This window comes from Saccharopolyspora sp. NPDC045839 (assembly GCF_056431645.1).
Map to the genome: position 1 here is coordinate 113,415 of NZ_JBWKKH010000017.1, position 56,806 is coordinate 170,220.

Below are 56,806 nucleotides of genomic sequence, written 5' to 3' on the forward strand. Positions count from 1 at the left end.
GCGAACAGCAGCGCCTGCACCACCAGCACGATCGCCACGCACAGCGCGCCGACCCACGGCCCGGCCAGGATCGCCGCCAGCGCCCCGCCGAGCAGGTGCCCGCTGACGCCGGGCAGCACCGGGAAGTTGATCATCTGCGCGGCGAAGACGAACGCGGCGACCAACCCCGCCATCGGCGCCGTCCGGTCGTCCAGGTCGGCCCGCGCCTTGGTCAGCGCGACCGCCAGCCCGGCTATCGCCACGGCCGCGAACAGCACCGCCGTCTGCGCGTTGAGCAACCCGTCGCTCATGTGCATGGCGAGCGTGGTGGTCGGCACGGCGCGCTCCCTCCTGGCCGGAACAGCTGCGCATCGAGAGTAGTTGCCGCAATACCGCAATCACCAGTAGCTGGCAGGAGGCCTAGATCGCAGTCCGGCGAGAAAAAACCGTCGTCCCGGGCATAACACCCAGGACGACGGTTCGAGCCCGTTCGGTCAGTCGCGGACGGCCAGCGCCAGTTCGCCGTTGGAGTCCCGCTCGGCGTCCAGCACCTTGTCGCCGAGCAGCGCGGCGACCTGCGGTTCGAGGAACACCCGCACGCCGGATACCTCGACCACCTCGTCGCCCGACTGCGGTTCGGCGGCGATCGACGCCTGCAGTCCTTCACCCGCCGGCGCAATGCGCAGGCCGGAACCTTCCGGAGAGTCGCCGCCGGCGAGGACGAGCTTGATGACATCTGCGGCGCTCTCACTGATGGTGAGCATTGTGCTCAACCCCTTCTCCGAGCCGGTCGGTTTGAAGGGGCCACCGTGTCATCAGCCGCCGCCCCGTCGCAAACCGAACCGCCCCCGGCGTGTCACCGGCCCCGGACACCACGACACCCCCGGCCGCAACAGCGGTCCGGGGGCGTCGTGGACGGATCACGCCTGGTAGGCGTCGAGGGGCGGGCAGGAGCAGACGAGGTTGCGGTCTCCGCGCGCGCCGTCGATGCGGCGCACCGGGGGCCAGACCTTCGTCACGTCGGTGCCCAGCGGGTAGGCCGCCTCCTCGCGGGAGTAGGCGTGGTCCCAGTCCTTGGCCAGCGACGCCGCCGTGTGCGGGGCACCCACCAGCGGGTTGTCGTCGGCCGGCCACTGCCCGGCGACGACCTTGTCGATCTCCGCCCGGATCGCGATCATCGCCTCGCAGAACCGGTCCAGCTCCGCCAGGTTCTCGCTCTCCGTCGGCTCGACCATCAGCGTCCCGGCCACCGGGAACGACATCGTCGGCGCGTGGATGCCGTAGTCGGCCAGCCGCTTGGCGACGTCGTCGACGGTGATGCCGCTGGTCTTGCTGATCTGCCGCAGGTCGAGGATGCACTCGTGCGCGACGAAGCCGCCCTTGCCGGTGTAGAGCACCGGGAAGTAGTTGTTGAGGCGGCGGGCGACGTAGTTGGCGGCCGCGACCGCGGTCAGCGTCGCCCGGCGCAGGCCGTCGGCGCCCATCATCCGCACGTACGCCCAGGAGATCGGCAGGATCGAGGCGCTGCCCCACGGGGCGGCGCTGATCGGGCCGACACCGGTAGCCGGTCCGGCGGCGGGCTGCAGCGGGTGGTTGGGCAGGAACGGCGCCAGGTGCTCGCGCACGCCGATCGGGCCGACGCCCGGGCCGCCACCGCCGTGCGGGATGCAGAACGTCTTGTGCAGGTTCAGGTGCGAGACGTCGGAGCCGAACTTGCCCATCCGCGCGAGGCCGATCAGGGCGTTGAGGTTCGCGCCGTCGACGTAGACCTGGCCGCCCGCGTCGTGCACCAGCCCGCACACGTCGCGCACGGTGCTCTCGTACACGCCGTGCGTGGACGGGTAGGTGATCATGATCGCGGCGAGGTCGGTGGCGTGCTCCGCGACCAGCTCGCGCAGGTGGTCGAGCTCGATGTTGCCGGCGTCGTCGCAGCGGACCACGATCACCCGCATCCCGGCCATCACGGCGCTGGCGGCGTTGGTGCCGTGCGCGCTCGCCGGGATCAGGCACAGGTCCCGGTCCTCGTCACCACGGCTGCGGTGGTAGGCACGGATCGCCAGCAGGCCGGCGAACTCGCCCTGGCTGCCGGCGTTGGGCTGCAGGCTCACCGCGTCGTAGCCGGTGACCTCGGCCAGCCAGGTCTCCAGGTCCTTGACGATCGACAGCAGCCCCTCGGCGTCCTGCGCGGGCGCGAACGGGTGCAGCGAACCGAACTCGGGCCAGGTGATCGGCTCCATCTCGGCCGTCGCGTTGAGCTTCATCGTGCACGAGCCCAGCGGGATCATGCTGCGGTCCAGCGCGATGTCCTTGTCCGACAGCCGCCGCAGGTAGCGCAGCAGCGAGGTCTCGGAGCGGTGGGTGTGGAACACCGGGTGGGTCAGGTACTCCGAGGTGCGCTCCAGCGCCGCGGGCAGCGCGTCCGGCGTCTCGATGTCGAGCTCGTCGGCGTCACCGCCGGTGACGCCGAAGGCCTGCCACACCGTCGCCAGGTGCGCCCGCGTGGTGGTCTCGTCGCAGCTGATGCCGACGTGGTCGGCGTCCACGCGGCGGAGGTTGATGCCGCCCCGGCGGGCCGTGGCGACGATGTCGTCGGCCTTGCCCGGCACCTTCGCGACGATCGTGTCGAAGAACTCCCGGTGCAGCACCTCGACGCCGCCGCGACGCAGCTGCTCGGCGAGCACCGCCGCCATCCGGTGCGCGCGGGTCGCGATCGACCGCAGCCCGGCCGGGCCGTGGTAGACCGCGTACATCGAGGCCACGACGGCCAGCAGCACCTGCGCGGTGCAGATGTTGCTGGTGGCCTTCTCGCGGCGGATGTGCTGTTCGCGGGTCTGCAGCGCCAGCCGGTAGGCCTGGTTGCCGTCGGCGTCGACGCTCACGCCGACCAACCGCCCCGGCAGCTGCCGTTCGAAGCCCTTGGCCACGGCCATGAACCCGGCGTGCGGGCCGCCGAAGCCCATCGGCACGCCGAACCGCTGGGTGCTGCCGACCACCACGTCCGCGCCGATCTCGCCGGGCGAGCGCAGCAGCGTCAGCGCCAGCAGGTCGGCCGCGACGACGACCTTCGCGCCGCGCCGGTGGACCTCCGCGATGATCTCCTCGTGGTCCCGCACCGCGCCGGAAGCGCCCGGGTAGGACAGCAGCACGCCGAAGAACTCGCCGTCCGGCAACGCCTGCGCACCCGCGGCGAGGTCGGCGACGACGACCTCGATGCCCAGCGGCTCCGCGCGGGTCTCGATCACCGCGATGGTCTGGGGCAGCGTGTCGGCGTCCACCACGAACCGCGGCGACTTCGACCGGCCCGCGCGGCGCACCAGCGTCATGCCCTCGGCCGCGGCGGTGGACTCGTCGAGCATCGACGAGTTGGCCACCGGCACCCCGGCCAGGTCGGCCACCATCGTCTGGAAGTTCAGCAGCGCTTCGAGCCGGCCCTGCGAGATCTCCGGCTGGTACGGCGTGTAGGCCGTGTACCAGGCGGGGCTCTCCAGCACGTTGCGCAGGATCACCGGCGGCGTGACCGTGCCGTAGTAGCCGAGCCCGATCATCTCGGTGTGCGGGCGACAGCGGCGGGCCAGCTCGCGCAGCTCGGCCAGCGCCTCGGACTCGGTGGCCGGCTCCGGCAGCGCCAGCTGCAGGTCGCCTTCCCGGATCGTGTCCGGCACGGCGTTCTGCCCCAGCTCCTCCAGCGAGCCGACGCCGATCACGTCGAGCATGCGCGCGAGCTCGGCCGGCATCGGGCCGACGTGCCGGTCGGCGAACGGCGTGCCGTGCTCCAGGGCGGCCAGGGGAATGCGGTCGTGGGTCACGTCGGTCATCGCCAAACCTCAATCGTCGCGGCGGCAAAAGGGCGGCAGGCAGCCGAAGCTGCCCTGCTCTCCCCCTCTGTCACTGTCCGCGAAGCGAACGCCTGAGAGCTTCACCCGGGAACCGGGCTTGCACCGTCGGCGGGGTGCACCACGGTCGTGGTGCGCCCTCTTTCCAGAGGTATCTCGCCCGTGCGGTCCAGGTGGCCTGAGAGGTTGTCGGGGAGGGTTGCTCCTTCGGCGCCGACCGCGGCCTAGGCCGGGCCGGACTCTCCCGCACGGGGTCGGCGATGTGCCGCAGCTTACCCGATCAGGGGGTCCGAGCGGACCAGCGATGTCACCGGCCGCACACCACCCGGGTGGGTCCGGTCGGCTCAGCCGGTCTCGGCCTGCCGGTCGCGCCGCCGGCGGGACAGCTCGTCGTCCATCGGGACCAGCTCCGCGCCGTCGGCCCGTTCCGCCGGGAAGTCGTGGATCGTGCCGCTGATCTCGCGCATCGCCCCGCTGACGGCGATGCCGAACACCCCTTGGCCACCCTGCAACAGGTCGACCACCTCCTCGGCAGAGGTGCACTCGTAGACCGTCGTCCCGTCGCTGAACAGCGTCAGCCTGGCCAGGTCCTGCACGCCCCGGTTGCGCAGGTGTTCCACCGCGACCCGGATGTTGTGCAGCGACACCCCGGTGTCCAGCAGTCGCTTGACCACCTTGAGCACCAGGATGTCCTTGAACGAGTACAGCCGCTGCGAGCCGGAGCCGGCGGCGCCGCGGATGGACGGGCCTACCAGCTTGGTGCGCGCCCAGTAGTCCAACTGGCGGTAGGTGATGCCGGCGATCTGGCAGGCGGCCGGACCCCGGTAGCCGACCAGTTCGTCCGGCAGCGAGGCATCGGGGAACAGCTCGCCCTGCTCCACGGCAGCATCCCGGTTGGACGCTTCCTCGACCACGCCTGCCTCCCCTCGTCCGGCACGAAGCCGACGACGATCACCAGCTCCCGGACCATCGCGGTCCGAGGCCGCGAACACCGCCCAGCGGCCGAATCACACCGGGGCAATTCGCGTAAGTTCGACGGTATGCCTGCCCCGCGGGGAGGTCAACGCGACGCGCGGGGCACCCGGACGACCCGGCCCCCGCCTGCTCGCGCAGACGGGGGCCGGGCTGTGTCGTCGGTCGATCGGCGGGCTCAGGTGTCGGCGCCGCGGAAGTCCTCCGGGGAGACGGAGTCCAGGAACTCGCGGAACTTCTCCACCTCGTCCTCCTGCTCGTCCGGGATGATCAGCCCCGCCTCGTCCAGCACCGATTCGTCGGCGTGGATGGGCACCCCGATGCGCAGCGCCAGCGCCACCGAGTCGCTCGGCCGCGCGGAGACCCGCACATCCCCGTCGAACACCAGCTCGGCGAAGAAGGTGCCGTCCTGCAGGTCGGTGATCCGCACCTGTTCCAGGTCGCGCCCGAGGGCGCCGATGACGTCCTTCAACAGGTCGTGGGTAAGGGGTCTCTGCGGCCGCACACCCTGCTGCTCCAGCGCGATGGCGGTCGCCTCGACCGAGCCGATCCAGATCGGCAGGTAACGCTCGCCGTGCGCCTCGCGCAACAGCAGAATCGGCTGGTTTGCTGGTAGTTCAACTCGCACGCCGACGACGCGCATCTCGCTGCTCATCGTCACATCGCCTCCTCCAGCGCGCCGAAGCGTGACATCCCCGTCGAGGATCGCGCACCGACGCCTCCGACGCTACCCGCGTTGCGGCGGACACGCCCATCCCTTTAGCGGTCTGGTCGACCACCGAATCCGCGGCCTTCCTGCCGGTGCATCTGGTCCGAACCGCTGGCTGAGCTCTTCATCGAGCATTACCAGCACGATACACCGCCGACCCGTCCGCCGGACCGGTCGAAAGGCGGCCGCTACAACGTGGAAACCGGTTGCGACGGCGGGAAATTCCCCGCGCGGGAAGTCATCGATCTCGGCTGCGCACTACCTTCACGCGCCAGCGGGGCGACGCCGCTTCGGCGCCGCCCCGCTGGCGGATGGACTAGTCGGTCCAAGGGCCCCTCAGCGGGCGCCCGGGCCCCCGTCGATCGGGCCGGTCAGGAACACCAGCCGGAACTTCCCGATCTGCACCTCGTCGCCGTTGGCCAGCACCGAGGTGTCGACCGGCTCCCGGTTGACGTAGGTGCCGTTGAGGCTGCCGACGTCGACGACCACGAAGTCGTTGCCCTCGCGCCGGAACTCGGCGTGCCGGCGGGAAACCGTGACGTCATCGAGGAAGATGTCGCTGTCCGGGTGCCGTCCCGCACTGGTGGTCTCCCGGTCCAGCAGGAATCGCGATCCCGCGTTGGGGCCGCGCTTGACCACCAGCAGGGCGGACCCTGCGGGCAGCGCATCGACCCCGGATGCGGCGGCGGGCTCCGGGGACGCACTCTCGGTGCTCTCCGGCTCCGAGAGGAAGGGCCTGAAGACCGAGGTGGTCTCCGGTGACTGCTCCGGCGGTACGTCGCCGAAGCCGCTGTTCTGGCTCACCTGAGCTCTCCTCTACGCGGATAGATCGTGCCAAATATGTGCCCAACGTACCGTGCAGGTGCAGGCACGGGACGCGGGACTCCCGACATCTTCCTCTCGACCCCTGACAGACCGACGATCTTGCCTGGTCGGATCAGGATTCGGTCAGCTTCTGGTACGCCGCCGCGTCGAGCAGACCGTCCAGCTGGGCCGGGTCGGCGAGCTTGAGCTCGACCATCCAGCCGTCGCCCAGCGGGGCCGAATTGACCAGCTCCGGCTCTTCCTCCAGCTGCTCGTTGCGGGCCACCACCTCGCCGGTGACCGGCGCGTAGATCTCCGACACGCTCTTGGTCGACTCCACCTCGCCCATCGACTCGCCGGCGGTGACCTGCTGCTCGAGGTCCGGCAGCTGCACGAACACCACGTCGCCGAGCTGCTGCTGGGCGTAGTCGGTGATACCGATGCGCACCTTGTCTTCAGCTGTGCGCTGAATCCACTCGTGCTCTTCGGTGTACTTGATCTCGTCCGGGGCCGCCACGTGGTCCCGCCTCCCTGCTCCGCTGGTGCTGTGGATCACCGGTCACGGAGTTTCGCGTGATCGGCTCGGCGAGCGTATTCACCACGCGGCGCGGGCCGCAAGGCGACCCTCCAGCGCGCGACGCGAAAGGGCGCCGCCCGCCGATCGGCTCGGCAGACGGCGCCCTGCACGCGGGACGTCCGGACGGCGCTCAGGCCGGTCTGGCGCGGGCCTGGCGGACCGCCGCCATCACCTGGCCGAGGTAGAGGATGCCGGCCCACAGGTAGAGCGCGCCGCCCCAGCAGGTGAAGGCGTAGGCGATCGGTCGGACCACTTCGGACAGCGGGAAGTCCTCCTGCACCAGCAGCAACAGCGGGAACGCGTACATCAGGCAGAACGTCGCGGCCTTGCCGAGGTAGTGCACGTCCGGTGGTTCGTAGCCGTGCCAGCGCAGCACCGGCAGGCAGAGCGTCAGCACCACGTCGCGGATGACCAGCGCGGCGGCGACCCACCAGGGCACCACGTCGCGCAGCACGAAGGCCACCAGGGTCGCGACTATGTAGAGGCGGTCGGCGGCCGGGTCGAGGAGCTCGCCGATGCGGCTGTACTGGTTGAGCCAGCGGGCGAGCTTGCCGTCGAGCCAGTCGGTGATGCCGCTGATCACCAGCACCAGCAGGGCGAGCAGGTCGGCCTTCGGGCCCAGCAGCAGCCAGAGGAACACCGCCACGCCGGCCAGCCGGATCACGCTGAGCAGGTTCGGAAGTGTCCACCATGGATCGGCCCACACGCCGGCGGCGGCCTCCCGTATCCGGGCCATGCCCGGATCGGGGCGCTCCGCCGCGGGGCCCTGCCCAGCCGGATCGGGATTCATCCCGCGATCCCCGCTCGTGGTGTCTTCCGTGGTGCGCTCAGCATCCTGCACCACGAGCCTCCCCTGAATGGTTGTGCGTCCTGCCCCCGCTTCGGACGCAACTTGTGCATCCCGACCAGATCAGGGTCTCACATTCCTCGCACAACACACTTGGCGGCCGGGCTCCCGCGAAGCCGGTCGATCGGGCTGCTCCACGGCGGGAGCCGTCGGCCACCGGGCGCGCTACGCCCTGGTGCGGCTCCAGCCGCGGCGGCGGAGGTCCGCATCGGTGAGGAACCGGGCCCTGCCGCGGTCGTCGACGCCCGCCCAGCGGGCCCCGGTGGAGCCCTCGAGGACGTAGGAATGGCCACCGCTCCACACCACGCTGCACGGCGCGGTGGGCAGTTCGGTGGTCGCGGGGCCGCAGCCGGGTTCGACCCGAGGGGCAGCGGCGGTCTGGGCGGCGGATGCCTGTGCGGACAAGGCCGGTTCCGTGCTCATCGTTGTAGCACCTCCGATTCGGTTGTCGGCGCGATGCGCCGTGGTGTTAGCCCGATCATCGACTTCGGCTTGATTGTGTTCGGACGAGCACGCTCTGTCGCGCCGATCTGCCCGTCCAGCGCCAAACGGACACGTTGTGTCGCCGAGTTGCACCCGGGTGTCCGGGCGGCGCTCAGCGCGGCCGAAGTCCGCGCGGCCGTTCGTCCGATCGGCCGTGTTTCGGTTGTGACAAAAGCGTTTCGCGCATAGCTACCGGTGACCCTGGCGCTACGCCGCGTTGTGCGGTAGGACGACAGGCGACATCGGGGTGGATGCAGGAGGAACGTGGTCATGGGTGCCTATGCTGAGGCCTACCGGCGGAGTTCGGCCGATCCGGAGGGCTTCTGGCTCGACGCGGCGGCCGCGATCGAGTGGGAGCGGGCACCGTCGCGGGCCCTGGACGCCACCGCGGACCCGTTCTTCCGGTGGTTCCCCGACGGCGAGCTCAACACCTGCTTCAACGCGCTGGACCGGCACGTCCGCGACGGGCGCGGCGATCAGCAGGCGCTGATCTGGGATTCGGCGATGACCGGCGAGGTGCGCCGCTGGACGTACCGGGAGCTGCTGGACCGGGTGGCGCTGTTCGCCGGGGCGTTGCGGGCGCAGGGCGCCGAGCCGGGCGACCGGGTCGTGATCTACATGCCGATGATCTCCGAGGCCGTCGTCGCGATGCTGGCCTGCGCGCGCATCGGCGCGGTGCATTCGGTGGTCTTCGGCGGCTTCGCGCCCAAGGAGCTGGCGGCGCGCATCGACGACGCCCGGCCGACGGTGATCGTCGCCGCGTCGTGCGGCCTGGAGCCGAACCGGATCGTCGAGTACAAGCCGATCGTCGACGAGGCGCTGCGGGCGACCGAGCACCAGCCGAAGCGGGTGATCGTGTTCCAGCGCGAGCAGGCCCGCGCGGAGCTCGGGCCGCGCGACGTGGACTGGCACGATGCGCTGGCGCAGGCCGAACCGGCCGACTGCGTGCCGGTGAAGGCCACCGATCCGCTGTACGTCCTCTACACCTCGGGCACCACCGGGCGGCCGAAGGGCGTGGTGCGCGACAACGGCGGGCACGCGGTCGCGCTGCGCTGGTCGATGGCCAACATCTACGACATCGGGCCGGGCGACGTCTTCTGGACCGCCTCGGACGTCGGCTGGGTGGTCGGCCACTCCTACATCGTCTACGCGCCGCTGCTGACCGGGGCGACCACCGTGGTCTACGAGGGCAAGCCGGTGGGCACGCCGGATGCGGGCGCGTTCTGGCGGGTCATCGCCGAGCACCGGGTCAAGGCGCTGTTCACCGCGCCGACCGCGTTCCGGGCGATCAAGCGGGTGGACCCGAACGCCGAGCTGCTGGCCGGCCACGACATCTCGGGCCTGCAGGCGCTGTTCCTGGCCGGCGAGCGGCTGGACCCGGAGACCTACCACTGGGCGTCGGAGAAGCTCGGCGTGCCGGTGATCGACCACTGGTGGCAGACCGAGACGGGCTGGCCGATCTGCGCGAACCTGCGCGGGCTGGAGCCGATGCCGGTCAAGCCGGGTTCGCCGACCGTGCCGGTGCCCGGCTACGACGTGGCGGTGCTGGACCAGGCCGGGAACCCGCTGCCGCCGGAGACCGACGGCGCGATCTGCCTGAAGCTGCCGCTGCCGCCGGGCACGCTGCCGACGCTGTGGGGCGACGACGAGCGGTTCCGCGAGTCGTACCTGTCGCGCTACCCCGGCTACTACCTCACCGGCGACAACGGCTACGTCGACGCCGACGGCTACGTGTTCGTGATGGGCCGCACCGACGACGTGATCAACGTCGCCGGGCACCGGCTGTCGACCGGCTCGATGGAGGCGGTGCTCGCGGCGCACCCGGCGGTCGCCGAGTGCGCGGTGATCGGCGTGCGCGATTCGCTGAAGGGCCAGGTCCCGCGCGGGTTCGTGGTGCTGAAGTCCGGTGTGGACATCTCCGAGGAGGCGCTGCGGGACGAGCTGGTCGCGGCGGTGCGGGCGCAGATCGGGCCGGTGGCGGCGTTCCGCGACGTGTCGGTGGTGGACGGGCTGCCCAAGACGCGTTCCGGGAAGATCCTGCGGAAGTCGATGCGCGAGATCGCCGACACCGGTGACACCAGGGTGCCCTCCACCATCGAGGACCCGGCGGTGCTGGACAAGCTGCGGCCCGCGCTGCGCGGCGAGAGGTAGGCGCGACGCCTCACCCGCTCCGCCGGTTCCGCGCGACCTCCTCCAGCGCTCGGAGGACGGCGGCGATCGCGGGTTGGGCGCGGCTGCCCCGGCGCACGCAGGTGAGGACGCTGCGCGACGGCACCGGCTTGTCCCGCAACGGGATTCGCACCACGTGGTGGTCTGGTGAGACGGTGGCGAGCCTGGGCAGCAGGCAGATGCCGAGCCCGTGCGACACCAGGGTCAGCACCGAGTTCCACTCCGCCGCCTCGTGCGCCACCCGCGGGGCGAAGCCTGCCGCCGCGCACGCGACCTCGATCAGCTGGAACTGGTCGTGGTGCGGCGCGATCCAGGTCTCGTGCGCGGTCTCGGCCAACGGCACGGAGTCGCGCTCGGCGAACCCGTGCGCCGCGGGCACCACAAGGTCCTGCGGGTCGTCTAGCAGTAGCCGCTGGTCGAAGCGCGGATCGTCCAGCGGCGGGCTGCCCGGGACGGGCAGGATCGCGATGTCCGCCTGCTCGGCCAGCAGCAGCCGCAGGCTGTCGTCGATGTCGGTCTCCCGCAGCCGCACCTCCAGCCGCGGGTGCGAGGCGCGGAGCCTGGCGGCGGCGGGCGCCAGCAGCGAGCCGAAGCTGGTCGCGAAGCCGCCCACCCGGACCTGTCCGACCGCGCCGCCGGAATGCGCGGCCAGGTCGGCGCGGGTCTGCTCCCATTCGGCCGCGATCGCGTCGGCGTGCTCCAGGACGATGTGCGCGGCGGGCGTGAGCCGGACCCGGCGGCCTTCGGGCTGCAGCAGCTCGGCACCGATCTCGCGGGACAGCAACCGGAGTTGTTGCGAGACGGCCGAGGGCGTCAGGTAGAGCGCCCGCGCGGTCGCGGTCACCGTGCCCTCCTCCCGGAGCACCCGGAGGACCTGGAGCCGGCGCAGGTCGATCATGTAGGTGATTCTTCACAATGCGCGGCAGAAAAGCGAGATGGACCTGAACGGGCGGTGAGCCCCAGGCTTCAGCCGTGAACACTTCGACCCCGCCGCAGCGCTCCGCTACCGGCGCATCGCCGTTCCTGTTCGTGCTGGGGGCTGTGGTCAGCGTTCAGTTCGGACAGGCCTTCGGGAAGCAGCTGATCTCCGCCGCAGGGCCGCTCGGCGTCGCGGCGTTGCGGCTGTCGCTGGCGGCCGCGGTGCTGCTGGTCCTGTGGCGCCCGCAGATCCCGCCGGATTGGCGCTCGCGGGGACTGATCATCGCGTTCGGCGCGGCGATCGCGGCGATGAACGTGATCTACCTCGCGCTGCCGCACCTCCCGGTGGGAGTCGCCAGCACGCTTCAGCTGCTCGGCCCGCTCTCCGTAGCGCTCCTGGGCTCCCGGCGGCCGCGCGACGTGCTGTGGGCCGCGCTGGCGGCGGTGGGTGTTTTCCTGTTCTGCGGCCCGATCGGCGCTCCGCTACCGGCCATCGGCGTCGCTCTCGCCCTGGTGTCGGCGGCCGGCATGGGCTGCTACCTCCTGCTGAGCCATCGCGCCGGCGGGCTCAGCAGCGACGGCTCGCCGCTGGCGCTGGCCGTCGCGTGCGCCGCCGTCATCGCGCTGCCGTTCGGGATCGCCGAGTCCGGGACGGCGCTGCTCTCCCCTGCCGTTCTGCTGGCCGGGCTGGGGATCGCCGTGCTGTCGGCGGTCGTGCCCTATTCGCTGGAAATGGCCGCGCTGCGCCGGATTCCGCCCAGGGTCGTCGGCGTGCTGCAGAGCCTGGAGCCCGCGGCCGGCGCCGCGGCGGGCCTGCTGCTGCTGGCCGAGCTGCTGACCCCGTCCCAGGTCGTCGCGCTCGGTTGCGTCACCGCGGCGTCCATCGGTGCGGTGCTCACCCGGGCTCGTTGAGGCGGGCCGTTCGACATGCCCGATACGCCCAGTTGGAGGCTGCCGCTTCCAAATATGGTCTATACCTTTATGGGGCCGTTCCCCGATCATGGAGCGAGGCACATGACCAGACCGCCCCTACCGACGGTGCGCAAAGCAGCGCTCGCCGTCGTGGCGGGTGCGCTGCTCACCGGTGGGCTCGTAGCTCCCGCCGGCGGCGCACCAGCCGAGGAGAACACCGCGATGGAGAACATCATCCCCGCACCCGAGTCGGTGCAGCCGGACCCCGGCACCACCTTCGAACTCACCGAGCAGACCTCGATCGAGGCCGCCGGCGACGCCGCCGAGGTCGGCGAGTACCTGGCCGGGGTCCTGCGCCCGGCCACCGGTTTCCCGGTCCCGGTCAACGAGGGTTCCGGCGGGATCTCGCTGGCGCTGGACGGACCCCCCGAGCTCGGCCCGGCCGGGTACCGCCTGCAGGTGGCCGACGACGGCATCGGCCTCCACGCGAGCAGCCCCGAAGGCCTGTTCAACGGCGTGCAGACGCTCCGGCAGCTGCTGCCCGCCGCGATCGAGAACCCGACCGAGCAGTCCGGGCCGTGGACCGTGCCCGGCGGCGAGATCGTCGACAAGCCGAGGTTCGAGCACCGGGCCACGATGCTCGACGTCGCCCGGCACTTCTTCACCGTGGAGCAGGTCAAGCTCTACATCGACCAGGTCGCCCGCTACAAGATCAACCGGCTGCACCTGCACCTGACCGACGACCAGGGCTGGCGGATCCAGATCAACAGCTGGCCGCGGCTGACCGAGCACGGCGGCAGCACCGAGGTCGGCGGCGGCCCGGGCGGCTACTACACGCAGGAGGACTACGCGGAGATCGTCGAGTACGCGGCGTCCCGGCACATCACCGTCGTGCCCGAGATCGACATGCCCGGGCACACCAACGCCGCGCTGGCCTCCTACGCCGAGCTCAACTGCGACGGCGTCGCGCCGCCGCTGTACACCGGCATCGAGGTGGGCTTCAGCTCGCTCTGCGTGGACAAGGACATCACCTACCGGTTCGTCGAGGACGTCATCCGCGAGCTCGCGGCGATCACCCCCGGCCCGTACCTGCACATCGGCGGCGACGAGGCGCACTCGACCACCGACGAGGACTACAAGCAGTTCTTCGAGCGGGTGATCCCGCTGCCCGCCAAGTACGGCAAGACCGCGCTGGGCTGGCACGAGTACGGCAAGGGCGCGCCCGAGGGCGACGCGGTGCTGCAGTACTGGGGCACCACCGACACCGATCCGCTGCTCGACGAGGCGGTCGCCCGCGGCAACAAGATCCTGGCGTCGCCGGCGAACCTGTCCTACCTGGACCACAAGTACGACGAGAACACCGAGCTGGGCCTGCACTGGGCCGGCTACATCGAGGTCGCCGACGCCTACGGCTGGGATCCGGGCAGCTACCTCAAGGGCGTGCCCGAGGAGTCGATCCTCGGCGTGGAGGCCCCGCTGTGGTCGGAGACCCTGGAGAACTCCGATCACATCGAGTTCATGGCCTTCCCGCGGCTGCCTGCCATCGCCGAACTCGGCTGGTCGCCCAAGTCCGCCCAGGACTGGGAGTCCTTCCGCCAGCGCCTGGCCACCCACGGCCCGCGCATGGCGGCATCCGGCATCGACTACTACCGCTCCCCACAAGTCCCCTGGCAGGACTGAGAGGCCGTTTCCAGGCTCGTTCTGCGTGGCGGTGCGGGTAGCGGCCCCCCTGCGGGAGTTACAGACGCCGCCTGGCTGTGGGATCCCCGACTTGTGTATGTCCGATACGCGGCGTCGGGGCTGTCCTCGCCAGGCGACGTCTGAGAACCCGCGGCGGTGCTAGTTGCGTAGGCGGGCTAAGCGGCTACGCCGCTTCAAAGGACAAAGCCCGCCCTTCCACGCCCGACTGCGACGCTTCCAGAACATCCTCTGATCGTTCGACCGCACGAGGGACGCCTACCACCGGAAGGCATCCCTCGTTCGTCACTCCCCTGCCGGGAGCCTGGGTTCCAGGACCGCCCACCACTCCGCCAGGGTCGGGCGTTCGGCGAGGTCGGCGAAGGTGATCTGGACGCCGAGGCGGCGCCAGTTCTCCACCAACGTCATGATCCGCACCGAGTCCAGACCCCAGTCGATGAGGTTCTCCTCGTCGGTGAGCTCCGCCGGGTCCTCGTACAGCAGCTCGGCGACCTGCGCCCGCACGTCTGCCAGCGTCAACTTCTGCGACATTCCCACGTTCTCCCCGAAAACTCGTCAGGCCACTTCGGACTCGTGCAGTACCAGCGAGCGCGCCAGCCCTCGCGAAGTGTCCACCACGGCACAACGCTTGGCGGCGTAGTCCAGCGCCATCCGGTGCTCCGCCAGCGAGAAGTCCGCGACCGCGTCGGCGGCCAGGAACGCCTGGACGTCCTGCTGGAAGGCCTCGGCCGCCGTCATCAGGCACCCGATGTGCGCGTAGATGCCGGTGATGATCAGCTGGTCGCGGTTCCAGTCCCGCAGCAGCTCGCGGAGCTCGGTGCGCTGGAACGCGCTGTAGCGCCACTTGGTCAGCTGCACGTCGCCGGCGCCGGGCGCCAGCTCGTCGATGATCGCCTCCTGCGTCGGATCGGCGACGCCCGGGCCCCACCACTCCAGCTGCAGCCCGCGCTGTTCCGGCGTCTGGCCGCCGGGCTGCGCGCAGTACACCACCGGCACGCCGGCCGCACGGGCGCGCTCGCGCAGCATGCGGATGTTCGGCACCACCTGGTCGAGCGGTTCGCTGTTGCGCGGATAGGCGTTGACGAAGTGCCGTTCCATGTCGTGGATCAGCAGCACCGCGCGATCCGGCTCGGGCCGCCAGGCCACCCGGTTCTCGGGCAGCTCGTCCTGCTGCGGCACGCGGTACGGTGCGATGGCCGGAAGTGCCACCGGTCCTCCCTGTCTGTCGTGGTTTGCGGGCGCTCGGCTCACGTCCGGTTCCGCAGCTCCGGGACCAGCTCGCGGGAGATCGCCTCCCGCAGGTCGCGCTTGCTGACCTTGCCGACCCCGGTCTGCGGGAACTGCTCGACGAACTCGACCCGGTCCGGCACCTTGTACGCGGCCAGGCCGCGTTCGCGCACGAACTTGATCAGCTCCCGCGCCTTCGGTGGGGTGCCGCGCGGCACGACGAACGCGCAGCTGCGCTCGCCGAGGTAGTCGTCGGGCATCGACACCACCGCGGCGTCGTGCACCGCCGGGTGCGCCAGCAGGTGGTTCTCCACCTCCTCGGCGGCGATCTTCTCGCCGCCGCGGTTGATCTGGTCCTTCGCGCGGCCTTCGACGACGACGTTGCCCGCCGGCGTGAGCCGGACGACGTCGCCGGTGCGGTAGAAGCCGTCCGCGGTGAACGCCCGGGCGTTGTGCTCCTCGGCCCGGTAGTAGCCGCGGATGGTGTAGGGCCCCCGGGTGAGCAGGTGCCCGGTTTCGCCCGGTGCCACCGGGTTGTCCTCGTCGTCGACGACGAGCACCTCGTCGTCCGGCGAGATCGGGCGGCCCTGCGTGCCGAGGACGACGTCCTCTGGGTCGTCGAGGCGGGTGTAGTTGACCAGGCCCTCGGCCATGCCGAACACCTGCTGCAGCGTGGCGCCGAGCACCGGCCGCACCCGCCGCGCGACCTCTTCGCTGCACTTGGCGCCGCCCACCTGCAGCACTTCCAGGCTGGACAGGTCGTGCTCGGTGTTCGCGGCGGCGTCCAGCCACACCAGCGCCAGCGGCGGCACGGCCGCGAGGAGCGTGACGCGTTCGCGCTCGATCAGCGGGAACACCTCGTCCGGGCTGGGCCGCCGGGCCAGCACGACGGTGCCGCCGGCGTGCAGCACGCCGAAGGTGCCGGGCGAGCTCATCGGGAAGTTGTGCGCGATCGGCAGCGCCCCGAGGTAGACCGTGCCGGCGGTGACGCCGCAGATCTCGTTGCTGGCGCGGAAGGAGTAGATGTAGTCGTCGTGGGTGCGCGGGATCAGCTTCGGCACGCCGGTGCTGCCGCCGGAGAGCTGCAGGAAGGCGATGTCGCCGGGCTCCGGGCCGGCCGGCTCCGCGGGTTCGGCGTCCACATCGGACAGCGCCCGGAACTCGCCCGGCTCACCCGCGATCAGCACCTGCAGCCCGGGGATCTTCGCGACGACCTCGGCCGCCAGCTTCCGGTGGTCGAACCCGGCCTCGACGTCGACGGTGATGTAGGCGGTGGCCTCGCTGAACTCGCAGAAGTAGGAGATCTCGGTCAGCCGGTGCGAGGGCAGCGCGAACACCGGGATCGCGCCGAGCCGGAACAGCGCGAAGCACACGTCGAAGAACTCGGCGATGTTCGGCAGCTGCACCACGACCCGGTCACCCGCGCCGACGCCGAGCTCGCGGAGCCCGGCCGCGAGCCGGTCGGCGCGGACGTCGAGGTCCCGGTAGGAGACGCGGCGGTCGCCGTCGACGACCGCGGTGCGGTCGGGGTGTTCGGCGGCGCGTTCGCGCAGCAGCTGTCCGAAGGTGTAGCCGCGCCAGTAGCCCGCGGCCCGGTAGCGCTGCGCGAACTCGGCCGGCCAGGTTGGGCAGCCGGGTAGCGATGCGGTCATGTTCTCCCCCTCAGAAGGCCTGGTCCAGGCCCATCGCGGACAGTGCGGTGCGGAACTTCGCGGACGTCTCGGCGAGTTCGTCGGCCGGGTCGGAACCCGCGACGATGCCCGCGCCCGCGTACAACCGCATCGAATCGTCCTCGATGTCGGCGCAACGGATGGCGACCACCCACTCGCCGTCACCCGCGGCGTCGCACCAGCCGACCATGCCCGCGTAGTAGCCGCGCTCGAACGGTTCGGTCTCGGCGATGACGTCGCGGGCGCGCTGCAGCGGGGTGCCGCAGACCGCGGGCGTGGGGTGCAGCGCGTCGGCCAGTTCCAGCGAGGAGGTGGCCGGGTCGCGGAGCTCGCCGGTGATCTCGGTTGCCAGGTGCCACATGGCGGCGGTGCTGATCACCGACGGCGCGGGGACCTGCAGGTCGCGGCAGAACGGGCGCAGCGCCTGCACGACCGCGTCGACGACGGCGGCGTGCTCGCGGTGATCCTTGTCCGAAGTGGACAGTTCGGCTGCGCGGCGCCGGTCCTCGACCGGGTCGGTGCTGCGCGGCCGCGAACCGGCCATCGGGTTCGACCGGACCCGCATGCCGCGGCGGGAGACCAGCAGTTCCGGGCTGGCGCCGAGGAAGGTGCGCCGCAGCGGCGGCGGCGCACCGAAGCTGTCGCGGGTGCCGTCCTCGCCGTGCCGCGGCAGATCCACCGCGAAGGTGTAGCTGGCCGGGTCCGCGAGCGCGAGGCTGCGCAGCACGCCGCGGACGTCGATCGGCTCGGCGGCGGTCAGCTCCAGGGAACGCGCGAGGACGACCTTGCTCAGCTCGCCGTCTTCCAGCCGTCGCAGCACCCGGCTGACGCCGCGCTCGTACTCGGCGGGCGCGGGCACTGGGCGGACGGAGCAGTCCGGCGCGCCGTTGCGCGGCGGCTGCGGCACCACGACGTTCAACGGCGCGGCCCGGACGACTTCGTCGGGCAGCACGAGGTGCGCAGGCAGGTTCTCGCCGAACGGCACCGCACCCACCACCATCGGGTTGCGGCGGCCGAATTCCGTTGCGCTGTTGAGGAAATCGGCCACCCGCCGAGGCAGTTCCTCGCGCGCGCACTGGGTCTTGGGGACGATCGCGGACACGCCGCGGGCTAAGAGCACGCCGTGCGGCGCGGAGAAGACGAACGACGAGCCTGCCTCGTACGCCGCCAGCAATCGGGTCGCCTCGTCGTCCGCGACGAGGCCGATGCTGTCGGTTTCGCTGTCCATCGTGGTCATGGCAACCTTTCCGGGTGTGCGGCAGGCGTGGTCAGGCGCGCAGTGTCGCGCCGCCGTCGACGTACAGGTCGTGCATCGTGATGTGCCCGGCCTGGTCGGAGGCCAGGAAGACGACTGCGTCGGCGATGTCTTGCGGGGTGGCGAGCTTGCGCAGCGGGATGCCCGCCTTGAACGTCTCCGGAGAGCCGGCGATGACGCGCTCGGCGCCGCGCTCGTCGGCCCACATCCCGCGCTGCATCTCGGTGTCGGTGGAGCCGGGCGCGACGACGTTGCACCGGATGCCGTACTCGGCGAGTTCCAGCCCGAGCGACTTGGTGAACAGCGTCGCCGCGGCCTTGGAGGCGGCGTAGGCGGACATCCCGTGCCGGGGCACGCCGGCGGCGTTCGAGCTGACCGTGACGATGGCGCCGCGCCGCCGGCCGATCATGTGCTTGGACACCGCGCGGGACAGGTTGAACACCCCGGTGGTGTTGACCGCGAAGGTGCGGTGCCAGTCCTCGTCGGTGAGCTCTTGCACTGTGCCGACCTGCAGGACTCCCGCGACATTGGCGAGGACATCGATGGGGCCGTGCGTACGCTCGACTCGGTCCACGACGTCGTTGACGGCGGCGGCGTCTGCGACGTCGGCGCGGTAGGCGTAGACCGCGTGGCCGCGCCCGGTCAGCTCGGCGGCCACGGCTTCGGCCTGCTCGCCGTTGCGGTCCACGGCCGCGACCGCGGCGCCGAGCTCGGCGAGCGCGGTGGTCACCGCCGCCCCGATGCCCTGGCCCGCGCCTGTCACGATGGCGACCTTGCCGCCGATCCCCGTCCGGTTCATCGCGCCCTTCTGTCAACTCAGGCAAGCCTAACCTTTGTCAGGCGAGCCTGAGTTTAGAACACGGACGTGTTCGGATCTTCCCTCCATCGAGGTGGCATTGATCACCGAGCGCAATCCGCCGCACCACGAATGCCGCCCTGCCTAACCCGGCCGAACTAGCGGCCGAGACCCGCAGTGAGCTCGCGCATGCAGCGGACGGCGAGCTCCGCCGGCGACCCCGCGCCGTCCGCCGGGGCATCACCGGCCGCCCACGCCTCGACGGCCACCCGGATGGCGGTCGTGGCCGCCGCGGCCGCCAAGCGGACCTGCAGGTCGTCTGCACCACCGGCGCGGTCGGCGAGCAGCGGCACGAGCCGCTGCTCCGACTCCTGGTTGACACTCGCCCACACTGCCAGCAGCGCCGGATCGCCCGCGGCCGCGCGCAGCAGGCCCCGCGTCCATTCGAAGGACTCGACGTCCCCGTCATCGCGGACGGCCAGGGCGCTTGCGGCGGCCTGCTCCAACGCCTCCGGCAGGGAGATGTCGCGCGGCGCGGCCGCCAGCAGGTCCTGCCAGCTACCCGCGCCGAACGCCAGCAACGGCGCGACGGAATCCTGCTTGGTGCGGAAGTAGCGGTAGAAGGTGCGAAGGCTCACCCCGGCGCGATCGGCGATGGCCTCAGCTGTCGTGCCGTCGGAGCCGCGCTCGGCGAACAGCGCGGCGGCGGCACGGGCGATTTCAAGCTGGGTGGCGGCCTTTCGGCGTTCGGTGAGGTTCACTCCCCCAGTTTAGGAATAAGGTGTCCATGTGGCATGTTGTGCCACCTAGACACGTTGTGTCGATACCGCGCAAGAGGGAAGGGGAAGCCCAATGGAGCGCTTCGAGGGACGACGCATCCTGATCACCGGGGCCGGTTCGGGCATCGGGCAGGCCACCGCGCACCGGATCCTCGCCGAGGGCGGCCGGGTCGTCGGGTTCGACCGCGACGAGCAGGGCCTGGCGGCCACCGCGGCCACCGCCGCCGAGAACGGCACCGCCGACCGGCTGACCACCGCCGTCGTGGACGTCGCCGACGAGAGCGCCGTGCGCGCGGGCGTGGCCGACGCCGTGTCGACGCTCGGCGGGCTCGACGTGCTGGTGAACGCGGCCGGCATCCTGCGGTCGGCGCACACGCACGAGACCACGCTGGAGTTCTGGAACACGATCCTGGCGGTCAACCTGACCGGCACGTTCCTGATGACCCGCGAGGCGTTGCCCGCGCTGCTGGAGTCCGGGCACGGTGTCGTGGTCAACTTCAGCTCGACCTCGGCGAGCTTCACGCACCCCTACATGGCGGCCTACGCGGCCTCCAAGGGCGGCATCCAGTCGTTCACCCACGTGCTGGCCGGCGAGTACGCCAAGCAGGGCCTGCGCGCGGTCGCCGTGGCACCCGGCTCGATCAGCAGCGGCATGACCACCGGCCGCGGCCCGGGCCTGCCGGAGGACGCCGACATGAGCCTGTTCGCGAAGCTCATGCCCGCCATCGGGCAGGGCATGGCTGGGCCGGAGACGGTCGCGGGCGTGGTGGCGATGCTGGCCTCCGACGACGGTGCGTTCGTCACCGGCACCGAACTGCGCATCGACGGCGGCACCCACATGTAGGGCTGTTTCCGAACTCGTTCCGCATGGCGGTGCGGGTAGCGGAGTCGAGCCGATGTCCACCGCGAGTTCGCGGTGGACATCACCGCGCGATGCCCTGGACGAAGCCCAGGTCCAGCAGGTCCTGGGGGCGCAGCCGCAGGTGGTCGGCCAGGTCCGGCACCTCCGCCGGGTCGCGCTTGAGGATGGCCGCGCTGGATTCGGGCGCGATGACCGCGAAATAGGCGTCCGAGGTGATCCAGGTCCGCTCCGGCGCGGCCAGCGCCAGCGCACCACCCGAACCGCCCTCCCCGATGACCAGCGTGGTCACCGGCACCCGGGCGTCGGCGATCGCGGCGAACACCTCCGCGATGGCCGGTCCGATGCCGCCGCGCTCGGCCGCCGCGTCGTTGGCCGCGCCCGGGGTGTCCACCAGCGTCAGCACCGGGACGCCGAGCTGGTCTGCCAGCCGGATCAGCCGGGCCGCGGTGCGGAACCCGGCCGGGGTGTTCGCGGCGCCGGTCTGGGCGGCGAACGCGACCGTGCGCCCGTCGTGATCGCCGAAACCGCAGATCATCCCACTGTCCCGGCCACCGGCGCGGTCGCCGCTGATCTCGAAGCGCCGGGTGCAGTAGGCGTCCAGGTACGCCCCGGCGCGCGGCCGGTCCGCCGAGCGCGCCCGCTGCACGGCCTCCCAACCCGTGGCAGGCGGCTCGCCACCGGCCAGCGACGCCGGGACCGGGGCCGGTTCCGGCGGCCGCACCAGACGCTGCGGATGCAGCAGCGACACCAGGTCCGCCAGCGCAGCAGGCAGCTCCGCGTCGTCGACGACCTGGTCCACCTGGCCGTCGGCCAGCTTGCCCTCGGCGTGGAACGCCTCGCCGGTTTCGGACGCGTCGCGCACCCGGCTGCCGCCGAAGGCGACCGCCGCGCCGGGCGAGGCCAGCACGACGTCGGCCGCGGCCGCCAGCGCCACCCACATGCCGCCGGTGGTGGGGTCGCGCAGCACCGCGATGTGCGGGATCCGGTCCTGGCGGGTCAGCAGGCAGGCCCGCGCGATCTCCTGCAGCTGGCGCAGGGCGCAGATCCCCTCCTGCATCCGGCTGCCACCGGAGGCCACCAGCGAGATCACCGGCACCCGCAGCTCCCGGGCCTGCTCGAACGCCGCGACGATGCGCGCCCCGGCCGCCTCCCCGACCGAGCCGCCGAGGTAGGCGAAGTCGAAGGCGATGAGCACCGCCTGCCGCTGCCCGACCCAGCCGCGACCGCACAGGACCGACTCCTCCGAGCCGGTCCGCGCGGTCGCGCGGGCGCGCTGCTCGTCGTAGCCGGGCCAGCCCAGCGGGCCGTCGCCGGCCGCCGGCCCGGCCGGGGGCTCGAACTCCTCGAACCCCCGGCTGACCGACTCGACGACCGCGCGAGCAGCGGTGTGCTCAGCCATGCTGCAGCGCCTTTTTCTGCACCTTGCCCATCTCGTTGCGCGGCAACGCGTCCAGGAACCGCACCTCGCGCGGCCGCTTGTGCGGGGTGAGCAGGCGGGCCACGTGGTCGGCCAGCTCCTGCTCGGCGGGCTCCTGACCGGGCGCGCGCACGATCCAGGCGATGATCCGCTCGCCCAGGTCCGCGTCGGGCTCGCCGGTGACCGCGACCTCGGCGACCGCCGGGTGCTCCAGCAGGCAGTTCTCGATCTCGCCCGCGCCGATCTTGTAGCCGCCGCTCTTGATGATGTCGGTGGCCTTGCGGCCGACGATCCGGATGTAGCCGTCCGGCGCGCGGGTGGCCACGTCGCCGGTGCGGAACCAGCCGTCGGCGAACGCCGCCTCGGTGGCGTCCGGCCGGTTCAGGTAGCCGCTGAACAGGTTCGAGCCGCGCACCAGGATCTCGCCGACGGTCTCGTCGTCGCTGGCGGTGATCTCGCCGCCCTGCTCGTCGACGAGCTTCAGCTCGACCCCGGCGAACGGGCGCCCCACGTAGCCGGGCCGCCGGTCGCCGTCGGCCCGCACGCCGCAGTTCATGATCGTCTCGCTCATGCCGTAGCGCTCCACGACCCGCTGGCCGGTCAGCCGCTCGATGCGCTCGTGCTCCACCGCCGGCAGCGCCGCGGAACCGGAGACCAGCAGCCGGGCCTTGCCGACCGACCGCCCGATCTGCGGGTCGCGCTCGGCGTCCTCGGCCAGCCGGTGGTACATGGTCGGCACGCCGAACATCATCGTCGCGGGCCCGGCGAGCTCCTCCGCCACGGCGGCGGACGAGAACTTGCCCAGGTGGTGGACGGTGCCGCCCAGCCGGACCGGGCCGAGCGTGCCGAGGATCAGCCCGTGCACGTGGAACAGCGGCAGGGCGTGCACCAGCACGTCGCGCTCGGTCCACTCCCAGGCTTCCGCCAGCGCGTCGAGGTTGGCGCGGATCGCGCGGCGCGGCAGCACGACGCCCTTCGGCGGCCCGGTGGTGCCCGAGGTGTAGACGATCAGCGCGGGGTCGTCCTCGTCCGCTTCCGGCGGCAGTTCCCCACCGCGCACGTCCAGGTCGACCTCGTGCACCGGCACGTCGCCGAGGCCTTCCGGCCGCTGGAAACCGGGCGGCGCGAACAGCAGTTCCGGCCGGCTGTCGCCGAGGATGTGCGCGAGCTCGCGCTCCCCCACCTTCGGGTTGATCGGCACCACCGCGACGCCCGCGCTCAGCCCGCCGATGACCGCCGCGCAGGTCTCCGGCGACGCCGTCGCCCAGACCGCGATCCGCTTCGCCGTCCCGACGCGCTCCGCGATCCCGGCGGCCACCGCCGCCAGCTCCCGGTAGGTCAGCGCCTTCTCGCCGAAGCGCAACGCTTCCTTCTCGTCGGGCTTCCGCAACTCGGGGAACAGCACCTGCGCCGCGCCGGCCATGACCACCTCCACGTTCGTCAATGTCCCGCCCGCGGACCCGCGATGCCCGGCGAGCCGGCATTGGTCCACTGGCTCGACCACTTTTGCGCCGTTTCGGACACCGCGTCAAGTGGATGTGGCAAAATTGGCTCATCCACTCGACCACAAGGTCGGTGTTAGCCTGATCACCATCCGTCCGGCCTGGAGGAAACCCGGTGTCCGAAGCCCTGCGACCGCTCGCCCGCCCGCGCCTGTACGAGCAGGTGGTGCAGCGGCTGCGGGAGCACGTGGCAGATTCCGGTCTGCGCGTCGGCGACCGGCTCCCGCCGGAGCGGGAGCTCGCGGAGCGCCTCGGCGTCAGCCGCGCGTCGGTCAAGCAGGCGATCGTGGTGCTGGAGGTGCAGGGCCTCGTCGAGGTCCGCCACGGCGGCGGCACCTACCTGCGGCGCGAGTCGCTGGACGCGGAACCCGTCGCCGAACTCGTGGCGCGCAAGCGCCGCCTGCCGGACGTCCTGGAAGCGCGCGAAGCGCTGGAGACCAAGCTCGCGGAGCTGGCCGCGCAGCGGCGCACGGACGCCGACCTCGCGGAGATCGAGGCGGCGATGGCGGACATGCGCCGCGAGATCGCCGAAGGCGGGCTCGGCAACGAGGGCGACCGCCGGTTCCACGCCGCGGTCACCGCCGCCGCGCACAGCTCGCTGCTGGCCGACTTCATGCGCACCATCGCGACCGAGATCGCGGAGAGCCGCCAGGAGTCGCTGCGCCAGCCCGACCGGCCGGGCAAGTCGCTGGCCCAGCACGAACGCATCGCCGAAGCGATCCGGGAGGGCAACCCGCGCGCGGCGGTCACGGCCATGCGCCGCCACCTCCAGACGGTGAGCCGGGTCCGCCTCCTCTCCTGGGACCCCGACGCCGACCCCACCCGCTCCGACGAGGCGTGAACGGGGCACCCGGCCGAACGCGGAGCCCGCACCGATCGGGTGATCCTGGCGTTTTCGCGCGAAAACGGCGCGGCCAGGCGTGGGAAACGCCGCTTTCGCGCGAAAACGCCGCCCCGCCACCCGGGCAACGGCGCCGGAGATCGGCGAAGCATGCCTCCTCCGGCCGAACCGCCCGGTTCGGGTGTGAGCCGTTCGGGCCGGTAGGCTCGGGCGGGCCTGTTTCCGCAGCTACGGAGCATTCGACTTGATCCACCACCCGGTTTCGCAACACGGGCCTGCCGCCGGCCGGGTGATCAGATGATCGGGTGGCTGCTGGCCACCGCGGGCACCGCCGCGCTCGGCAGCGTGTTCCCACTGGTCAACATCGAGCTCTACCTGCTCGGCGTGGTCTCCACCGTGGACGGCGTCAGCTGGTGGGCGTTCGGGCTGGCCGCGGCCGTCGGCCAGGTCGCCGGGAAGACGCTGTTCTACCTGGCGGGCAAGGGCGGCTTCGCGCTCGGCGAGCGGTTGCGCAAGCGCGTCGAGGCCAAGCGGAAGGGCCGGTGGGCCGGCTGGTTGGAGAAGTTCCACCAGCGGACCGAGGAGCGCCCGTGGTGGGGCCTGGGCGTGCTGTGCCTCAGCGCCGTTCCCGGCATCCCGCCCTACAGCCTGATGTGCTTCCTCTCCGGCGCGGCCGGTATCCCGCTGCTGGGTTTCCTGCTCGCGAGCCTCGTCGGCCGGTCGGCGCACTTCCTGATCGTCGCCGGCGCGCCGGAGCTGCTGCACTGGCTGCCCGCCGCGCTGGGCTCGTAGCCGGCGAATACCGGTCCGGGCGGCCGGGAACCCCCCTGGGCGGTTAGCCGACACCGAGGGGAGCCAGCCGCAATGGGCACGGATGGGCACGACGCCAAGCAACGACAGCTCGACCAGGTCCGCCAGGACCTGACCGACACCGAACTGACCACCCAGCAGGGCGTGCGCGTCGACCACACCGACGACGCGCTGAGCGCCGGTGAACGCGGCCCGACGCTGCTGGAGGACTTCCAGGCCCGCGAGAAGATCACCCACTTCGACCACGAGCGGATCCCGGAGCGCGTGGTGCACGCGCGCGGCGCAGGCGCCTACGGGCACTTCCAGCCCTACGACGACAACGGCCTCGCCGACCTCACCACCGCGCAGTTCCTGACCGATCCGGGCCGCCGAACCCCGGTCTTCGTGCGGTTCTCCACCGTCGCGGGCTCGCGCGGCTCCGCCGACACCGTGCGGGACGTGCGCGGATTCGCCACGAAGTTCTACACCGACGAGGGCAACTACGACCTCGTCGGCAACAACATGCCGGTGTTCTTCATCCAGGACGGCATCAAGTTCCCCGACTTCGTGCACGCGGTGAAACCCGAGCCGGACAACGAGATGCCGCAGGCGGCCTCGGCGCACGACACGTTCTGGGACTTCGTCGGCTTGCAGCCGGAAACCCTGCACATGGTCATGTGGCTGATGTCCGATCGCGCGCTGCCGCGCAGCTACCGGATGATGCAGGGCTTCGGGGTGCACACCTTCCGGCTGGTCGACGCGCAGGGCCGCGGGACGTTCGTGAAGTTCCACTGGAAGCCGCTGCTGGGCAGCCATTCGCTGGTGTGGGACGAGTGCCAGAAGATCGCCGGCAAGGACCCCGACTACAACCGCCGCGATCTGTGGGAGTCGATCGAGGCCGGGCAGTTCCCGGAGTACGAGCTGGGCGTGCAGCTGGTCGAGGAGTCCCGGGAGTTCGACTTCGACTTCGACCTGCTGGACGCCACCAAGATCATCCCGGAGGAGGTCGTGCCGGTGCGGCCGGTGGGCCGGATGGTGCTGGACCGCAACCCGGACAACTTCTTCGCCGAGACCGAGCAGGTCGCCTTCCACACCGCCAACGTCGTGCCGGGCATCGACTTCACCAACGACCCGCTGCTGCAGGCCCGCAACTTCTCGTACCTGGACACCCAGCTGATCCGGCTGGGCGGCCCGAACTTCGCGCAGCTGCCGGTGAACCGCCCGGTGGCCGAGGTCGCCAACAACCAGCGAGACGGCTACGGCCAGCAACGCATCCACAGAGGACGAACCAGCTACTTCAAGAACAGCCTCGGCGGCGGCTGCCCGGCGCTGGCCGACGAGGGTGCATTCACGCACTACCAGGAGAAGGTCGAGGGGCACAAGATCCGCAAGCGCAGCGAGAGCTTCAAGGACTTCTACGGCCAGGCCACGCTGTTCTGGAACAGCATGGCGCCCTGGGAGAAGGAGCACATCGTCGCCGCGTTCCGCTTCGAGCTCGGCAAGGTCGACCACCAGCACGTCCGCGAGACCGTGGTGCAGCAGATCGAGCAGATCGACCACGAGCTGGCCGTGGCGGTGGCCGAAGGCGTCGGGGTGGCGACCCCGAGCGGCGGCACGCCCAACCACGGCCGCAGCTCCCCCGCGCTGAGCCTGGTGAACCAGGGTGCCGACACCATCGCGACCCGCCGCGTCGCGGTGCTGGTCGCCGACGGCGTGGACGCCACCGAGGTCTCGCAGATCCGGCGCGAGCTGTCCGAGCGCGGCGCGATGGCGGAGGTCCTCGGCCTGCGCGACGGCGCCGTCCGCAGCGCCGACGGCGACGAGGTCCCGGTCGACCGCGCCATGAACACGATGGGCTCGGTGCTCTACGACGGCGTGATCGTGCCGGGCGGCGCGGAAAGCGTCCGGGCGCTTTCCGGCGACGGGTTCGCCGTGCACTTCGTGGCCGAGGCGTACAAGCACAACAAGCCGGTGGCGGCCAGCGACGAGGGCATGGAACTGCTGCAACGGGCCGGGGTCGCGGAGGCCCGCAAGCCCACCGGCACCGACGGCGTGGTGACGGAGCTCGGCGTGGTCACCGCCGCGCACACCGGGGGCGCGCTGCCGGAGGGGTTCATCGCGGAGTTCGCCGCGGCTCTCGGCAAGCACCGCGCGTGGGAACGGGACACCTCGTCGGTGCCCGCCTGATCGGCACCACACCGCGTGCGGGCGCCGTTTTCGCGCGAAAACGGCGCCCGGCGTGCGTGGCCGCGGCGATTTCGCGCGAAATCGCCGTCCGGTTCCTCCCCGTTCGTGCCGGTTTCACCTCGATGTTGATAACTTTTCGTGCCCTCATCGGCACCCATAGCGATTGTTCACTGGGCGTTGGCGCCGGAGTCATCTACGGTGCCTGCCTGTGAGCGTCTTTCGAACAATGCCCGTCGAGGACGTCCTGACCCGCGGCGAGCGCAGCGGCCTGATCCGCCGGCTCACCGGGCGCGACCTGGTCGGATTCGGCATCGGCATCATCATCGGCACCGGCGTCTTCACCTTGGGCGGGATCGAGGCCAAGGAGCACGCCGGACCCTCGGTGGTGCTGTCGTTCGTGGTCGGCGGCATCGTCGCAGCGCTCGCCGCGCTCGCGTACGCCGAGCTCGCGTCGGCGGTGCCGACCGCAGGCAGCGCCTACACGTACGGGTACGCCACGCTGGGCGAGCTGTTCGCCTGGATCATCGGCTGGGACCTGCTGCTGGAGTTCGCGCTCGGCGCGGCGGTGGTATCGCGCAGCTGGTCGGGGTACGTCTCGAACCTGCTCGGCCTGCCGCCGCAGTGGTTCGGCGAGGACGCCACGATCAACGTCGGAGCGATCCTGATCATCGCGATCCTCACCGTCATCGCGGTGGTCGGCATCCGCGAATCGTCGTGGGTGACCAACGCGCTCGTCGTGGTCAAGGTCGCGGTGTGCGTGCTGGTGATCGTCGCGGGGCTGTTCTTCTTCAACGGCGCCAACCTCACCCCGTTCATCCCGCCGGCCCAGCCCGCACCGGAAACCGCGAGCGGGCTGGAGCAGCCGCTGTTGCAGGCGGCGCTGGGCATGGAGCAGTCGATGTACGGCATCGGCGGCATGTTCACCGCGGCGGCGATCGTGTTCTTCGCCTACACCGGCTTCGAGGCGCTGGCGAACCTCGGCGAGGAGACCAAGCGCCCCAAGCGCGACCTGCCCGTGGGGCTGCTGGGCAGCCTGATCGTGTGCACCGTGCTGTACGTGGCGGTCGCGATCGTGCTCACCGCGATGGTCGACTACCGGCAGATCGACGAGGCCGCCCCGCTGGCGGCGGCGTTCCAGTCCGTCGGCCAGCCGTGGGTGGCGGCGCTGATCTCGCTGGGCGCGGTGACCGGGCTGACGTCGGTGATGATGGTCGAGCTGGTCACCATCGGCCGCATCGGCTTCGCGATGAGCCGCGACGGCCTGCTGCCTCCGAAGCTCTCGCAGGTGCACCCGAAGTGGGGCACGCCGCACCGGATGACCATCGGCGGCGCGGTGGTGATCATGCTGCTGGCGGGGTTCATCCCGATCTCGGAGCTGGCCGACATGGTCAGCATCGGCGCGCTGTCCGGCTTCGTCATCGTCTCGATCGCGGTGCCGGTGCTGCGCAGCCGCAAGCCGGACCTGCACCGCCCGTTCAAGATGCCGCTGTCGCCGGTGCTGCCGGTCATCTCGGCCCTGGCGTGCCTGTACCTGATGTCCAACCTGGACGTCATCACCTGGATCCGCTTCGGGGCCTGGCTGGTCCTGGGCCTGGCGATCTACTTCCTCTACGGCCACCGCCACGCCCGCCTGGCCGACCCGTCCCGTTCGAAGTGAAGGGCGCCTTCGACCGGTACAACCGATCAAGATGCCCTTCACCACTTCGAACAGCGCCGCTTCAGGCCGCGGTGAGCTCCTCGATCGCCTTCGCGCCGAGGGAGATCAGCGCGGCGAGGTTCTCCCGGCCGATGCTGAGGACATACTCGCTGTTCCGTCCACAGTAGAGAACCACGAGGAAGCGGCGAATGCGATCGGCAAGGTCCGGTCCCGCATCGTCGACCTGGAAGACGGTCGCAGCGCCACGCCCGAAGACGACCTCGTCAAACTCCTAGACTGCTACGGCGTTAGCGACGAAAAGCGCGAGACGGTGCTCTCCCTCGGTGCGGAAGCCCGAAAACGCCAACGCAGAAGGACCTATACAGACCTGCTGTCCGGAGCTTTCCAGCGCTTCGCCGACCTCGAAGCCAGCGCCACCGAGATCAGCAGCTACGAATCCGGAATCATCCCGGGCTTGTTGCAGTCGCGCGGTTATGTGCGCGCGGTCATCGAAGAGTGCGACGGGGTGTGGTGGGACGCCACCACCGACGCCGAACTGGAGCAGCGCATCGCGTTCCGGTTGGACCGCCAGGAGCGCAGTCTGACCCCGACCGGGCAGCGTTCATTCCGGTTCGTGCTCACCGAGGACTCGTTGCGGGCAGTGGTCGCCGACGATGAAGTGATGCACGAGCAATTGCAACACCTGGCAGCCCTCGTCGACACGCGCGACGACCTCATCGTGCAGGTCCTGGAGCAGGATGCGAGTCGCAATCCGGCCCGAGGCGGTGGTTTCACCGTCTTCAGCTTCAGCGACAGAGGAACCCCGGTCGGCTTCTTCACCGCAGTCTTCGGTCCCTCCACGTATCACAGCGATGAAGCCGATACAGCGAGCATGCTGCATGGTTTCAGTGAGCTTCAGAACCTTGCACTCGATCGAGACAAGTCGCGAGCATTGATCGACAAGATCTCGAAAGGTGGCTGACCATGTCGCGACTTCAATCTGACACAGGCTGGTTCAAGAGCTCCCGCAGCACCGGCGGCAGTGACAATTGCGTCGAGGTCCGGCTCCAACACGACATCGTCCGGGTCCGGGACTCCAAAGCTCCCGACGACGGCGTGCTGGCCTTCAACTCCGCCGTATGGGGCTTCTTCCTGGCCTCTTTGAAGGGGTAAGGGCCTACGGGTGGCCGGTTCAGGCGTTGGCCCAGCTGTCCGGTTGGGTTCCGTCGGTGTCGGTGAAGCCGTACTCCCCGGCGAGTCCGGCGGAGGTCACCGAGCTTTGGTTCCACCTCGCTCGGTTCGGGTCTGCGGCCAGTGCCGCGACCGCCCGGCCGACGTAGCGCGGTGATTCCGACGAGGCGAATCCGCCTGGAGCCGTCGGGCGTCCATCTGCCCGGTCGGGTTCCAATGCGGCGCGCCAGTTCGCTTCGGTGACCCCGTAGTTGTCGAGCATCATTTCCGAGCGCAGCCAGCCCGGTGTGATCGCGACGGCCGTTGCGCCGTGCGGCGCGAGTTCGTGGCCCTGGGAGAACGCCAGGCGGTTCACCGCGACCTTGGCCAGGTCGTAGAACACCGAAATGCGGTACCTCGAAGCGTTGTAGGCGGCGGTGCCGTCGGTGACTTCGACCAGCAGGCCGCCGGGCTTGGTGATCAGCAGCGGCAACAGGTGGTGCGAGGTGATCAGGTGCGTCTCGACGCCGAGCCGGAGGATGCGCAGACCGGCCGCCAGATCGTGTTCCCAGATCGGGGTGTTCCAGTCGGCGGGCCCGCCTTTGAGCCGCTCGGCGCCCCAGATGTCGTTGACCAGCACGTCGAGGTGGCCGTGCTCGGCCCGGACGCGTCCGGCCAAGCGGCGCACCTGCTCCGCGTCGAGATGATCGACCCGCATCGCGATCCCGGTCCCGCCGAAGCCGGTTACGATCTCGGCGGTCTCCTCGATCGTCTCAGGGCGGTCGTAGTCCGACCCGCCACGGCCGGTCGAGCTGCTGCGTCCCGTGCAGATGACGGTCGCACCGGCCTCCCCCAGCGCAGCCGCGATGCCCCGCCCGGCACCCCGGGTCGCCCCCGCGACGAGAGCGACGCGCCCGCGCAGCGCTTCTCGATCCGGCACCCACCGCATCCCGCGATTCTGGCACGCTCGCCCGGGGATCGGCCGCTCTCGGCGTCAGCCCCCGCCCGACGGATCAGCGGGGTGCCTCGCCAGGAAGACCTCAGCCAGGGCCACGAGCAGGGCCGCCGTGACGAAGCCGACCGAGACGATCAGGCCGTCCGAGATCGCCGCGTCGAAGCCGCTGGTGGACAGCGTTCCGAAGAACAGGCCCGAGGCCGCCGCCGTGCCCACCGCCGAGCCGATGCGCTGGCCCGTCTGCTGGACGCCTGCCGCCGTTCCGCCGTGGGCCGCGTCGATTTCGCTCAGTGTCACCGTCTGGTTCGGCGAGATCACCAGGCCGCTCCCGGTTCCGGCGACCAGCAGAGGCAGCGCCGTCACCAGCCCCGCCGCCTCACCCGGGTGCATGGCCAGCAGCAGATCCGTCGCCAGCAGGCCGAGCAGTGCCGCCGCCAGGCCGATGATCACCAGGCGGCGGCCCATCCGGTACACGATCCGGCCGCCGAGCGCCGATGCCACCGCCGAGCCCACCGCGAACGGCGTCAGCGCCAGTCCCGCTTGCAGCGCCGAATATCCCAGCCCGCGCTGGAAGTACACCGCCAGCACGAAGAAGATGCTGGTGAAGCCCGCGAAGTACAACAGGCCCAGCGTCGAGCCGAACGAGTAGCTGCGGATCTTCAGCAGCCGCAGGTTCACCAGCGGCGAGTGACCCCGCACCCGGTACCAGTGCTCCCACGCCACGAACAGCGCCAGCAGCACGACGGCGACGATCAGCAGGAACCACGGCGCGCCGCCCTCCTGCTCGACCAACGGCAGCAGCAGGCACAGCAGGCCACCGCCGAGCAGCAGCACCCCCACGAGATCGAGGCTGCGGGACTGCTCGCGCGCGCCGTCGCGAGGCAGCACCTTCAGCCCGTACAGCACCGCCGCGACACCGATCGGCAGGTTCACGAAGAACACCCAGCGCCAGCCGTGCTCCTGCCCCGCTAGCTGGATGATCAGGCCGCCCAGCAGCGGGCCGATCGCCGTCGAAATGCCCACCACCGCGCCGAACAGGCCGAACGCCTTGCCGCGCTCGCGGCCGTGGAACAGCTGCTGCATCAGGCCGAGCACCTGCGGGTTGAGCAGTCCGCCCGCGACGCCCTGCAGCAACCGGGCGATGACCAGCCACAGCGGCGTCATGGCGAACCCGGCCAGCGCGCTGGCGACCGTGAACGCCCCCAGCGCCAGCAAGAACATCCGGCTGCGGCCCCGGTCGTCGCCGAGCCTCCCGGCGGGCACCAGGACCAGCCCGAAGGTCAGGGCGTAGCCGGAGACCACCCACGACAGCGCCGCCGCCGGCGCGTCCAGGCCCTGCTGGATCGACGGCAAGGCGACGTTGACGATGCTGACGTCGAGCAGGGTCATGAACCCGGCGACCAGGCAGATGGCCAGCACCCGCCAGCGCCGCGCGCTCTCCCGCCGTTCCGTCGTCTTCGCCGCCGGCTCGATGTGGTTCACGCGTCCAGCTCAGCACGTTCGTACTACCCTCGCACCATCCGACCCGGGCCGACATTGCGACCGACTGACGTATCAATCACAGTCCGACTCCTCACCGGCCGTCGCCTGGATCACGGTTCATGCGATTGGCTAGGCATGTTGGCCCGATCGGCGGCAACCCGACCGGATCGCAACACCACCGACTAATTGCGATTCTCGCAATGGACTGTTAGCGTTCCGTCCCGTGCAGGACACGACGGCGGCGTTGCGCCAGCGAGTGCGCGACGCGTTGCGCAAGTACCCGGGGAGCCAGCGTGCCTTCGCCGAGCAGATCGGGCTCGACCCGACCAAGCTGTCCAAGTCGCTGACCGGCACCCGCCGGTTCACGCCGATCGAGCTCACCCGCATCGCCGAGCTCACCGGCGTCACGGTGAACTGGCTGATCTACGGCGGCGCCGACGTCGAGACGGTGGCCGCCGCTCCGCAGCGCACCGCGCGGCCCGAGCGCGAACCCGGCGACCTCCGCGAGGCGGGCCGGTACCAGCAGATCCTCGACGCCGCCTGGACGCTGGTCGCCGAGCGCGGCTACCACTCGGTGCGGGTCGCGGACGTCGCCAAGGCCTGCGGCACCAGCGCCGCAACGATCCACTACTACTTCCCCGGCCGCAACGACCTGCTCACCGAGACCCTGCGGTACTCGGTGCGGCTGGCCTTCGACCGGCAGGTCGCCGAGCTGCACAGCATCGAGGACGCGCACGAACGCCTGCTGCGGCTGGTCGAACTCCAGCTGCCCACCCCGGGCCTGCTGCGCGCGGAGTGGTCGATCTGGCTCCAGGTGTGGACCGAGAGCGCCCTGAACCCGGATCTCCAGGTGCTGCACAACGATTCCTACACCCGCTGGCACGACACGATCGCCCGCACCATCCGGCAGGGCCAGCAGCAGGGCGTGTTCACCGACACCGATGCCGAAGAGCTCACCGTGACGCTCACCGCGCTCATCGACGGACTGGGCATCCAGGTGCTCGCCGGGCGGCCCGGCCGGTCGGTGGAGCGGATGCGCCGCGTACTACGCGAGTTCGTCGAACGCGAGATCGTCCACCACTGAAACCCGAAGAACCCACCCGGGCGCGGATTCCGGCGCGCCCGGGCGATCAGCCGCACCCATGGAAGGGAGAGCCCGATGGGCAACGAAGTGATCATCACCGCCGCGCTCACCGGCGCCGGTGACACCACCGGCAAGAGCGAGTTCGTCCCGGTCACCCCGGAGCAGATCGCGAAGTCCGCGGTCGAGGCCGCCGAGGCCGGCGCGGCCGTGGTGCACATCCACGTCCGCAACATCGAGACCGGGCAGGGCTCCCGCGATGTCTCGCTCTACCGCGAGGTGGTGGAGCGGATCAAGGAGACCGGCATCGACGTGGTCATCAACCTGACCGCCGGGATGGGCGGCGACCTGGTCATCGACGCCGACGACCCGCTCAAGCCGGTGGACGGCACCGACCTGGTCAACGGCCTGGACCGGCTGCCGCACGTCGAGGAGCTGCTGCCGGACATCTGCACCCTGGACTGCGGTTCGCTGAACTTCGGCGAGGGCAGCCAGCTCTACATCTCCACCCCGGACATGCTGCGCGCCGGCGCCAAGCGGATCCAGGAGCTGGGCGTCAAGCCGGAGCTGGAGATCTTCGACACCGGCAACCTGTGGTTCGCCACCAAGCTGATCGAGGAGGGGCTGATCGACGCCCCGCCGCTGTTCCAGCTGTGCGCGGGCATCCCGTGGGGCGCCCCGCCGGACCCGGGCCTGCTGCAGGCGATGGCGAACATGCTGCCCGCCGGCGCGAACTGGGCGAGCTTCGCCATCGGCCGCGACCAGCTGCGCTGGGTCGGCCTGACCGCCGCACTGGGCGGCAACGTCCGGGTCGGCCTGGAGGACAACCTCTACCTGAGCCGGGGGGTCAAGGCCACCAACGGACAGCTGGTCGAGCGCGCGGTGACGATCGTCGAAGGCATGGGCATGAAGGTCGCCACCCCCGACCAGGCCCGCGAACAGCTCGGCCTCCAGAAGCGCTGACGCCGGACGTTCCGTAGGCCCTGGCGATTTCGCGCGAAATCACCATCCGTCCCCCGTGCGGGCGGGCGATTTCGCGCGAAATCGCCCGCCTCGCGACGCGAGCGGCTGCGGCCGCGCATCGAAGACGACCTCGAAAAGGAATTCCCCAGTTGAACGAGAACACCCCCTCCCCCGCGGCGGTGCGACGGGTCGCGTGCATCGGTGCCGGTGTCATCGGCGGCGGTTGGGTCGCGCACTTCCTGGCGCGCGGCTACCAGGTGACCGCGTGGGACCCCGCGCCCGGCTTCGAGGCCAAGCTGCGCCGCCTGGTCGACGCCGCGTGGCCCGCCCTCATGGAGCTCGGGCTCGCCGACCGCGCCTCCCGCGACGACCTCGTCATCGCCCCGACGCTGGAAGAGGCCGTCGCCGAGGCCGAGTTCGTGCAGGAGAGCGCGCCGGAAGACCTTGCCCTCAAACGGGATCTGCTGGCCCGCATCGACGCCGCGACCCCGCCGGGCGTCGTGATCTCGTCGTCCACCTCCGGCTACGGCATGACCGAGATGCAGGTGGACTGCCCGACGCCGCAGCGGCTCGTGGTCGGGCACCCGTTCAACCCGCCGTACCTCATCCCGCTGGTCGAAGTCGTCGGCGGCGAGCGGACCGAGCCGTGGGCGGTGCAGTGGGCCGCGGAGTTCTTCGAGGTCGCGGGCAAGTCCGTGATCACCATGGACCGCGAGGTGCCGGGCTTCATCGCCAACCGGCTGCAGGAGGCGATCTGGCGCGAGGCGTTGCACATGGTCGCCAACGGCGAGGCCACGCCCGCGCAGATCGACGCGTCGATCACCGAGGGGCCCGGCCTGCGCTGGCCGCTGCTCGGCCCGTGCCTGACCTTCCACCTCGCCGGTGGCGAAGGCGGCATGGCGCACATGCTCGACCACTTCGGCCCGTCGCTGAAGTCGCCGTGGACCCGGCTGGAGGCGCCGGAGCTCACCGACGAGCTGCGCGACGCCATGGTCCAGGGCTGCGAAGAAGCCGCCGACGGCCGCAGCATCGCCGAGCTCGTCGCCGACCGCGACCGGGCGGTGATCGCGGTGATGCGCGCGATCGACGGCGTGCGGAACGGCAAGCCGTGACCGGGCTTCGGGAGCACCGGGAGCGCGTCCGTCCAGAGTGGATCGACTACAACGGTCACCTCAGCGAGGCGTACTACGTGCTGGTGTTCGGCTTCGCCACCGACGCGGTCATGGACCAGGTCGGGCTCGACGCGGCGTACCGCACCGGCACCGGGTGCTCGCTGTACACGGTCGAGGCGCACGTGCGCTACCTGCGCGAGGTCGGGCCCGATTCGGAGCTCGTGGTCACCAGCCGCATCGTGGGCACCGGCGCGAAGAAGGTGCGCATCTGCCACGAGATGGCGGTCGGCGGCACGGTGGTGGCGACCGAGGAGATCATGGCGCTGCACGTCGACGGCGCGCAGGGCGGCACCACGCCGTTCCCGGCGACGATCGCCGAGCGGTTCGCCGCGCTGGCCGAGCAGCCTCCGGAGTACGCGGGGCGGTCCATCGGTTGAGCGTGAGCGGGACTCCCCGGAGTCCCGCTCACCTGGCGGCGACGACCCGGTCCAGCGCCGCGCACACCGCGATGGCCACGACGAAGAACGCGCCGGCGGCGGCGAGCAGCCGGGCCTCGGGATATCCGCCCGTGGCGAGGAATCCGGCGTACGCCGCCGCCGCGCCCACCGCCGCCGCCAAGACCAGCTCGACGGCCCGGACCCGCCACGACATCGCCGAGCCGCGGGCCGCTTCGTGCACGCCGCAGACCACCGCGGCGGCGATGATGATCAAGCCGACCGCCGCCGACAGCATCGGAGTGCCGAAGGAGATCCCGTAGCGGATCGGCAGCGCGGGCGCGAAGAAGAACACCAGGAACCAGCCGAGCGACGCGCTGACCGCCGTGATGCCCGGCCCGGCCTGCGTCGTCGGCAACCGGCGCGCGACCAGCCTCGCCACGACGAGCACGCCGGCCGCCGCCGCCATCACCGGCGCCGTGGCCGCGAGGTGCCCGAGGTTGTAGAGCAACGCGGTGTCGTAAACGGTCAGCACCAGGACTCCCAGCGCCGCAGCCGAAACCACGAACGCCACCAGCTCCGCCACCGAGCCGACCCGCTCCCGGCGGCCCGCGGTCAACCGCGCCAAGAACCACGGCGCCACCAGCCCGGACACGACCCGGAGCGCGATGTCCCCGGCCGTGTAGGGGTTGGCCAGCGACCACTCGATCAAGCAGAACGTCGCCGTGTAGGACGCCGCCACCGGCCACACCAGAACCCGCCGGAACACCTCGGCCCCGAACCACCGGCAGATCGTCAGGTACGCCAGCAGCACGAACGGCAGTTCCAGCAGCGCCGGCACCCGCAACAGGCTCCACGACAGCAGTTCCGGGCGCGGCCACACCCCGGCCAGCCAGGCGATCACCGGGTTGTCGTCGGCCAGCGCGAACCAGCCGGCCGGCAGGTAGCGCGCGATGAACGCCGGGTCGCCGTGCCACACGCGCATCAGGTAGATCGTGCACAACACCTGGTTCAGGTAGATCGCGCCGGTGACCACCAGCAGCCAGAAACCGGGGTGCCGCAACAGGGTTGGGTGCGAGCCGCGTTGCCGCCGCGGCCACCGCCAGCCGACCAGGGCGACCACCGCGGACAAGACGATCAAGGCGCCGAGGACGACCGCCACCATGAACTCCCGGGTTGAAAAGCGCTTTCGCGGCAGAGACTATCCGCCGGCGGCCGGCCGGCGGGCGAAGTTGACCACGTTCGCCGGCCCGCTCCGGGCGTACCGTTGACACCAACCGCCTGTGTCCTCGGGAGGCTCCGGGTGAACTCGACCGGTCCCCCGCCGGCGCACGACCGCGCCCGCGGGCTGTTCACGGGAGTCGGGCTCGGCGATGCGATGGGTGCCGCGTTCGAAGGCCAACCGTCGGTCACCGAGCTGGCGCTGCTGGAGTTCGAACGCGCCCACCACCAGCTGCGCTACACCGACGACACCGCGCTGACCATCGCCGTGGCCGAACACCTGCTGGAACGTGCCCGCCGCGGCGGGCACCTGCTCGACGAGGGCGAGCTGGCCGCCGCCCTGACCTGCGCCTGGACCCGCGAGCCGTGGCGCGGGTTCGCCGACTCGGCGGCGGCGATGTTCGAGCGGCTCGACTCCGGCATGCCGTGGCGGGACGCGGCGGTGTCGGTGTTCCACGGGCAGGGCTCCTTCGGCAACGGCGCGGCGATGCGCAGCGCGCCGGTGGCGCTGGCCGCGCGAAGCGCCCACCACGCCGCGGAACTGGGCCGGCGCGCGGCGTCGGTGACCCACGCCCACCCGGACGGCCAGGAAGGAGCGGCGGTGCAGGCGTGCAGCGCCTACCTGGCCCTGCACCACCACGGGCCGCTCGACCCGGAATCGTTCCTGGAGAAGCTGGCCCACGTGATCCACGAACCGGAATGGGTACGGCGGCTGCACTCCGTCGCCGCGCAACTCGGGCACCGGGACCCGCACCGCGCCGCCGAGGAACTCGGCAACGACGTGCGGGCGACGCACTCGGTGCCGCTGGCGCTGTGGGCGTTCCTGGCCCATGCCGAGGCCCCGGTCGACGTCGTGCGGCAGTGCATCCGGGCGGGCGGTGACACCGACACCATCGCCAGCATGGCGGCGGCGCTCGCCGGGGCGCTGCGCGGCGCCGCCGGTTGGCCGCAATCGTGGCTGCGCCGGGTCGAGGGGCTCCCCCGGCTGCACGACCTGGGCGACCGGCTGGCCCGGTTGTCGGCGTGAGCCGCGCGCCGCGCGGCCGGGCTCGTTACCGTGGCGGTTGATCCGACCAGCTATCGACGGGAGGACTCGATGAACGCGGAAACCCCGGAAGCCGACGCCGCCGAGCAGGCCCGGCAGGCCGAGGAGATCCCCGAAGAGGAGGAGCCGGAGCAGTTGGAGGTTCCGCTCGACGCCGACCCGGCCGACCTCGCCGACCAGCACCGCCCGGTCCCGGTCGACGACTCCTACGACCACGACTGACCTCCGGCCGGCCGAGACGCGGAGCGCCGCCTCCCAGCAGGAGGCGCGTGCTTCGCGTCGGGCCGGAGATGCGCCGTTTTCGCGCGAAACCGGCGCTCACCACGCGTGCCAGGTGGCGGTTTCGCGCGAAAACGGCGGTCAGCCCGCGTCGGGGAGTACCCGGCCGGGGTTGAGGATGTTGCGGGGGTCCAGGGCGTTCTTGATCGCCTGCTGGGTCCACAGGCCCGCCTCGTCGAGTTCCTCGCCCAGCCAGCGCCGCTTCAGGTGGCCGACGCCGTGCTCGCCGGTGATGGTGCCGCCGAGCTCCAGGCCCAGGGCCATGATCGCGTCGAACGCCTGCTGGGCGCGGGCCGACTCCTCCGGGTCGCTGGCGTCGAAGGCCACCACCGGGTGCATGTTGCCGTCCCCGGCGTGCCCGGCGCACAGCACCTGCACCCGGAACCGCTCGGCGATCGGGCTCAGTCCCTCGACCAGGTCCACCAGGCGCCGCCGGGGCACGCACACGTCGTCGACCAGCGTCGCCAGGCCGAGCTTCTCGTGCGCGTCCCCGACCAGCCGCCGGGCCTGCATCAGCAGTTCGCCCTCGGCCGGGTCGTCGGCGACGACCACCTCGGTGGCCGCGAAGGACCGGGCCACCCGCTCGAAGGCCGCCAAGTCGCCCGGTGCGGCGTCGCCGCGATCTGACTGCACGAGCAGCATGCCCGCCACGCCGTCGGGGAAGCCGAGGTCGGCGATGCGCTGCACCGCGCGCACCGTCGGGGCGTCCATGAACTCCAGCACCGACGGCCGGTAGCCCTCCCCGAGGTACCCGGCCACGGTGCGGGCCGCGTCGGCGATGGTCGGGAAGAACGCGACCGCGGTCAGCGGTTGCGCGGTGGCGGGCCGCAGCGCGACAGTGATCTCGGTGACCACGCCGAGGGTTCCCTCGGAGCCGACGATCAGCCGCGTCAGGTCGTAACCGGCGACGCCCTTGGCGGTGCGGCGGCCGGTGCGCATCACCCGGCCGTCGGCGAGCACCACCTCCAGGCCGCGCACGAAGTCGCCGGTCACGCCGTACTTCACGCAGCACATGCCGCCGGCGTTGGTGGCCACGTTGCCGCCGATGGTCGAGATGCTGCGGGAGCCGGGGTCGGGCGGGTAGAACAGCCCGTGCTCGGCCGCCTTCGCCGCGAACACGCCGTTGACCACGCCGGGCTGCACGACCGCGATCTGCTCCTCGGTGTCGATCTCGAGGATGGCGTCCATCTTCTCCAGCGACAGCAGGATGCAGCCGTCGATGGCGTTGGCCGCGCCGGAAAGCCCGGAGCGGGCGCCCTGCGGCACCACCGGGACCCGGTTCTCGTGCGCCCACCTCAAGGTCGTCGCAACGTCCTCAGTGGACCGGGCGCGGACCAGCACCGACGGCGTCCCGGCCGGGCAGAAGGTGGCCCGGTCCCTGCGGTGGGCCTCCAGCACGTCGGCGTCGTCGAAAACGCTGCCGCCGGGCAGCAGTTCTCGCAGCGGGTGCACGTCAGTGGCGGTCATCGGTTGCTCTCGTCTCCGACCTCGGGGGGCATGGTCTTACCTCTGAACCTAACCCGTGCCACCCCGGATCTCCCAGCCCCGCGACGCACATGAGTCGGGGATCCCAGTCTCAGCCCGCCCAGAGGCCGAACAACGAGGCGAAGCCCTCTCGCCAGCTCGGCCACGCCGGCCGCCAGCCCAGCGTCTCGCGCAACCGGAAGTTGGTGGCACCGCGCTGCTCGGTCAGCTGGTGCACGGTCAGCCAGTCCAGCTGGGTCCGGGCCTGGTCCATGGTCAGCGACACCGGGGCCGGGCCGCCCGCCATCCGCGCGTAGGCCGGGAGCCATTCCGCCGATTCGGCCGGCTCGTTGTCCACCACGTTGTAGGTACCGGGCTCGCCGTTGGTGAGCAGTTCGAGCACCGCCCCGGCCGCGTCCTCGACGTGGGTGAACGACGTCAGGCCCACTCCGTCGTCCACCAGCGGCAGTTCGCTGCCGCACACCCGCGCGTGGATCGCGCCGCCTGGCGCGTACTGGGTGTCCGGGCCGTAGAGCGCGCCGTAGCGCAGCGCGATGCCCTCGATGTCCGGGCGGGTCAGCACCGCTTCTTCCATCGCCGCCAGGGCTCGCACCGCGTCACCCCAGCAGCCCGGTGCTTCCGTCCACAGTGGAGATTCTTCGTCCAGCACGTCGTGCCCGTGCGGACGGTAGGCGGCGGTCATGCTCTGCCCGATGATGCGCCGCGCGCCGACCGCCACCGCGGCGTCGACCAGATTCCTAGCGCCGTTCTCGCGCAGCAGCGCGGTCCGGCGCAGACCCTCGTCCGGGTCCGCACCACCGAAACCGGACGTCTGGTCGATGACCACTTCCGGCTCCACGCGGGCCAACTCCCGGCGCAATTGCGGCGGGTCCAGCACATCGGCGACGGCGACGTCGTCGACCGCAACCGCACAATCAAGTCGGTCCGCGTGCCGGACGAGCGCGGTCACATGATGACCGCGATCCCGCAACAACGGCAACAGGGTTCTCCCGACAACGCCGGTCGCACCGGCGACAACCACACGCAGGGGCACATCGACCTCGCACCGGGTTAAACGTCAGCGGGCTGGAAGCCTACCCCGGCGACGTACCCCTCAACGGGTGAAAAAGGCCGTCCTCCTCGGCGGCAGACCGGCACCGCAGGCGGCCCGGTACTGCCGCCCCATCGGAGGCGGCATCAGAGCTATCTCCGATGCGTCGTCATGCCCGTAGGGCACGATCCGGTTCAGACCGCGCGGATGTCCGCGGCCTGCGGCCCCTTCGGCCCCTGAGCGATCTCGAACTCCACCCGCTGCTGTTCCTCCAGCGTGCGGAAACCGGTGGACTGGATCGCGGAGTAGTGGGCGAAGACGTCAGCGCCACCGCCGTCGGGGGTGATGAACCCGTAGCCCTTCTCCGCGTTGAACCACTTCACCGTACCGATAGCCATTCCCTGTTTCTCCTGATTCTGCTGGCCAGGGCCCACACTTCGCAGACCCCCGGTCGCCGAGCTGATCACCCGGTGCCCGGCGCGGCCGGAACACCACGGCACAAAAAAAGCGCCTGCGTTCTGGCAGGCACTTTTCCAGTACTGCTAGGACCAAAACTGCAACCATCGCAAACGCTAGCACTCGGACTGCGGGTTGTCACACCTCGATCGCAGTGCGTGAACGACGTGTGCAACCCGCAGCCGCTGCGGGTCGAAAACCGCAGGTGTCAGGGGATGCTGAGCAGCCCCTGCCCGCTCTCCTCGGCGACACGGTTCTGCTCGCTGCGGAGCTCCGCGAGCCGCAGCGCCGCGGCGCGCGGCGTGAGGCCTTCGGTCTCCCACGCCGCCAGCAGCGGCGGGATCTTGGCCAGCATCTCCTCGCGCAACACCTGGAAGGACAGCACCGGGTCGGCGTCGACCCGGCCGAGCAGCAGCCACCACGCCCAGGCCACGGCGCCGGCGTTGGCCACGAAGTCCGGGATCACCGGAATCCCGCGCGTCGCGAGCATTTCCTCGGCGTCCTCGGTGACCGGGGTGTTCGCCGCCTCGATGATCACCTTCGCGTTGACCTCCGGCACCTGCGGCGCCTTGATGGTGAACGAGACCGCCGCCGGGATCAGCACGTCGACCTCGGCGGAGAGGACGGCTTCGCGCGGCAGCTGCTCGACGTCCGGGGGCACCTGGGCGCGGTCGATCTCGCCGAATCGGTCGCGGGTTTCCAGCAGTGCAGGGACATCGAGCCCGTCGGGATGCCGCAAGGTACCCGCCGCATCGGCCAGCGCGACGACCTTCAGCCCTGCCTCGTGCAGGTAGTAGGCCGCGCCGCCGCCCATCGTGCCGACGCCCTGCACGGCCACAGTGGTCTCCGCCTCCGCCCAGCCGCGGGCGTGCACGACACCCAGGCAGCTCTGCGCGACGCCGTAGCCGCCGACCACGTCGCCGAGCAAAAGGCCGCCCGGCACCGGCGCGTTGAGCCCGGCGCGGACGCGGCGCAGCGTGCGCTCCGCGTCAGGCGCCCGGCGGATCGCCGCGTGGTACGACTGGTGCAGCCCGAGCTCGGCGAACACATCGTCGATCAGGTGCTGCGGCACCCCGAGGTCCTCGGCCGTCACCCAGTGCGCGTCCACCCACGGCCGCATCGCCTGCAGGAAGCGGCTCAGCACGCCGCGAGCGGCGGGATCCTTCGGATCGCAGTCGATCCCGCCCTTGGCGCCGCCGACCGGCAGGTCGAACACGGCCGTCTTGCGCGCCATGCCACGCGCCAACGCCTCCACCTCGGACAGCGTGCAACCGGCACGCATCCGAGTCCCGCCGGTGGCGAGACCGGACACGAGGCTGTGCACGACGAGGTAACCGTTGCAGCCGGTTACCGAGTCCGTCCAGATCACCCTCATCAGCGGGTCGCGGTCGACGAATACCACGGGCCGAACCTCCTCTCAGAGCGCATACCTGACGCGGGCGCGCACGCCCGGATTTCATCGGGAAACGATGTTCAGGCGACCCGCGGGGCACCCGCGACGGTCACCGGCCACTGCCGAAGGAGTCGGTCAGTGATGTCGCAGCCAGAGCGAGGAAGAAGACAGCCATCGGGCCGGGCGGGGGTTGCGGTAGGACTCGGTTCGCATGCCCACCTCCCACATCCGGCCGGAATGGCTCCAGGACTGTTCTTCGATAGCGGCTTGCTCAGCGCAGGGCGCCGGCACCGCTTATGAATCAGACCATGGCCCAGAAATTAAACGCCACGTCGTCGGATTGTCAACAATCTGCGGTTACGTCGCCGGAACGGGTGCGTATCCACCGGTTACCTGCGGGTTCAGGATGGCTCCGGGAGGTGCGGAAACGTGATCAACTCGGTCGCGACCGCCCACCCGGTGGGGTTCTAAGCTTCCGGGCACGACGTACGACTGCGTCGCGCGAACCGGTGTGCGATCTTGGCCGAAACGACTCCCACGGTTCCCGCGCGACTGGGAGGATGCAGGAATGAGCCAACCGGGACCCCATGACCGACCGGGATCGCTGGACGAGGTCGCGCAGCAGCAGCTGATCCAGGAGATCGGCCGGGTTGTCGTGCGCGCCCTGCCTCCGGGCTGGCAGGAAGCCACCGTCGAATACCGCGAACTCGGCGACCACCGCGAACTCGTCGCGCAGCTGCTCGCCCCCAACGGCACGGCCGTCCCGCTCGCCGTCCCCATCGACGTCGCCGAGCTGTTCCTGCGGCTGCGCAGCGGCATGTACCAGCCCGACCGCGGCACCTGGGTCAGCGCGCTCTACCGGCTGCAGCGGCCCGGCAGCTACACCGTCGACTTCAACGGCGACTACCAGCCCAGCTGGCGCACCGCTCCCCCGCCGGAGGCCTTCGCCGAGGAACTGCGCCGCTACCCGCGGCCCGCCGCCGCCACGCCGGACTGGCTGGCCCCGCCGAGCACCGGGTCGGCCGGCCTGCGCACCGCCGAGGTCTTCGACGACGGCGGGCGGCCGATCACCGAGCGGCCGGAGCTGGACCCGGCGGAGCGCGACCAGGTGGCCGAATACCTGGAGGGGGCGCCGATCGTGCTGGCCGCGCGCAGCTACGACACCGACCGGCTGGACCCGCACCGCAGCCCGGCGGTGCCGATGACCTTCCACACCGACGGCAGCTGGATCTGGCCCGGCGCGGTCGGCTACTACCTCCGCCAGCACGGCGTCGCCCCCGAATCGGAGTTGGTGGCGCACATCCGGCGCTGCGGCTTCCAGGTCCCGGACGTCGGCGAGCCCGTCCGCGAGCAGGCGGTCGCGGTCATCACCGGCGAACAGCGCATCTGACGGCGGGTCGTGAGTGGCAACGGTCGCTATGACGGCCACAGCCACTCACGACCTCCTCCGCTCGCTTCGGCCGCGCCGGGGCGCGGCCCTGCGACAATCCGGGCATGCGCGAAGTCGTCTTCGCGGGCGGGCCGGTGGCCACAATGGACGCCGCCCGCTCGTTCACCGATGCCGTCGCCGTGCGCGACGGCCGGATCACGGCCGTCGGCGACGCCGCCGTGCGAGCCCGGCTGACCCCGGCGACCGAGGTGATCGACCTCGACGGCCGGTTGCTGCTGCCCGGCTTCCACGACGCGCACGTGCACCCGGTGTACGGCGGCATCGAACGGCTTCGCTGCGACCTCTCCGACTGCCTCGACGCGGCCGAATGCCTGCGCCGCATCGCCGGGTTCCGGCCGGACGCGGGCTGGGTGCTCGGCGGCGGCTGGGACATGGGCCAGTTCCCGGGCGGCACGCCCGACCGCGCCGCCCTGGACTCGGTGACCGGCAGCCGGCCGGCGTACCTGCTCAACCGCGATCACCATGGCGCGTGGGTGAACTCGGCGGCGCTGCGGCTGGCGGGCGTCGACCGCGACACCCCGGATCCGCCGGACGGCCGGATCGAGCGCGACGCCGACGGCGAACCGGCCGGGACCTTGCACGAGGGCGCCACCCGCCTGGTCGAGCGGGTGCTGCCGCCCACCAACGCGCAGGAGTACCTCGCGGGCTTGCTGGAGGGCCAGCGCCACCTGCACTCGTGCGGCGTGACGTCCTGGCACGACGCGATCATCGGCTCATACCTCGGCTACGACGACACGCTGGAGACCTACCTGGCGGCCGACCGGCAGGGCTTGCTGACCGGCAAGGCCCGCGGCGCGCTGTGGTGGGACCGCGGGCGCGGGCGGGAGCAGATCGAGGAGCTGCGGCAGCGGCGCGAGCGGGCGCGGGGGCGGCGGTTCCGCGCCGACGCGGTGAAGATCATGCAGGACGGCGTGTGCGAGAACTTCACCGCCGCGCTGCAACTCCCGTACCTGGGCGGTCACGGCCGCGGAATGTCCTTCGTGGATCGCGATGTCCTCGCCGAGGTGGTTCCCGAGCTCGCCGCCGACGGGTTCCAGCTGCACTTCCACGCGATCGGCGACCGCGCGGTGCGCGACGTGCTGGACGCGCTCGCCGCCGCCCCCGGGCGGCACCTGCGGCACCAGATCGCCCACGTGCAGGTGGTGCACCCGAGCGACATCCCGCGGTTCCACGAACTCGGCGTCGTCGCGACGATCCAGCCCCGGTGGGCGGTCAACGACGCCGCGATGACCGAGTTGACCGTGCCGCACCTGGGACATCGGCGCGCCGGCTGGCAGTACCCGTTCCGGTCGCTGCGCGCCGCGGGCGCGGTGCTGGCCGCGGGCAGCGACTGGCCGGTGTCCGACGCCGATCCGGTGCAGGCGGTGCACGTAGCGGTCAACCGGCGCGAACCGGACACCGACGACGCTCCGTTCCTGCCGGAACAAGCGCTCGATCTCGTGGATGCGCTCGCCGCCTACACCGCGGGCAGCGCCTGGGTGAACCACGTGGACGGCGAAACCGGCACCGTCGAGGTCGGCAAGGCCGCAGACCTCGTCGTGCTCGACCGCGACCCGTTCTCCTTGCCACCAGGGGAGATCGGGCAGTGCCGGGTGGACCTCACGATGGTCGACGGCGTGGTCGTGCACGAGCGGAAGGCGTGACCCAACGCAGCGTCGTGCTGGGCTGGTCGGGCGACACCGATTCTCGATCGTGTGTAACCCCACCGAAGGCATTGGCGGCCACCGCCAACGCTGGTTTCGTGCGCAGGGTCGACGACCATCGCAGAGAGGTCAGGTGCGCGAAACCATGCAGCCCTTCCGACTGCCGGACTTCTACCTGTCCTATCCGGCTCGGCTGAACCCGAACCTGGAGCGGGCACGAGAGCACAGCAAGGCGTGGGCTTACCGGATGGACATGATCGACGTGCCGCAGGACGGCGTGCCGATCTGGGACGAGGCGGACCTCGACCGGCACGACTACGCGCTGCTGTGCGCCTACACGCACCCGGACGCGGACGGCCCGGAGCTGGACCTGATCACCGACTGGTACGTGTGGGTGTTCTACTTCGACGACCACTTCGTCGAGCTGTACAAGCGGAATCCGGACCTCGCCGGGGCCCGCGAGTACCTCGACGGGCTGGCCGCGTTCATGCCGGTGGAGGGCCCGATCACGGCGGAGCCGGCGAACCCGGTGGAACGCGGCCTGGCCGACCTGTGGACCCGCACGGTGCCTGCCATGAGCGCGGACTGGCGGCGGCGGTTCGCCGAGAACACCAAGCACCTGCTGGACGAATCGCTGTGGGAATTGGCCAACATCTCCGAGAACCGGCTGTCCAATCCCATCGAGTACGTGGAGATGCGCCGCAAGGTGGGCGGCGCGCCGTGGTCGGCGAACCTGGTGGAGCACGCCGTCGGCGCGGAGGTGCCGGCCGAGATCGCGGCGACCCGCCCGATGGAGGTGCTGCGCGACACGTTCTCCGACGCCGTGCACCTGCGCAACGACCTGTTCTCCTACGAGCGCGAGGTGCGGGACGAGGGCGAGCTGAGCAACGGCGTGCTGGTCTTCGAGGAGTTCCTCGGCTGCACGACGCAGGAGGCCGCGGACGCGGTCAACGACCTGCTCACCTCCCGGTTGCACCAGTTCGAGCGCACCGCGCTGACGGAGGTGCCGCGCCTGCTCGACGAGCGCGGCATCGACCCGGTCGGCCGGCTGGCCGTCCTCGGCTACGTGAAGGGCCTGCAGGACTGGCAGTCCGGCGGCCACGAGTGGCACATGCAGTCCGGCCGCTACCCGGACGGGTCGAGCACACCGACCGTGCTGGCCGGGCCGAACGGGTTCGGGACCGCGGCGGCGCACATCGTCTCGTCGCTGCTTTCGACCGCGCCGCAACGGATGCGCAGCTTCACCCGGGTCCCCTTCCAGCCCGTCGGCGAGATCTCGGCCCGGGAGTTCTACATGCCCTACGAGGTGTCGATGTCCCCACACCTCGACGTCTCGCGGGAGCACAACGCCGAATGGGCCCGCGCCATGGGCATGTTCGACGACGTGCCGCAGGTCTGGACCGAGCAGATGCTGCGGGACAACGACCTCCCGCACTGCTCCGCCGGGCTCGACCCCGATGCGACCATCGAGGAGCTGGACCTGTCGGCGGCATGGCTGACGTGGGGCACCTACGGCGACGACTACTACCCGTCGGTCTTCGGCCACGGGCGGGACATGGCGGGCGCGAAGGCGCAGAACGCCCGCCTGAAGGAGCTGCTCCCCCTCGAAGGCGCGAGTCCGGTCGTCCCGGTGAACATGCTGGAACGCGGCCTGGCCGACCTGTGGGAGCGCACGACCGGCTCGATGCCGCTGGAAGCCCGCCAGGCCTTCCGGAAGTCCGTGGAGGTCATGATCGACAGCTGGCTGTGGGAACTGGACAACCAGCACCAGAACCACATCCCGGACCCGATCGACTACGTCGAGATGCGGCGCCGGACGTTCGGTTCGGACCTCACCATGAGCCTGTCCCGCTTCTCGCACGGGCAGTCGGTGCCGCCGGAGATCTACCGGACGCGCACGATCCGCAACATGGAGAACTCGGCGATCGACTACGCGACGATGGTCAACGACGTCTTCTCGTACCGCAAGGAGATCGAGTACGAGGGCGAGGTGCACAACGCGGTGCTGGTCGTGCAGAACTTCCTGGACTGCGGGCAGGACCGGGCCTTCGACATCGTGCACGACCTGATGACCGCGCGGATGAAGCAGTTCGAGCACACCGTGGAGGTCGAGCTGCCGGCGCTGTTCGAGGAGCGGGAGCTGGACTCCGAGGCGCGGGCGACGCTCACCCGCTACGCCTCGGAGTTGCAGGACTGGATGGCCGGAATCCTGAACTGGCACCGGGAATGCCGCCGGTACTTCGACTCGGAGCTGCGCCACAACATCCCGGTCGGCCTGACCAGGAGCGTGCTCCCCGGTCCCACCGGCCTCGGCACGTCCCTGGCCCGGCTGTCCTCCGGCTGGGACCCGGTGCTCGGCTGAGCCGGGGGGGGTGAACGGACCGTTCACGTCGCTAGACGAGGCGAACGGTCCGTTCACCCCACCCACCACCAACACCACTGAACCCGAAGCGAACGGACCGTTCACGTCGCTAGACGAGGCGAACGGCCCGTTGACCCCACCCACCACCAACACCACTGAGCCCGAAGCGAACGGACCGTTCACGTCGCTAGACGAGGCGAACGGTCCGTTCACCTCACGCCAGGGCGCCGTGCTGGACGACGTGGCGGATGCGCTCGGGGTTCGCGAGGTTCGCGATGTCCTCCAGCGGGTCGCCGTCGAGGACCACCAGGTCCGCCAGGGCACCCACCCGCAGCGTGCCGATCTCGCCGGTCATGCCGAGCAGGTCCGCCGCCGTGGTCGTCGCCGAGCGGATCACCTCCAGCGGCGGCAGGACCTCGCCGCGGATCCGGAACTCCTCGTTCTGGTGGCGGTGCATGCCGCCGAGCAGGTCGCTGCCGTAGACGATCTTGACGCCGCCGCGGTACGCCATCTCCAGCGCCGCCAGCCCGGCGCCTAGCACGTCGTCGACCTTCCGCCAGCTGTCCTCCGGCAGCCCGAACTCGCGGCCCTCGGTCTTCAGCGCCCAGTACGTCACCAGCGTCGGCACCAGGAACGCGTCGTGTTCGAGGAATTCGGCCACGTTGGACTCGTCGATGAGGTTGCCGTGCTCGATCGACCGGATGCCCGCCCGCAGCGCCCGGCTGACCGAGCGCGCCGTGTAGGCGTGCGCGGCGACGTAGCGGTTGGCGGCGTCCGCCTCCTCGACGATGGCCCGCAGCTCCTCCATCGAGTACTGGGTGGAGTCGATGCGGTCGGTCGGCGAGGCCACGCCGCCGCCGGCCATCACCTTGATGTGGTGCGCACCCTTGCGGAGCTCGTCGCGCGCCGCGGCGCGCACCGCGTCCACGCCGTCGGCGATCCGGCCGAGCCCGGCGCAGCACTGGTGCCCGTCGTGCACCCGGGTGCCGCGCGGACGACTGTCCCCGTGCCCGCCGGTCTGGCTGAGCGCCTTGCCGCAGAACGCCAGCCGCGGGCCGCGGATGAGGCCCTCGGCCTGCGCGTCGGCCAGTCCGAAGTCGGCGCCGGAGGCGTCGCGGACCGTGGTGAAGCCGCGGTCGAGCATCTTCCCCATGATCTGCGCGGCGTGCGCGGTGGCGTAGGACGGCGACCACGCGGGCAGCGCACCGAGATCGGCGGTGGCGGCGGTGACGTGCACGTGCGCGTCGATCAGCCCGGGCAGGACGGTGGCGCCGGCCAGGTCCACGATCCGCGCGCCGTCCGGCGCGGTCAGGCCGGGGCCGGTCCCGGCGATCCGGCCGTCGACGCACAGCAGGTCGCCTTCGGCGTACTCGCCGGTCTCGACGTCGAGCAGCTTGCCGGAACGCAGCAGCAGGGCGGTCACGAGTTCGACTCCTCCGTGGTGTTGTCGAGGCGCTGGACGAGTTCGGCCAGCGCGGGAACGGCCAGCGCCGCCAGCTCGGCGGCCCGGTCCACCTGGGCCTGGCCGTAGGCGTGCTCGGCGTCGAGCAGGGCGAGGGCGCCCAAGGTGGCGCCGTCGGTGCCGATGACCGGCACGTTGATCACCGAGCCGCAGCCGAGCTCCGCGATCAGCGCGTGGTCGGCGAAGACCTGGCGGACCGAGTCCGCGTCTGGCCCGAAGAACGGCTTCTGCTGCCGGATGCAGCGGTCCAGCCAGTCGGCGGCGACCTCGACGGACTTCTCCCCGCCCACCGGGTACTGCTCGGGGCGGCTGGTGTGCGCCCGGTGCAGCACGCGGCGGCCGGGCAGCCAGGCCAGCACGGTGAACAGCCGGACGCCGATCTCCCGCCGGATTTCTTCTTCCACTGCGGACAACTTCATCGCACGCCCGCCCTCTCGGTGTCGGGTTCGGCCACGTCTTCCAGGGACCGGCCCGCGGTGGACAGGCCGAACAGCAGCGTGCACACCACGCCGATCGCCAGCACCGCGGTGGTCATGCCGAACACGCCCCCGAAGCCCAGCGAGGCGGCGAACACGCCGATCACCGACGGCGCGATGATGCTGCCGACGCGGCCGAACGCGCTGGCCAGCCCGGTGCCCGACGCGCGGATCCAGGTGGGGAACACCTCCGGGGTGTAGGAGTACACCGCCGCGTAGGTGCCGTTGAGGAAGAACGACAGCACCGCCGCCGAGACCGTGATCATCACCGGGTCGGTCATCTGCGACATCCAGAACGCGCTGGCCGCGGAGCCCGCCAGGTAGAGCGCGATGGTGTTCTTGCGGTCCAGGAACTCGCCCAGCCACGCCGCCGAGAAGTAACCCGGCACCTGCGCGAGGTAGATGATGATCGAGAACTCGAAGCTCTTGGTGACGGTGATGCCCTGCTTCACCAGCAGCGTCGGGATCCAGGTGAAGAAGCCGTAGTAGGAGAAGGTGATCACGAACCAGATCAGCCAGGTGATCGCGGTGCGCCGCGCCATCCGGCCGCTCCACAGGTACTTCAGCGCGGAGAACAGCCCGACCTTGCGGGCCTCGGCGGGCTTTTCCACCGCGACCTCCGGCACCGGCGGGAGTTCGGCCCCGGTCGCCGCGCGAACCTTGCGCTCCAGGTCGACCACGACCGCTTCGGCTTCGGCGGTCCTGCCGTTGGCCAGCAGGTAGCGGGGCGATTCCGGCAGCGAACGCCGCCACCACAGCAGCATCAGGATCGGCAGTGCGGTGATCACCTGCGCCCAGCGCCAGCCCTCGGGCATCGGCTGCACCACGAACCGGCCGAGCAGCGCGGCACCGACGAAGCCGAAGGAGAAGAAGCCGGCCAGCGCGCCGACGAACCAGCCGCGCCGCGCGGCCGGGACGAACTCGGACAGGAACGGCGCGATGATCGCGCTTTCCGCGCCCGTCCCGAATCCGGCCAGCACCCGGGCGACGAGGAAGATCTCGTAGTTCGGGGCGACCGCGGCGACGACGGAGAACACCGCGTAGACCGCCAGCGCCCACATCATGACCTTGCGGCGGCCGATGCGGTCGCCGAGCAGCCCGGCGCAGGTGGCGCCGAACAGGAAGCCGAACGGGGCGGCCGAGCCGACGAGGCCGAGCTGTGCGTTGGTCAGGCCCCACACGTCCTGCACGCTCGGCATCAGGAAGGCCACGACGGCCGCGTCCATCCCGTCGAAGGTGTAGCCGAGCCCGCCGATCAACAGCAAGAAGTAGTGCGGTCGGCTCAGCGGGAGCCGGTCCAACCGGGCTAGCAGGGACAAGGGTGCCTCCAGGAGTTTCACAGCACCGGACGAAGTGACTGGCAACATATAGTGCAGTTATCCTGATTTGCAATACCTGTTGCGTTTTGGGCTCGTTACAGTGTGCTTTCGAGGGGTGCCGACACCGAACGGCCGACGAGGGGAACACGATGACCACCGACAGCGCCACCACCAGCGCGGCCGGGGAATCCGACGGATTCGAGACCTGGCTGCGCGGGCGCGTGCCCGAGCGCGGGCTGCGCAGCAAGGGCGCGTCGGTGCTGGAGGTGCTGCTCACGCAGCCCCGGCGGGCGTCCTACAGCTCCGCCGCCGAGGCCGCCGAGCTGGCCGGCGTCAACGTCGCGACGGTCAGCCGCACCGCGCAGGCGCTCGGCTTCAGCGGCTGGTCCGACCTGCAGCAGGAGTTGCGCGCACGGTTCCTGTCCTCGCTGAGTGCTCCTGAGGTCGCCGCGGCGCAGCACACCGAGGGCGAGCTCGGCGCCGCATCGCTGCGCCGGGACCTGGAGTCGCTGGCCATGCTCGACCGGCGGTTCGACGAGCAGCAGATCCGCACCATCGCCGAGGCGATCGCGCAGGCGCGGCGAGTTCTGATCGTCGCGCACGGCAGCTACGCCTCGATCGGCGCGGCGCTGAGCCACAACGTGCGGCTGGCCGGGTACGACGCGACCCTGACGTACGACGCCGACCTGGCCAACGCGGTGTCCCGGATCGAACCCGGCGACGTGCTGGTGGCGATCAGCTTCTGGCGGCTGTACCAGCACACCGTGACCGCGGCCGAGGAAGCGCACAGCCGCGGCGCCCGGGTCTTCGTGCTCTCCGATGCGGCCAGCCCGGACTTGGCCGCAGCGGCGGAGGAGGTGCTGCTGATCCCCGCCGAAGGCGTGGCGTTCTTCCCCTCCCTCGCGCCAGGGCTGGCGGTCGCGCAGGCCATCGTCGCCCAGCTATCCACAGTGGACCCCGAGCGGACCCGCAAGTCCATCGAAGCGGCCGAGACCCAGTGGTCCCGCTTCGGACTGATGCACCGCCAGCCCCGGCGCGGCTGAAGCCGGGGACCGCGCCGTTCCCGCCGATTCACCGCGCCGGAACGGCGAACCGACGCGAAGCCGGGACGCAACCCTGGAAATCCGGGTCGCGCCCCGGCGAGCGAGCGGTAGACGCTAGATGCCGCCCACCCGTGGGAGCGGGATCTCCGGCACCAGCCTCGGCCGGAACCCCACATCGCTCGACGCGGTCGACGGCGCCGGCGCTCCCACCACCGCGGTCCAGTGCGCGAGGTACTTGGCCGCCTCGGCCGCCAGCAACGCGTCCAGCTCCACCCGGTTGGCGTTCTTGCGCAGCCGCAACGGTTTTCCGCGGCGCACGTCGAGCACCATCGGCGTCGCCCCCGGCCGCAGGGCCGGCATCGCATGCTCCAGGAGCCGCAGCGCCAGGCTCGCGGAGTCCGTGCCCAGCTCGGGTTCCTTCAGGTACGGCAGCACGACCTCGGTGCGGCCGTCCTGGCGCCGCAGCGCCAGCGAACTCCGGTCCGAGATGGTGACCGCGAGGCCACCGATGTTCCACCGCGCGGAGGTCATCGGCACGCCGACCGCCTTCGCCCTGCCCCACCAGCGCTGGAATCCCGCGTGCAGCTCCTGGAAGTGGGGCTGCTGCACCGGACGCGCCTGCCGCACCGCCGCCGCGACGATCTCCACCGCGTCCGGCGAGGTCACCGCCCGCCGCAGCGCCAGCCGGAACGGCCCGTAGAACGCCCAGGCCATGCTCGTCTCATCGAGGTAGATCTCCCGCTGGTCCCGCACGATGCCCGCGCAACCGCGCGGCGTGCTGCGCATGTAGTCGAGGAACGAACCGAGACTGATCTGCACACCGTCCACGAGTGCCCCTTCCCGCGGTCGAGGGCAGCATTCAGCGCCACTGCGATCCGCCCCCGAAGACGACGGTCCACAGTGGTCCAAATGCGCCCGAACCCCCTGCCCGACAAGGATATTCTAGCACGTCAGGATACTTTTTAGAACACTTGTTCGTGGTGATTTTCGGTGTTCGCGGCGCCCGGCCGACCACTTCGCGCGGACACCGTCGGTGGCGCGATCCCAGAACGCGCAGGCCGCGGCATCGATCACCGCCGCCGCACCAACACGGCGATCGGCAGCACTGCCAGCACCCCGCCCACCACCCCCAACGTCGCGTATCCACCGGCCGCGAGGATCGCCGTGGAGGCGAGGCCGGCGACCGCGGCAGCGCCCCACACCGCCGCGTCCACGGCACCCTCGACCTGCATCCGGTCCGCCGCGGGCAACTGCCTGGCGATCTGACCACTTCCGCCGACGAAGCACAGGTTCCACCCGTAGCCCAACAGGAACAGCGCCACCCCGCGCAGCGAATGGTCGCTGACGGACGCGGCGATCGCGCTGGACAGCGCGAGCGCGACCAGGCCGGACAGCATCACGGGCCGGGTGCCGAACCGGTCCACCAACCGCCCGGTGACAGGAGAGAGCACGAACATGCCGAGCGTGTGCGCTGACAACACCGCGCCGACCATGCCCAGCCCCGCACCGTGTTCGTGCATGTCGAGCGGCGCCGCGGTCATCAGCGCGACCATCACCACCTGCGCGCTCGCCATGACCAGCAGCGCGCCGCGGGCCGCGGGTGCCCGCAGCAGATGCCCCAGCCGCACTCCTGGCGCGCTGTCCCGCACGCCCGTCCGGGCCGGCACGCCGCACCCGGCGACCACACCCACCGCGCAACAGGCCGCGACGACCAGGAAGGCACCAGCCGGCTCCGACCAGCCGAGAAACCCACCTAGCGCGGCCGTCGGCGCGATCAGCAGCGGCCCGCCGACGGCACCAAGGGTCGCCGCCCAGATGACCGTGCCGATCGCACGACCCCGCCGGTGCGGCGGATACATCTCCGCAGCCGCGTATCGGGACAACTGCGCCCCGGCGTTGCCGAAGCCGAGCAGCAGCAGTCCCACGCACAGACCGACCGTGTCCCCGTGGATCGCGGCCAAGGTGGCGGTCAACCCACCCGCGGTGGCCAGGCCGTAACCGAGCAGCAGCCCGGTCCGCCGGCCCCACCGGTTCATCCCGTGGCTGAGCAGCAGCGCACCCAGGCCGGTGCCGACGATTCCAGCGGTGCTCGGCACCGCACCCCACGCGGTGCCCAACCGCTCCCCGGCGACGATCGTGCTCACCGCGCTCGCCATGCCCATCGCCGCGTTCATCACCACCGTGCCCGCGCACAGCGCTGCGGTCGCCGCGCCTCGCCGCCGGTCGATCATCCCAGTTCGAAGCATGGTCATCACGGTAGAAAACCCGCCAGCCCAGCTGAATGCGCGAACAGCGGTGATCTACGCGATCCGGTTGTTGTTCGCAAGGCATTCAGCCGCAATACTTTCCGGATGCAGAGACCGCTCGACCAGATCGACTGGCGCATCCTCGCCGAACTGCAGGACGACGGCCGGCTGTCGTTCAACCAGTTGGGCCGCCGGGTCAACCTGTCCCCGCCCGCCGTGGCCGACCGGGTCCGCCGGCTGGAGGAGGCCGGGGTGATCACCGGCTACGAGGCGCGAGTGGATCCGGCGAAGGCGGGCCTGCCGCTGACCGCCTTCGTGCAGATGCGCTGCCAGCTCGGCCGCTGCCTGCTGAAGACCACCACCTCCGCCGACTTCCCGGAAGTGGCCGAGGTGCACAAGCTCAGCGGCAGTTCGTGCAGCATGCTCAAGGTCCGGGTGGCGTCGATGCGGCACTTGGAGGGCCTGTTCGAACGGCTCGGCGAACACGGCGAGATGCACTCGTACGTCGTGCTGTCCACCCAGTTCGAGGGACGGCCGGTCGAGCCGCCGCCGACCGACGCCCGCCCGGTCACCGACCCGGCAGGCTGGAGCCGCTGACCCGCGAACCCGATCCAGCACCCGCCGTTCCGAACGCTCAGCCGAGGGCCTGGTGGACGGCCCTCCCGAGGCTCGCGATCGCGTCGCAGGCCGGGCCGCCCCGGTAGCCGGTGCTGGAGCGTTCGTCGGTGAGCTCGTCGACCAGCACCGCGACCACCGCTCGCGGCCGGTCGGCGCCGATCAGCCCCACGTCGTGGCGCAGGCCGAGCAGCTCGCCGGTCTTGTTCCAGCACTGCGCGCCCTCCGGCAGCAGCGCGGGCAGCCGGTCCCGGACCTGCTGCCGCGACAGGACGTCGAGCGCGTGCTCGGTCAGTTCCGGTGGCAGCGCCGATCCCCCGGCCAGCGCGGCGAGCACGCGCGCCTGGTCCAGCGCCGTGGTCTCGTTGCGGCCCGGGGCGTTGACGTCCATCAGCCGCCGCTGGACCCGGGTCGCAGTGCAGCCCAGGTCGGCGGCGCAGGCCCGGATCGTCTCGAACCCGACCGCGTCGATCACCGCGTTCGTGGCGGCGTTGTCGCTGATCACGATCATCAGCGTGATCAGGTCGCGCAGCGAAACCCGCGCCACGCTGGGCAGTTCCCGCAGCACCCCGAACCCGCCGACCCGCTCGGCGGGCAGCTCGACCTCGGCGTCCAGCCCCAGGCGCCCCTCGTGCACCGCGCGCAGCGCGGTGATCATGATCAGGACCTTGATCGTGCTGGCGGCGTGCACGACCCGCTCGGCGTCGACCAGCACCGGTTCCCGCTCGTCGAGATCCCAGGCGGCGAACCCGACCCGCCCGGGCAGGCCCCCGAACGCCGCCTCGGCCCGCAACCGCTCCGCAAACCCCACCACGCGCCTCCCCAACTGATTCCTCGAGCGGGCCTGCCCGGGTCAGATCAGGACGAGGAACAAGACCGCGAACAGGGCCAGGTTGGCGACCATGATCGCCCAGCCGTTGAACATCATCATCCGCAGGTTCCGGGAGCGCGCGAGGCCCATCTGCCCGATCATGTCCGGCCCCGGGAACGGCCCGAACCAGTCGATCTGCGAGGAGCCCAGCAGCACCGCGGCCCACGCGCCGGGCGGAATGCCCAGCCCGGCCAGCGCCGGGCCGAACAGCTTCTGCAGCAGCACCACCTGCGCTACCGCCGCGCCGGAGACCCCGAGCCAGCCGACGACCAGCACGATCATGCAGAACAGCCACGGCCCGACATCGCCCAGCGTCGGCGCCACCAGCCGCTGCATCGCGTCGTAGGCGCC

General features: G+C 71.1%; 53 protein-coding genes and 1 riboswitch (2 of these 54 only partly in view). Of the genes, 21 read left to right on the top strand and 32 right to left on the bottom strand.

The features are described from left to right. The 9 genes from AC07EQ_RS23640 to AC07EQ_RS23680 all read right to left on the bottom strand — a co-directional run. On the bottom strand, positions 1-296 hold the 5' portion of the coding sequence (locus AC07EQ_RS23640) for an energy-coupling factor ABC transporter permease (RefSeq protein ID WP_478390135.1). It extends 376 nt beyond the left edge of the window; the window shows 296 of its 672 coding nt (coding positions 1-296); the start codon lies at positions 294-296; its stop codon lies off the left edge, out of view. Between the two features lie 177 nt (positions 297-473). Then, positions 474-743, bottom strand: coding sequence for a HesB/YadR/YfhF-family protein (locus tag AC07EQ_RS23645; protein WP_478390079.1), 270 nt, complete (start codon positions 741-743; stop codon positions 474-476). Positions 744-899: 156 nt separating this feature from the next. Then, positions 900-3,794: an aminomethyl-transferring glycine dehydrogenase gene (gene gcvP / locus AC07EQ_RS23650; RefSeq protein WP_478390080.1), complete on the bottom strand. Its 2,895-nt coding sequence runs from the start codon at positions 3,792-3,794 to the stop codon at positions 900-902. Positions 3,795-3,967: 173 nt separating this feature from the next. Continuing rightward, positions 3,968-4,069: riboswitch (glycine riboswitch) on the bottom strand. 87 nt (positions 4,070-4,156) lie between these two features. Then, positions 4,157-4,726 carry a MerR family transcriptional regulator gene (locus AC07EQ_RS23655; RefSeq protein WP_132484337.1) on the bottom strand — a complete coding sequence of 190 codons (570 nt, stop codon included), beginning with the start codon at positions 4,724-4,726 and terminating at the stop codon, positions 4,157-4,159. A gap of 236 nt (positions 4,727-4,962) precedes the next feature. Continuing rightward, positions 4,963-5,439, bottom strand: coding sequence for a bifunctional nuclease family protein (locus AC07EQ_RS23660; RefSeq protein WP_029534961.1), 477 nt, complete (start codon positions 5,437-5,439; stop codon positions 4,963-4,965). Positions 5,440-5,829: 390 nt separating this feature from the next. Next, complete coding sequence (garA, locus tag AC07EQ_RS23665) at positions 5,830-6,297, bottom strand: glycogen accumulation regulator GarA (protein WP_184728735.1); 468 nt, start codon at positions 6,295-6,297, stop codon at positions 5,830-5,832. 133 nt (positions 6,298-6,430) lie between these two features. Continuing rightward, on the bottom strand, positions 6,431-6,814 hold the full coding sequence (gcvH, locus tag AC07EQ_RS23670) for a glycine cleavage system protein GcvH (protein WP_478390081.1): 384 nt from the start codon (positions 6,812-6,814) through the stop codon (positions 6,431-6,433). A gap of 190 nt (positions 6,815-7,004) precedes the next feature. Then, positions 7,005-7,718, bottom strand: coding sequence for a cardiolipin synthase ClsA (gene clsA / locus AC07EQ_RS23675; RefSeq protein WP_207954305.1), 714 nt, complete (start codon positions 7,716-7,718; stop codon positions 7,005-7,007). 168 nt (positions 7,719-7,886) lie between these two features. After that, positions 7,887-8,144 (bottom strand): hypothetical protein, encoded by a 258-nt coding sequence (locus AC07EQ_RS23680; protein WP_478390082.1) that lies wholly within the window; start codon positions 8,142-8,144, stop codon positions 7,887-7,889. Positions 8,145-8,474: 330 nt separating this feature from the next. On the opposite strand from AC07EQ_RS23680, the gene AC07EQ_RS23685 reads away from it, so the two are divergent. Beyond that, on the top strand, positions 8,475-10,355 hold the full coding sequence (locus AC07EQ_RS23685; RefSeq protein WP_478390083.1) for a propionyl-CoA synthetase: 1,881 nt from the start codon (positions 8,475-8,477) through the stop codon (positions 10,353-10,355). Positions 10,356-10,365: 10 nt separating this feature from the next. On the opposite strand, the gene AC07EQ_RS23690 is transcribed toward AC07EQ_RS23685, so the two are convergent. Next, a complete protein-coding gene (locus AC07EQ_RS23690; RefSeq protein WP_478390084.1) occupies positions 10,366-11,271 on the bottom strand; it encodes a LysR family transcriptional regulator in 906 nt (301 codons plus the stop codon). Between the two features lie 74 nt (positions 11,272-11,345). On the opposite strand from AC07EQ_RS23690, the gene AC07EQ_RS23695 reads away from it, so the two are divergent. Both AC07EQ_RS23695 and AC07EQ_RS23700 read left to right on the top strand, forming a co-directional pair. Beyond that, entirely contained in the window at positions 11,346-12,203 is an 858-nt protein-coding gene (locus tag AC07EQ_RS23695) for an EamA family transporter (protein ID WP_478390085.1), read from the top strand. A 102-nt stretch (positions 12,204-12,305) separates the two neighbouring features. Next, complete coding sequence (locus AC07EQ_RS23700; RefSeq protein ID WP_478390086.1) at positions 12,306-13,883, top strand: beta-N-acetylhexosaminidase; 1,578 nt, start codon at positions 12,306-12,308, stop codon at positions 13,881-13,883. Between the two features lie 303 nt (positions 13,884-14,186). Here AC07EQ_RS23700 and AC07EQ_RS23705 read toward each other — a convergent pair whose 3' ends face one another. The 6 genes from AC07EQ_RS23705 to AC07EQ_RS23730 form a co-directional block, all read right to left on the bottom strand. After that, on the bottom strand, positions 14,187-14,432 hold the full coding sequence (locus tag AC07EQ_RS23705) for a phosphopantetheine-binding protein (RefSeq protein ID WP_478390087.1): 246 nt from the start codon (positions 14,430-14,432) through the stop codon (positions 14,187-14,189). Positions 14,433-14,456: 24 nt separating this feature from the next. Further along, positions 14,457-15,110, bottom strand: a complete 654-nt coding sequence (locus tag AC07EQ_RS23710) for an isochorismatase family protein (protein ID WP_452614042.1) — start codon at positions 15,108-15,110, stop codon at positions 14,457-14,459. A gap of 38 nt (positions 15,111-15,148) precedes the next feature. Continuing rightward, positions 15,149-16,780 carry a (2,3-dihydroxybenzoyl)adenylate synthase gene (locus tag AC07EQ_RS23715; RefSeq protein ID WP_478390088.1) on the bottom strand — a complete coding sequence of 544 codons (1,632 nt, stop codon included), beginning with the start codon at positions 16,778-16,780 and terminating at the stop codon, positions 15,149-15,151. Positions 16,781-16,790: 10 nt separating this feature from the next. Continuing rightward, positions 16,791-18,035, bottom strand: coding sequence for an isochorismate synthase DhbC (gene dhbC, locus AC07EQ_RS23720; RefSeq protein ID WP_478390089.1), 1,245 nt, complete (start codon positions 18,033-18,035; stop codon positions 16,791-16,793). 31 nt (positions 18,036-18,066) lie between these two features. Next, the gene (locus tag AC07EQ_RS23725; protein ID WP_478390090.1) at positions 18,067-18,852 is read right to left on the bottom strand and encodes a 2,3-dihydro-2,3-dihydroxybenzoate dehydrogenase; all 786 of its coding nucleotides are present in this window, start codon (positions 18,850-18,852) and stop codon (positions 18,067-18,069) included. A 155-nt stretch (positions 18,853-19,007) separates the two neighbouring features. Continuing rightward, the gene (locus AC07EQ_RS23730) at positions 19,008-19,610 is read right to left on the bottom strand and encodes a TetR family transcriptional regulator (RefSeq protein ID WP_478390091.1); all 603 of its coding nucleotides are present in this window, start codon (positions 19,608-19,610) and stop codon (positions 19,008-19,010) included. Between the two features lie 91 nt (positions 19,611-19,701). Here AC07EQ_RS23730 and AC07EQ_RS23735 point away from each other — a divergent pair, with 91 nt between their 5' ends. Beyond that, positions 19,702-20,472: an SDR family NAD(P)-dependent oxidoreductase gene (locus AC07EQ_RS23735; protein ID WP_478390092.1), complete on the top strand. Its 771-nt coding sequence runs from the start codon at positions 19,702-19,704 to the stop codon at positions 20,470-20,472. A gap of 79 nt (positions 20,473-20,551) precedes the next feature. Here the strand turns inward: AC07EQ_RS23735 and AC07EQ_RS23740 are convergent, their stop codons facing one another. Further along, complete coding sequence (locus AC07EQ_RS23740; RefSeq protein WP_478390093.1) at positions 20,552-21,889, bottom strand: carboxyl transferase domain-containing protein; 1,338 nt, start codon at positions 21,887-21,889, stop codon at positions 20,552-20,554. Then, positions 21,882-23,330 (bottom strand): acyl-CoA synthetase, encoded by a 1,449-nt coding sequence (locus AC07EQ_RS23745; protein ID WP_478390136.1) that lies wholly within the window; start codon positions 23,328-23,330, stop codon positions 21,882-21,884. The genes AC07EQ_RS23740 and AC07EQ_RS23745 overlap by 8 nt, the downstream gene beginning before the upstream one ends. A gap of 194 nt (positions 23,331-23,524) precedes the next feature. Between AC07EQ_RS23745 and AC07EQ_RS23750 the strand changes: the two genes are divergently transcribed. From AC07EQ_RS23750 to AC07EQ_RS23775, 6 genes are all read left to right on the top strand, one after another. Continuing rightward, positions 23,525-24,250, top strand: a complete 726-nt coding sequence (locus AC07EQ_RS23750) for a FadR/GntR family transcriptional regulator (RefSeq protein ID WP_478390094.1) — start codon at positions 23,525-23,527, stop codon at positions 24,248-24,250. A 297-nt stretch (positions 24,251-24,547) separates the two neighbouring features. Beyond that, positions 24,548-25,042: a VTT domain-containing protein gene (locus AC07EQ_RS23755; protein ID WP_132484363.1), complete on the top strand. Its 495-nt coding sequence runs from the start codon at positions 24,548-24,550 to the stop codon at positions 25,040-25,042. A gap of 72 nt (positions 25,043-25,114) precedes the next feature. Next, on the top strand, positions 25,115-27,226 hold the full coding sequence (locus AC07EQ_RS23760) for a catalase (RefSeq protein WP_478390095.1): 2,112 nt from the start codon (positions 25,115-25,117) through the stop codon (positions 27,224-27,226). Positions 27,227-27,452: 226 nt separating this feature from the next. Next, a complete protein-coding gene (locus AC07EQ_RS23765) occupies positions 27,453-28,883 on the top strand; it encodes an amino acid permease (protein WP_478390137.1) in 1,431 nt (476 codons plus the stop codon). A gap of 31 nt (positions 28,884-28,914) precedes the next feature. Continuing rightward, the gene (locus tag AC07EQ_RS23770; protein ID WP_478390096.1) at positions 28,915-29,844 is read left to right on the top strand and encodes a DUF5753 domain-containing protein; all 930 of its coding nucleotides are present in this window, start codon (positions 28,915-28,917) and stop codon (positions 29,842-29,844) included. Positions 29,845-29,846: 2 nt separating this feature from the next. After that, positions 29,847-30,035 (top strand): DUF397 domain-containing protein, encoded by a 189-nt coding sequence (locus tag AC07EQ_RS23775; RefSeq protein ID WP_478390097.1) that lies wholly within the window; start codon positions 29,847-29,849, stop codon positions 30,033-30,035. A 19-nt stretch (positions 30,036-30,054) separates the two neighbouring features. Here the strand turns inward: AC07EQ_RS23775 and AC07EQ_RS23780 are convergent, their stop codons facing one another. Continuing rightward, positions 30,055-30,981: an SDR family oxidoreductase gene (locus tag AC07EQ_RS23780; RefSeq protein ID WP_478390098.1), complete on the bottom strand. Its 927-nt coding sequence runs from the start codon at positions 30,979-30,981 to the stop codon at positions 30,055-30,057. Positions 30,982-31,026: 45 nt separating this feature from the next. Next, positions 31,027-32,469 carry an MFS transporter gene (locus AC07EQ_RS23785; RefSeq protein WP_478390099.1) on the bottom strand — a complete coding sequence of 481 codons (1,443 nt, stop codon included), beginning with the start codon at positions 32,467-32,469 and terminating at the stop codon, positions 31,027-31,029. 223 nt (positions 32,470-32,692) lie between these two features. Between AC07EQ_RS23785 and AC07EQ_RS23790 the strand changes: the two genes are divergently transcribed. From AC07EQ_RS23790 to AC07EQ_RS23805, 4 genes are all read left to right on the top strand, one after another. Beyond that, positions 32,693-33,553 (top strand): TetR/AcrR family transcriptional regulator, encoded by an 861-nt coding sequence (locus tag AC07EQ_RS23790; RefSeq protein ID WP_478390100.1) that lies wholly within the window; start codon positions 32,693-32,695, stop codon positions 33,551-33,553. A gap of 75 nt (positions 33,554-33,628) precedes the next feature. Then, the gene (locus tag AC07EQ_RS23795) at positions 33,629-34,513 is read left to right on the top strand and encodes a beta-keto acid cleavage family enzyme (protein WP_478390101.1); all 885 of its coding nucleotides are present in this window, start codon (positions 33,629-33,631) and stop codon (positions 34,511-34,513) included. Between the two features lie 149 nt (positions 34,514-34,662). Next, positions 34,663-35,625, top strand: a complete 963-nt coding sequence (locus AC07EQ_RS23800) for a 3-hydroxyacyl-CoA dehydrogenase NAD-binding domain-containing protein (protein ID WP_478390102.1) — start codon at positions 34,663-34,665, stop codon at positions 35,623-35,625. Next, positions 35,622-36,062: a thioesterase family protein gene (locus AC07EQ_RS23805; RefSeq protein WP_478390103.1), complete on the top strand. Its 441-nt coding sequence runs from the start codon at positions 35,622-35,624 to the stop codon at positions 36,060-36,062. Before AC07EQ_RS23800 ends, AC07EQ_RS23805 begins: the two co-directional genes overlap by 4 nt. Before the next feature lie 28 nt (positions 36,063-36,090). Here AC07EQ_RS23805 and AC07EQ_RS23810 read toward each other — a convergent pair whose 3' ends face one another. Then, complete coding sequence (locus tag AC07EQ_RS23810; protein ID WP_478390104.1) at positions 36,091-37,221, bottom strand: hypothetical protein; 1,131 nt, start codon at positions 37,219-37,221, stop codon at positions 36,091-36,093. Between the two features lie 141 nt (positions 37,222-37,362). Between AC07EQ_RS23810 and AC07EQ_RS23815 the strand changes: the two genes are divergently transcribed. After that, positions 37,363-38,307, top strand: a complete 945-nt coding sequence (locus tag AC07EQ_RS23815) for an ADP-ribosylglycohydrolase family protein (protein WP_478390105.1) — start codon at positions 37,363-37,365, stop codon at positions 38,305-38,307. A 69-nt stretch (positions 38,308-38,376) separates the two neighbouring features. Beyond that, a complete protein-coding gene (locus tag AC07EQ_RS23820; RefSeq protein WP_478390106.1) occupies positions 38,377-38,547 on the top strand; it encodes a hypothetical protein in 171 nt (56 codons plus the stop codon). 138 nt (positions 38,548-38,685) lie between these two features. On the opposite strand, the gene AC07EQ_RS23825 is transcribed toward AC07EQ_RS23820, so the two are convergent. From AC07EQ_RS23825 to AC07EQ_RS23840, 4 genes are all read right to left on the bottom strand, one after another. Further along, positions 38,686-40,071, bottom strand: coding sequence for an FAD-binding oxidoreductase (locus AC07EQ_RS23825; protein WP_478390107.1), 1,386 nt, complete (start codon positions 40,069-40,071; stop codon positions 38,686-38,688). Positions 40,072-40,180: 109 nt separating this feature from the next. Continuing rightward, complete coding sequence (locus AC07EQ_RS23830) at positions 40,181-41,122, bottom strand: NAD-dependent epimerase/dehydratase family protein (protein WP_478390108.1); 942 nt, start codon at positions 41,120-41,122, stop codon at positions 40,181-40,183. Positions 41,123-41,313: 191 nt separating this feature from the next. Next, positions 41,314-41,517, bottom strand: a complete 204-nt coding sequence (locus AC07EQ_RS23835; RefSeq protein ID WP_358312196.1) for a cold-shock protein — start codon at positions 41,515-41,517, stop codon at positions 41,314-41,316. A 266-nt stretch (positions 41,518-41,783) separates the two neighbouring features. Beyond that, positions 41,784-42,950, bottom strand: a complete 1,167-nt coding sequence (locus AC07EQ_RS23840; protein WP_358569506.1) for a Glu/Leu/Phe/Val family dehydrogenase — start codon at positions 42,948-42,950, stop codon at positions 41,784-41,786. A gap of 586 nt (positions 42,951-43,536) precedes the next feature. Here AC07EQ_RS23840 and AC07EQ_RS23845 point away from each other — a divergent pair. The 3 genes from AC07EQ_RS23845 to AC07EQ_RS23855 all read left to right on the top strand — a co-directional run bounded on the left by AC07EQ_RS23845 (position 43,537) and on the right by AC07EQ_RS23855 (position 48,423). Continuing rightward, entirely contained in the window at positions 43,537-44,358 is an 822-nt protein-coding gene (locus tag AC07EQ_RS23845) for a hypothetical protein (protein ID WP_478390109.1), read from the top strand. 104 nt (positions 44,359-44,462) lie between these two features. Then, a complete protein-coding gene (locus AC07EQ_RS23850; RefSeq protein WP_478390110.1) occupies positions 44,463-46,061 on the top strand; it encodes an amidohydrolase in 1,599 nt (532 codons plus the stop codon). Positions 46,062-46,206: 145 nt separating this feature from the next. Further along, entirely contained in the window at positions 46,207-48,423 is a 2,217-nt protein-coding gene (locus tag AC07EQ_RS23855) for a terpene synthase family protein (protein WP_478390111.1), read from the top strand. A gap of 214 nt (positions 48,424-48,637) precedes the next feature. Here AC07EQ_RS23855 and AC07EQ_RS23860 read toward each other — a convergent pair whose 3' ends face one another. From AC07EQ_RS23860 to AC07EQ_RS23870, 3 genes are read right to left on the bottom strand one after another with little or no spacing between them, the layout of a single operon-like run. Beyond that, positions 48,638-49,846: a metal-dependent hydrolase family protein gene (locus AC07EQ_RS23860; RefSeq protein ID WP_478390112.1), complete on the bottom strand. Its 1,209-nt coding sequence runs from the start codon at positions 49,844-49,846 to the stop codon at positions 48,638-48,640. Further along, positions 49,843-50,304 (bottom strand): GAF domain-containing protein, encoded by a 462-nt coding sequence (locus AC07EQ_RS23865; protein WP_478390113.1) that lies wholly within the window; start codon positions 50,302-50,304, stop codon positions 49,843-49,845. Before AC07EQ_RS23865 ends, AC07EQ_RS23860 begins: the two co-directional genes overlap by 4 nt. Then, entirely contained in the window at positions 50,301-51,680 is a 1,380-nt protein-coding gene (locus tag AC07EQ_RS23870; protein WP_478390114.1) for an MFS transporter, read from the bottom strand. The genes AC07EQ_RS23865 and AC07EQ_RS23870 overlap by 4 nt, the downstream gene beginning before the upstream one ends. Positions 51,681-51,829: 149 nt before the next feature. Here AC07EQ_RS23870 and AC07EQ_RS23875 point away from each other — a divergent pair, with 149 nt between their 5' ends. Further along, positions 51,830-52,723, top strand: coding sequence for a MurR/RpiR family transcriptional regulator (locus AC07EQ_RS23875; protein ID WP_132486732.1), 894 nt, complete (start codon positions 51,830-51,832; stop codon positions 52,721-52,723). A gap of 114 nt (positions 52,724-52,837) precedes the next feature. Here the strand turns inward: AC07EQ_RS23875 and AC07EQ_RS23880 are convergent, their stop codons facing one another. Both AC07EQ_RS23880 and AC07EQ_RS23885 read right to left on the bottom strand, forming a co-directional pair. After that, entirely contained in the window at positions 52,838-53,551 is a 714-nt protein-coding gene (locus tag AC07EQ_RS23880; RefSeq protein WP_478390115.1) for a hypothetical protein, read from the bottom strand. A gap of 242 nt (positions 53,552-53,793) precedes the next feature. Continuing rightward, the gene (locus AC07EQ_RS23885) at positions 53,794-54,969 is read right to left on the bottom strand and encodes an MFS transporter (RefSeq protein WP_478390116.1); all 1,176 of its coding nucleotides are present in this window, start codon (positions 54,967-54,969) and stop codon (positions 53,794-53,796) included. A 105-nt stretch (positions 54,970-55,074) separates the two neighbouring features. On the opposite strand from AC07EQ_RS23885, the gene AC07EQ_RS23890 reads away from it, so the two are divergent. Further along, positions 55,075-55,566: an Lrp/AsnC family transcriptional regulator gene (locus AC07EQ_RS23890; RefSeq protein ID WP_478390117.1), complete on the top strand. Its 492-nt coding sequence runs from the start codon at positions 55,075-55,077 to the stop codon at positions 55,564-55,566. Positions 55,567-55,603: 37 nt separating this feature from the next. Here the strand turns inward: AC07EQ_RS23890 and AC07EQ_RS23895 are convergent, their stop codons facing one another. Together AC07EQ_RS23895 and AC07EQ_RS23900 are read right to left on the bottom strand one after the other, a co-directional pair. Next, positions 55,604-56,395, bottom strand: coding sequence for a serine hydrolase (locus AC07EQ_RS23895; RefSeq protein WP_478390118.1), 792 nt, complete (start codon positions 56,393-56,395; stop codon positions 55,604-55,606). A gap of 42 nt (positions 56,396-56,437) precedes the next feature. Then, positions 56,438-56,806, bottom strand: partial view of a hypothetical protein gene (locus AC07EQ_RS23900; RefSeq protein WP_478390119.1) — the 3' end only. 1,017 nt of this gene lie beyond the right edge of the window; the window shows 369 of its 1,386 coding nt (coding positions 1,018-1,386); its start codon lies beyond the right edge, outside the window; the stop codon is at positions 56,438-56,440.

What these genes read in the sequence shown, in the direction of transcription:
- AC07EQ_RS23825 (WP_478390107.1), bottom strand. Translation starts at nt 40,071, where the DNA reads ATGACCGCCACTGACGTGCACCCGCTGCGAGAACTGCTGCCCGGCGGC.
- AC07EQ_RS23715 (WP_478390088.1), bottom strand. Translation starts at nt 16,780, where the DNA reads ATGACCGCATCGCTACCCGGCTGCCCAACCTGGCCGGCCGAGTTCGCG.
- AC07EQ_RS23850 (WP_478390110.1), top strand. Translation starts at nt 44,463, where the DNA reads ATGCGCGAAGTCGTCTTCGCGGGCGGGCCGGTGGCCACAATGGACGCC.
- AC07EQ_RS23875 (WP_132486732.1), top strand. Translation starts at nt 51,830, where the DNA reads ATGACCACCGACAGCGCCACCACCAGCGCGGCCGGGGAATCCGACGGA.
- AC07EQ_RS23755 (WP_132484363.1), top strand. Translation starts at nt 24,548, where the DNA reads ATGATCGGGTGGCTGCTGGCCACCGCGGGCACCGCCGCGCTCGGCAGC.
- AC07EQ_RS23685 (WP_478390083.1), top strand. Translation starts at nt 8,475, where the DNA reads ATGGGTGCCTATGCTGAGGCCTACCGGCGGAGTTCGGCCGATCCGGAG.
- gcvP (WP_478390080.1), bottom strand. Translation starts at nt 3,794, where the DNA reads ATGACCGACGTGACCCACGACCGCATTCCCCTGGCCGCCCTGGAGCAC.
- AC07EQ_RS23765 (WP_478390137.1), top strand. Translation starts at nt 27,453, where the DNA reads ATGCCCGTCGAGGACGTCCTGACCCGCGGCGAGCGCAGCGGCCTGATC.
- AC07EQ_RS23770 (WP_478390096.1), top strand. Translation starts at nt 28,915, where the DNA reads ATGCCCTTCACCACTTCGAACAGCGCCGCTTCAGGCCGCGGTGAGCTC.
- AC07EQ_RS23700 (WP_478390086.1), top strand. Translation starts at nt 12,306, where the DNA reads ATGACCAGACCGCCCCTACCGACGGTGCGCAAAGCAGCGCTCGCCGTC.
- AC07EQ_RS23835 (WP_358312196.1), bottom strand. Translation starts at nt 41,517, where the DNA reads ATGGCTATCGGTACGGTGAAGTGGTTCAACGCGGAGAAGGGCTACGGG.
- AC07EQ_RS23725 (WP_478390090.1), bottom strand. Translation starts at nt 18,852, where the DNA reads ATGAACCGGACGGGGATCGGCGGCAAGGTCGCCATCGTGACAGGCGCG.
- AC07EQ_RS23885 (WP_478390116.1), bottom strand. Translation starts at nt 54,969, where the DNA reads ATGCTTCGAACTGGGATGATCGACCGGCGGCGAGGCGCGGCGACCGCA.
- AC07EQ_RS23660 (WP_029534961.1), bottom strand. Translation starts at nt 5,439, where the DNA reads ATGAGCAGCGAGATGCGCGTCGTCGGCGTGCGAGTTGAACTACCAGCA.
- AC07EQ_RS23760 (WP_478390095.1), top strand. Translation starts at nt 25,115, where the DNA reads ATGGGCACGGATGGGCACGACGCCAAGCAACGACAGCTCGACCAGGTC.
- AC07EQ_RS23740 (WP_478390093.1), bottom strand. Translation starts at nt 21,889, where the DNA reads ATGGCTGAGCACACCGCTGCTCGCGCGGTCGTCGAGTCGGTCAGCCGG.
- dhbC (WP_478390089.1), bottom strand. Translation starts at nt 18,035, where the DNA reads ATGACCACGATGGACAGCGAAACCGACAGCATCGGCCTCGTCGCGGAC.
- AC07EQ_RS23680 (WP_478390082.1), bottom strand. Translation starts at nt 8,144, where the DNA reads ATGAGCACGGAACCGGCCTTGTCCGCACAGGCATCCGCCGCCCAGACC.
- AC07EQ_RS23890 (WP_478390117.1), top strand. Translation starts at nt 55,075, where the DNA reads ATGCAGAGACCGCTCGACCAGATCGACTGGCGCATCCTCGCCGAACTG.
- AC07EQ_RS23865 (WP_478390113.1), bottom strand. Translation starts at nt 50,304, where the DNA reads ATGAAGTTGTCCGCAGTGGAAGAAGAAATCCGGCGGGAGATCGGCGTC.
- AC07EQ_RS23840 (WP_358569506.1), bottom strand. Translation starts at nt 42,950, where the DNA reads ATGAGGGTGATCTGGACGGACTCGGTAACCGGCTGCAACGGTTACCTC.
- AC07EQ_RS23775 (WP_478390097.1), top strand. Translation starts at nt 29,847, where the DNA reads ATGTCGCGACTTCAATCTGACACAGGCTGGTTCAAGAGCTCCCGCAGC.
- AC07EQ_RS23645 (WP_478390079.1), bottom strand. Translation starts at nt 743, where the DNA reads ATGCTCACCATCAGTGAGAGCGCCGCAGATGTCATCAAGCTCGTCCTC.
- AC07EQ_RS23855 (WP_478390111.1), top strand. Translation starts at nt 46,207, where the DNA reads ATGCAGCCCTTCCGACTGCCGGACTTCTACCTGTCCTATCCGGCTCGG.
- AC07EQ_RS23735 (WP_478390092.1), top strand. Translation starts at nt 19,702, where the DNA reads ATGGAGCGCTTCGAGGGACGACGCATCCTGATCACCGGGGCCGGTTCG.
- AC07EQ_RS23820 (WP_478390106.1), top strand. Translation starts at nt 38,377, where the DNA reads ATGAACGCGGAAACCCCGGAAGCCGACGCCGCCGAGCAGGCCCGGCAG.
- AC07EQ_RS23795 (WP_478390101.1), top strand. Translation starts at nt 33,629, where the DNA reads ATGGGCAACGAAGTGATCATCACCGCCGCGCTCACCGGCGCCGGTGAC.
- AC07EQ_RS23780 (WP_478390098.1), bottom strand. Translation starts at nt 30,981, where the DNA reads ATGCGGTGGGTGCCGGATCGAGAAGCGCTGCGCGGGCGCGTCGCTCTC.
- AC07EQ_RS23705 (WP_478390087.1), bottom strand. Translation starts at nt 14,432, where the DNA reads ATGTCGCAGAAGTTGACGCTGGCAGACGTGCGGGCGCAGGTCGCCGAG.
- AC07EQ_RS23745 (WP_478390136.1), bottom strand. Translation starts at nt 23,330, where the DNA reads ATGGCCGGCGCGGCGCAGGTGCTGTTCCCCGAGTTGCGGAAGCCCGAC.
- AC07EQ_RS23845 (WP_478390109.1), top strand. Translation starts at nt 43,537, where the DNA reads ATGAGCCAACCGGGACCCCATGACCGACCGGGATCGCTGGACGAGGTC.
- AC07EQ_RS23690 (WP_478390084.1), bottom strand. Translation starts at nt 11,271, where the DNA reads ATGATCGACCTGCGCCGGCTCCAGGTCCTCCGGGTGCTCCGGGAGGAG.